This is a genomic window from uncultured Limosilactobacillus sp., from assembly GCF_934202705.1.
GTDB lineage: Bacteria > Bacillota > Bacilli > Lactobacillales > Lactobacillaceae > Limosilactobacillus.
Window position 1 is genome coordinate 115343 of sequence record NZ_CAKPYE010000001.1, and the last position, 57671, is coordinate 173013.

Below are 57671 nucleotides of genomic sequence, written 5' to 3' on the forward strand. Positions count from 1 at the left end.
CGGGAATGAACCGAATTAGGTCAATTTCCCACTCCGCAAAGATTGTCGTTAATCAACGATGAAACGATCATGAACCGATACCTTCGTTACATAACCTATTCAACTGAGATTAAGTATGGATAAACTGGCTGATCACCTTCATACACTTGGACATCCAGCTCATCATCCCACTCTTCAATTGCGCTTTGCAATTGATCAGCTTGTTCTTGGTTACCATCTTCACCATAGTATATGGTAACTACACTACTATCTTCATTAAGCATTTTCTTAACCATTGTTTCAGCTACAATTGGCAAATCATCACCGGTCGTTACAATATCACCATCAACAATGCCGATATAGTCGTCCTTTTTAATGGCAATTCCCTTCACAGTGGTATCACGAACCGCAGTTGTGACAGAGCCGCTCTTAACAGTGTCCAGGGCAGATTCCATCGCATCATGATTCTCATCTAAACTGCTATCCGGGTTGAATTCAAGTAGAGCAGTCATCGCTTGAGGAATCGTTTTAGTATGAACAACTGCTGTGGGGATATCAACAAGGTCTTTAGCTTGGTCTGCAGCCATAAAAATATTACCATTATTTGGTAATACCAAAGCCTGCTTAGCACCACTATCGTTAATTGCATCCGCAATATCTTGAATACTTGGGTTCATCGTTTGCCCACCACTAATAACATGAGTCACGCCTAAACTCTTAAGCAATTCACTAATTCCTTGACCCGCAGCAACAGCAATAACGGCTGTCTCTGGTGCTTCAGTAACCTGTGTATCACTAACTGCCTGTTCCGGTTCCTCAGTTGATGGATCATCTTTATCCATAATTTGTTCTTGTTGCCAACGCATGTTATCAACCTTAACGGTTTGTAAATCACCAAACTGTTGACCCCAACTTAATACTTTCCCCGGATGTTCTGTATGAACATGAACTTTAACAATTTCATCGTCATTAATTACTAATAAACTATCGCCCAGTTTGGCCAAATAGTTGTAGAAAGTATCGTAATCAAATTTTTGAGTAACTTGTTTCCCCCGGCCAATCCGAACCATAATTTGGGTACAGTAGCCGTATTTAATGTCTTCAGGATTCAGCTTTCCTTGAGCACTTTGATGATGTTTAGCATTGATCATTTCATCAATCTGTGCATTATCTGGTTTGGTTTCAACTGTTACCTTACCAGTTAATGCTTCCCAAAACGCATGCAAGACATAGTTTAGACCTTGTCCACCAGAGTCAACAACACCCACTTCTTTTAAGACCGGTAATAGGTCTGGGGTCTTTTGAAGAGCTTTATCAGCGGCTTGACAAATAGTCTCCAAAACGGCAATAACATCGTCCGTCGATTTCACAACATCAATTCCTGCTTGTGCAGATTCACGAACGACCGTTAAAATTGTTCCTTCAGTTGGCTTCATCACAGCCTTATAAGCAGTTTGGGCACCATTAGCATATGCATCGACAAAGTCTTGTGCACGCAATTCTTTCTTGCCCTTGCATCCACCGGCAAAGCCACGAAAAATCTGTGACAGAATGACACCAGAATTCCCTCTGGCGCCCATTAAAAGTCCCTTTGCCAATGAGTTTGCTAAATCACCAACATTCTCGCTTGTATCTTCACGTTCATATTTTGCGCCACTTGCCATTGACATACTCATATTCGTTCCAGTATCCCCATCAGGAACAGGAAACACATTCAAAGAGTTAATAAATTCAGCATTTTGATTCAACTTGGCCGCGGCCGCTTGAACCATCTTACCGAATTCGAGATTTGTAATCTTTGTGATTGCCAAAATATTATTCCTCCGCCTGCAAAAAATTAATTTTCAGAAACACGAACACCTTGAACATTAACGTTCACAGCGTTTGCAGTAATCCCTAACAATGTTTCTAAGTTATATTTCACCTTTTGTTGAACACTCTTGGAGACTTCGGAAATCTTAATCCCATATTCAACAATGATATTCACCTCAACAGCAATGCCATTATCCTGTTGACGAATAACTACACCTTGACTGTAATTATCACGTTGCAAAATTTTATTAAAGCCATCTTTCAATGGGTTGCGGCTAGCCATGCCGACCACACCGTAATTATCAGTTGCTGCACCACCAACTACGGTCGAGATCACATCATTAGAAATATCGATCGTACCCGATTGTGTCTTAATCTTCACTGCCATCCTTATGGCCTCCTTGTCGTGATTATGAATTATCCTGTATATTTTACCACACTTAATCATTGAGACAAATTTAAGCAAACTTGCTTTTTAAATCCAAATAAAAAAGCTGCCAATCGGCAGCCACATTTTATTTAGTTAACACGAGTCACCTTACCCGACTTCAAAGTACGTGCTGAAACGTAAACCTTCTTTGGCTTACCATTAACTAAAATAGTAGCTTTTTGCAAATTAGGCTTCCAGCTGCGACGAGTTGAGTTAAGGGCGTGGGAACGCTTGTTACCAAACTTAGTACTTTTACCAGTAATAAAATCCTTAGCCATGTTGGAACCTCCTCTCCTCATCAGTTTTTTCGTGCACATCACTGTGCTGTAACTCACCTAAATAATTTACCATAGGCAAGCTGACTTTGCAATAGTTTCTTTCAAGCATTTTTACTTGACACTAATCATTACCGTGAATTTGATCATAACTTTGAATGACTGCAACAATTCCTTGTTGGAATGAAAAATGATTGATATGACCTACAAACTCATTACTTGACCAAGCAAACGGAATTTCAGAATTAAAATTTTTTAATGGATATTTTTCATCCGGAAGATTTAAACCACGAACTGGCGTCAAATTTACAAACGCTAAGTATCGCATTCGTGGTTCCTTAATCACCGAATAGGATCCTGGATCATAGAAGCTGACCAAATTTTCACGATCAATAAACCGAATGCGTCTTAAATATTGGCGAAATTCTTTTTGCAACGGCATCAACAAGTTCGCCAATAACTGATCCAATCGTCCACCGGTTCCACCATAAATATTTATTTGCTCAGGATGAAATTCTCGAATGGCCAGGCGAGTGCCATATTGAGTATCAGTAATATCCTTTTCCGCAGGCAATGTCCGCACATCCGAAACCTGTTGCTTTAAGGAATTAAATTCTTGCCGGTTCGTTGAATCAAAATCACCGACGATCACTAGTGGATTAATTCCGTGTTGCAGTAAATATGTTGCACCATAATCAACGCCAATCCAAGGTTCCGACCGATGTTGCAAAACAATCTCTAAGGGAATTTCGGTTGCTGGTCCACCAACCATCAAATTAACAACATTCATGTTTTCACCTACAAAAAAGGTGTCATTACAATGAATGACACCAGTATTTCGTTACTTTGTTGCATTCTTAATTGCATTGATTCGTGCAACTGGATCATCAGCCCCATAAACATATGAACCTGCTACTGCAACCGTAGCACCAGCTTTGTAACAATCCACGACCGTTTGATTATTAACCCCACCATCAATTTCAATATCAAAATTGTAACCATGGTCCTTCTTAAGTTGATTTAGTTCAGCAATCTTATCCACCGTTTCTGGCAAGAATTTTTGACCACCAAAACCAGGATTAACCGTCATCACCAAAACTTGATCTACCATGTGCAAAACTGGCTTAATCATTTCGACAGGCGTCCCTGGATTAATAACCACTTCCGCCTTAACTCCACCATTCTTAATAATTTGTAATGCGCGGTGAATATGTTGGGTTGCTTCCACTTGAACACCAATAATGTCTGCACCCGCATCAATAAATGCTGGGATAATATGTTCAGGATTTTGAACCATCAAATGAACATCTAAAACCATTTTAGTAATTGGACGAATGGCCTTTACAAAACCAGGTCCAAAAGAAATGCTTGGCACGAAACTACCATCCATAATATCGATATGTAAGTATTCAGCGCCACCTTGGTCCACTTTTTCGATATCCTTTTGCAAGTTAACATAGTCAGCACTCAAAATTGATGGTGCAACTTTAATCATAATCTATTACCTCACTTCAGTATTTTGGCTTTTGGTTTTTAATTAGTTCTTGGAATTGAACGTAATTATCATACCTTGACTCTAATATTTTACCATTTTCAACCGCATTTTTCACTGCACACCCTGGCTCTTGAAGATGTAAACATCCCCGAAACTTACATTCTTGTGCTAAACGTTGCATTTCTGGAAATAGTTGTGGCAACTCTTCCTTTGTCATTTGAAAATCTTCATAAGAAGAAAATCCGGGGGTATCGGCAACCAAAGCATCGCCAATTTGCAAAAGCGCTACTTTACGCGTGGTGTGCTTTCCCCGTTTAAGCGCTTTTGAAACTTCACCGGTTGGCAAATCTAGCTTGGGTGACAAGTGGTTCAATAAAGTTGATTTTCCAGCACCGGTTTGCCCCATCATCGTTACCACTTGGTGACTGAGCTGTTGACTGAGTCTTTCCAAATTTGTTTGACAATATGGCTCTTGGTCATAGTAAACGGTATAACCAATTTTTTGATAACCAGTTACAGTTGCGAATAATTTTTGAAAGGTTCCTAAATCTAATAAATCAACTTTTGAAAAATAGATAATTGGCGTGATTGCTTGAGCTTCAAGAGCAATCAGCTGACGGTCAAGTAAATTGCTGGAGAACTGCGGATTAGTTGCAGCAGTAACGACTACAGCTGTATCAACATTTGCCACTAGTGGCCTTACTAATTGATTTTTTCGTGGTTGAATTTCTAGCAAATAGCCATCCGCAAATCTAACATGGTCACCAACGAGCGGTTTAATCCCACGCTTACGAAAATTACCGCGACCACGGGTCCGATAAATCTTGTTGTCAGCAATAATGTCATAAAAACCGCTAAGTGACTGTTGGATAATTCCTTCTTTCAAAAAGTACCTCCGTTAACCCGTAATATTAGTTGCACTCATAATTGTTCTACCATTCCGAATTACTTTATAAGCACCCATTTGGTGGTTCCGTAACGTAAATGGAACATTAATCGTTGTTTCCTGATTAATGGTTATATCTTGATATTCCATTGTTAAATTATGGTAAGCATCGGAAATGTAAACCTGAACCCGGTTTTCTTTCTTTCCCCCATTACCATCAAATGGAATGTTAATCTGAATGTTAGTTGTCTTTAAATTTGCGCCAGTATCAGCTACCTGAACAGCTAGCGTATCATTTTCGGTTAATTTAGAACCAGCCTTTGGCGTTTGCTTAATAACATGATTAACCGCAATCTTGCTAGAATTCTTTTTAGTAACTGTTACTTGCAAATGATGCTTGTTGGCAAAATCTTGCACTTCATTGAGATCCTTATTTTTAAAGTTAGGGATTTTAATTCGATGCGGCCCACGACTCACTGTTAAAGTAATGGCCTTATTATCCGGCTTAACTACTTTGCCGACAGTAACATCTTGCTTCACAATATTTCCTTCATCGACATGGCTGGAATAAACTGCTTTTTTGTTTACAGTGAACCCTTTCGCGCGAAGTTGGGCAGCAGTGTCGTTATAATCATCACCCACAAAATCAGCCATTCGGTAGCTAGCTACGCCATTGCTTAAAATTAAATTGATTGAACGACCAAATCGCACTCGTTCCGGACTATCAATTGCGACAACATGATCCTTATCCACAACCTTACTAGTTGTCCTAGTAATATTGCCTACCCGCAAATGGTGTTTAGCAAGTGTTTTTTCAGCTTGATTTGCTGATAGACCATCCAAATTAGGGACTGTTATTAAACGATTAAAATACCACCCTGCAAATACTAATAGAATAACTGTAATAGCAGCTACACCGAGCCATACCTGTCGCTTAAATGATGACTTGGCCGGATGGCTTGGTTGATTATTACGTACAGTCTGCTCCTTTTTATTGTCACGATTATCAGTACTATCAGTCTGATTTTGAGCTTTCTGAATGGATTTCAAATCCAAAACTTTAGTTTCATCATCACAATGACGATTTTCTTTAAAACATGGTTCATTACTACGACTAGCATCTAGAGAAGTCCGCAAATCAGCTGCCATTTCTTTAGCACTGGAGTAACGTTCTTGAGGATTTTTTGCCGTTGCACGGTACACAACATTTTCCATTGCCTGAGGAATTAATGAATTGTAGTCACGGACTGACGGAATCTGATCTTTAAAGTGCTTTAACGCGATGGAAACGGCATTTTCCCCTTCGAAAGGAACCTGACCAGTCAATAATTCATAGAGAATAATCCCTAATGAATAAATATCTGATCGTTTAGTGGCCACACTTCCCCGTGCTTGTTCAGGGGAAAGATAATGTACCGACCCAACCAGTGTGTTCGTTTGGGTTAGAGAATTATCAAAACTTGCCGTTGCAATGCCAAAATCGGTAATTTTAATATTTTTATTTTGATCAATTAAGATATTTTGTGGTTTCAGATCACGATGGATAATTCCATGTTCATGAGCTGATTCAACAGCTGATAACACTTGTTCCATGATATTGACCACTTGGGGTAGCGGAATCGGGTAATTTTGCGCAATGTATTTTTTAAGATCCATTCCCTCAACGTACTGCATCACCATATACTGCATACCGTTGATTTCACCAACATCATAGACCCCAACAATATTGGGATCATTCAATTGAGTTGCAGCCATCGCTTCACGTTGGAAGCGTTTCTTCGTTTGGGGATCATCACGAAGGTCCAGACGCAGTAATTTAATGGACACTTCCCGATCTAAAACTAAATCATGAGCTAAATATACATTTGCCATTCCGCCCTCACCAAGTGATCGGATAATTTGATACCGATTACCTAGTACATATCCGGGTTTCATATAGCTCCATGCCTCACTTAATTATTTTCGCTAATCAATACAGTAACATTATCTGGGCCACCTGCTTGGTTGGCTAGTGTCACCAAGCGTTGACACTTTTCACCTAATGTCAGCTGGTCAGCACTCAAAACAGTTTTAATCTGTTCGTTACTAACCATCTTAGATAGACCATCCGAACACAGCAAAAATAAGTCGCCAGGATTAACTGGAAAACTATTAACTTCAATTTGTGCATCCTTTGAAATACCGATGGCCCGCGTAATGATGTTGTTTTGCGGTGAAACACGTGCAGCATCTTCAGATAAGTCACCCTTTTTTACTAATTCATTGACTAATGAATGATCGATCGTAATTTGGGTAAGTAAACCATCATGGTAAATATAGCCACGACTATCACCAATATTAGAGACCACTACCTGTTGATCATTAAAAAAGAGCGCAGCAACTAATGTTGTCCCCATCCCATGGTACGAACGATTTTCTTGTGATTTTTTTAAAATTAACGCATTGGCTGCCAACACTTGGTCCTGAAACCATTGCTTGGCTTCTTGGACATTTTGCGGTTGAGCAACCATAAATTGATGGCCCAGCTGATCGATTGCGATCGTCGCAGCAACATCGCCGCTGCGATTACCACCAATCCCATCAGTAACAATGGCAAGTAAGTTTTTACCATTGTGAAAGACCCGCACACGATCTTGATTCTGTGAACGCTGTTTTCCAATGTCAGTTTGATAAGCAGTTTTCATAATCTCAGCAAGTTTCCTTTATTTAATCCGTTGTAAGGTTCCGATAAAGAACCCATCAGAATCATAATCACTCGGTAATATCGTGAGTGTCTTCTGTTGACGGTCATCCTTAATTGCACGTGCCGTTTGCGTTTTTAATAATTGGAAGTTCGCGTGGTGCGATAAAAACGTTTGAATTGTCCGTTCATTTTCTTCCTGAAGAATTGTGCACGTGCTATAAACAATTATACCGCCTTTTTTCACTTTCGGCGCGACCGTATTTAAAATTTCACCCTGAATTTCATGTAAATGTTCACTCGTTGATTGATCTTTGGCGTACCGAATTTCTGGTTTACGACGAATTAAACCAATCCCTGAGCAAGGCGCATCAACTAATACTTTATCAAAAGTTTCATTAGCAAATTGGCGATCAACTTGACGAGCATCCAACTGATGAGCACTGACCCGATCTGCAACTCCTAATCGTTTCATATTGCTTTCAATCAGTCGTACTTTATGCTGATGGATATCCAAAGCGTCGACATGTCCTAGCTGAGAGTTTAAAGCCGCCGCAATCTGACCAGTTTTACCGCCAGGGGCAGCACAAGCATCTAAAACACGTTCGTTTCCAACTAATTGTAAAGCTTCTACCGCAAGCATTGCACTTTCATCTTGCACTGTCACAACGCCATTAGCAAATGACTTACTGGAAAGGATATTTCCAGCATCTACAATTAAGCCATCTTGTGACACTTTGCTAGGGTGAACCTTAATATTTTCTTGATGAAGCTTGTCAATCGCTTCATCAAAGTTGACCAGTGCTGTATTAACGCGGAGACTCACCTTAGATGGCTGGTTAATTACTTGCACTAACGTTTCAACTTTAGCCATTCCGTATTGATCGATCAACGTTTGGACGAGCCATTTGGGCAAACTACCACTAACCGACAGTCGTTCAACTGGATCACTAATCTCCGTTAGCTGTCGAGGTCCTTGTCGAAGAAAAGTGTGAAGTACCCCTGTCACAAACTTGCGGATTCCTGGATTTCCACGCCACTTTGCAATCTTAATTGCTTCATCCGTAATTGCCCATTCAGGAATACGATCCATAAATTGATATTGATATAAGGAAATCATCAATAACGTTTTTACCCAGGGCTGTGGCTCACGTTTGAATAATGGTTTGATCCAGTATTCTAGAGTAATCTTATGTTGTAAAACACCATAGACCAAATTAGTAACGAGGCGCCGATCAACTTCTTTTAGTTGACTCCTCATTAACGTTTCATTTAATTGTAAGTTAGAATAAGACCCCCGTTGAAAGACCTTATCCAAAGTTTCTAAAGCCAAATTACGGGGGCTATTTTTAATCGAATTATTCATTAGTAATTGCTTGTACTCCTGGCTGTAAATCTTGATGTCCATTCAGATAAGCAGTAATATCCATCAAGCCCTTTCCGGCAGGCTTAAGACGGTTAATCTGATAAGTAGTTCCTTCGCCACCAGCAATGACTAAAGAATGTTTAGCAACCCGCACTACTTTGCCTGGTTCAAGAGATGTAGATTCTTGCAATGGCGTGACATCAATAATTTTTGTTCGAACACCGTCAATAATCATATTGCCCAATGGTTGCGGGCGTAAACCGCGAACTAAATCATCAATTCGTTCTGCAGGAAGCGTGTAATCAATCCGCTCCTGTGCTGAAGAAATATTCGGTGAAAAGACTACTTTAGTCTCATCTTGCGGTATCGACTGTGCGGTTCCATTAACCAATTCCGGCAGGGTTTCCATTAACAAGTCACGACCGAGAAGACTTAACTTCTCAAACATTGTTCCAGTATCATCTTGCCTAGTAATGGGAATGGATCGTTGTGCAATAATATTTCCAGCATCCATTTCCTTAACCATGTACATAATTGTCACACCAGTGTTCGGATCACCATTCATTACCGCATACTGAATTGGTGCCCCACCACGATACTTGGGTAACAACGACCCATGGACATTGATTGCAGCAATTTTAGCAGCTGACAACATTTTAGTAGGTAAAAACTGACCATAAGCAGCAGTAATCATTAAATCAGGCTGTAGTGTAATTACACGATCCATCTCCGGACTACCACTTAACTTAGCTGGTTGTAATACTTCAATTTGATTCTTTAATGCTAGTTCTTTTACTGGTGAGGCTGTCATAATGTGTTTTCGCCCCCGCGGCCGATCCGGCTGTGTCAAAACAGCTTGAACGTCATAATTTGAACTTGAAATTAGTGCCTGTAAAATTGGCACAGCAAACTGGGGAGTTCCCATAAAAACTACTGATGTCATATTAATCCCTTCTTTATAAGAAGTACTGCGGGTCTGGATCAATCGCCAGTTCCGCACCACGTTGATATCTATTTTGCGCTTCTTGCATAATTTTTGTTAAAAGCTGATGAAGTTGGGGATCCTGCCGGTATTTAATCACAATCTGGTAATAATAACGTTTTTTTAAACGTGCAATTGCCCGTGGCGTTGGTCCTAAAATCACTGTATCATCAGCGAGCTGATCACCAAGTTCTTGTCTAATATCATACATCATTTTAGCAGCGATTTGTTCATCTTCATGACTGCCCATTAGACGAACTGTATAGTAATAGGGCGGATAGCTTGCTAATTGACGGATTTGCATTTCCGCATTAAAGAACTTTCGATAGTCATGTGACTGCACAAGCCGAATGACATAGTTATCCGGATTAAAGGTTTGAATTAGAACTTCACCGCTCTTTTTAGCACGACCAGCACGACCGCTCACCTGCGACAGTAAATCAAACGTCCGCTCACTGGATCGAAAATCTGGCAAATCCAATCCTGTATCAGCATTTAACACTCCAACAAGTGTAACATTAGGAAAATCCAATCCCTTAGCAATCATTTGCGTTCCTAACAAAACATCGGCATCCCCCCGGCCAAACTGCCGTAACAGCTTTTCATGCATCCCTTTCCGTCTGGTAGTGTCAACATCCATCCGTAAGATTCGGGCGTCTGGCAATAAGGTTTGTAGTTCACGGGTTGCCTTTTCCGTTCCAGTTCCATAGTAACGAATATGGTTACCGTGACACTGCGGACAAATCTGCGGAATCGGCTCTTCATGGCCACAATAATGACAACGCATTGTGTGTGTGTCCAAATGCATTGTTAGCGAAATATCACAATTGGGACATTTTAAAACAAACCCACAGTCACGACACATAATAAATGAAGAAAATCCACGGCGATTGAGCATTAGAATGCTCTGTTCATGCTTCTCCAGACGCTTCTTCAGTGCAACTAATAATTCACTTGAAAAATTCGAATCACCACGTTGCTGAACTTCCGACCGCATATCAATAATTTTAATCGGTGGCAGCGGACGTTGATTGACCCGTTGCGGAAGCTGTAGTAATTGATAATTACCGGATAAGGCCCGTGAAAAGCTTTCCAAACTTGGTGTGGCAGATCCTAGCAATAATGGTGCTTGATGATATTGAGACCGCCATTTAGCAACTTCACGCGCATGATAACGCGGTGCATCATCCTGCTTATAACTGGTCTCATGTTCTTCATCCATGATAATAATGCCAAGATTTTTTAACGGCGCAAATACTGATGAACGGGCACCAACAACAATTTTCGCTTCGCCACGTTCTATTCGTCGCCATTCGTCATACCGTTCACCAGCCGATAATCCCGAATGTAAGACTGCAACTTGCTTGCCAAATCGGGCCCGTACCCGTTCAGTAATCTGTGGCGTCAAAGAAATTTCCGGAACCATTAACAAAGCAGTTTGACCATTACCCAAAGCATGGGCCATTGCTTGTAAATAAACCTCAGTTTTCCCGCTCCCGGTGACTCCCTGCAGTAAAAAGGTTTTTGCCAGTTGGTGATCAATGGCTTGAGTTACTGCATCCAAAGCTTGTTGTTGTTTCTTATTTAACTGCAATGGTTTCTTTGCAGCTTGATCAGTAATATTAGCCCCAAAGGGTTGCCGATAGTTTTCAATTTGTTGAATACTTAGCCATCCCTTATCAGCGGCTTGCTTAAAGTGAGCCGAGGATAATTGAGTCATTTTCTGTGCTTGTTTCATTAGTACCCGTTGCCCTGAAATTGACGATAAGTAATCTAATACTTTACGTTGTGCAGTCGCATTAGCACGAGTTTGCAAACGGATTTTGTGATAACTTTCTTTAGTAAGTAATGGCTGAATTTGTGCAACGGTTTTTATGCGTGCTTGATCCGCTACTTGATACTCAAAGCGAACCTTTCCCGCATGTTTCAATGTCAACAGCCGGCTTACGAGAGCAGCTTGATTTTGAACAGTCGCATAGTCTAATTCCTGTTGCTCACCAAACAAGGCTTGATCTGCTTTTGATAGTGGCCTCATGATTCGGACTACTCGTTTAGATTTGGCCTTCAACATATTCGGCAACATCGTGTAAAGGCATGAAATCCAAAAAGAATATGTTTGATCCGCGAGCCAGCGGCTTAATTGAAGCATTTCAGGATTTACAACTGGTGATAGATCCATCAGGGCAGTGATCTGTTTTAAGGTGCCTTTAAAATCTGATGGTTGATCTAGGCCAATTACAAACCCCTGTACTGACCGCTTTCCTTGACCAAAAGGGACTATTACTCGCATTCCAATCTGAATTTGATTTTCCAATTTAGGCGGAACCTGATAAGTATATGGCCGATTAGTTTGGTATGTCGGCACATCTACAATTACCTGCGCTATTTCAGCCATCTCACTCCTCCTCTGTTAAGACAACATTTCTTTGATTAATTGCATTAATTGCAGACCAATTTGGTTTTTCGATGCCAGTGGCCACACAAGCGGTTCTTGATGTGCTCGCAAAATCGTCACCTGATTATTATCAGCATCAAAACCGGTTCCTTTTTGACTAACATCATTTGCAACTATTATGTCGGCACCTTTAGTGACCAACTTTTTCTGCGCATTAGCCAAAACATCCTTCGTTTCTGCAGCAAATCCAACAACGATTTGATGATTCTTTTGGTGTCCCATCGTTCGTAAAATGTCAATTGCTGGCGTTAACTGGAGCTGAATACCAGTTTGATCATCTTGTTTTTTTATCTTTTGTGAAATCATCTTTGTCGGAGTGAAATCTGCTACCGCTGCCGCCATGATTAAAACGTCACATTGTGGGAAAGCTTTAGAAATAGCTTCGTACATTTCTTGGGTCGTTTGAACTCGCTGAATCGTTAACCGACTTTGTTCCTTAAGAGCGATGCTAGTACGCCCCGCCACTACTGTGACATCGGCACCCATTTTTAAAGCGGCTTGTGCAATGGCCCAACCCATTTTCCCAGAGGACCAATTTCCGATATAACGAACTGGATCAATCGGAGCAACAGTACCACCAAGAGAAATCAATACAGACTTTCCTTGTAAAAGATGGTGATTCGCCATTAAATCATTTATCAATGCAGTTACCGCTGTCGGCTCAGGCATTCGTCCGTCTCCAGAATACCCTTCTGCTAACTGACCTTTAACTGGCTCCATAATAATCCGTCCATCACGACGCAATTGGTCAATATTTCGTTGAGTAGCTAATTGATTCCACATATGCGTATTCATTGCCGGAACTATAACCACTGGTGTAGCTGTCGCCAAGACTGTAGTTGTAACAGCATCATCAGCAATTCCATTAGCAAGTTTCGCAATAACATCGGCACTTGCCGGGACCACTATCGAATAATCTGCCCAGTCTGCTAATTCTATATGAGGAATACTACCGTTAACTGACGGCTGCCATAAATCCGTAAGAACTGGGTAATGGGTCAATGCCGCAAAAGTTGCTGGACCAATTAATTGGGTTGCTGATTTAGTCATGGTCACCCGCACTTGGTGGTGGTCTCTTTGCAACCTTCTAACGACCGTCACCGCCTTAAAAGCAGCGATACTTCCACTAACATGTACCAGAATTTTTGCCATTGTTTTCACCAAATTTCTGAAAAAATAATTAAAGGGTTAGAAAATAACTATAGTTATCTTCCAACCCATCAAAAGGTTCATTAATCTTGTTTATCTTCAGTATGGAATGGATCAATTGTTACCTTACCGGCTTCAATTTCTTCCAATGCCTTACCAACCGACTTGGCCGACCGATAGCGATCCAGTAATAGTGGCTTATCACCTTCCATGTTGACTGGCTTATCACTGTGATCTGCACGCCATTGATCAGCTTCATACTTATCGATTTCATGTGCTCGCTTACTAGCTAACATAATCAGTGAGTATCGTGAATCGACCCGTTTTAATAATTCATCTACTGATGGATATAAAATCATTTTTCTGAATCTCCTAACATTTCAAGATAATCTGGCATTACTCGAGGCACCCGTAACCGTTCAGTCCGAATGATTCCTTTGATCTTTTCCACGGCATTATCAACTTGGTCATTAACAACCGCATAATCATAATTCTGCATCATTTCGATTTCGCCAAATGCCTTATGAATCCGCTTATTAATCACGTCCATGCTATCTGTTCCGCGGTGAATCAAACGATGCTTAAGTTCCATTAAATCAGGTGGTGTTAGGAAGATAAAAACACCATCAGGACGCTTAGAACGTACCTGCATCGCCCCATTAACTTCGATTTCTAGAAAAACATCCTTCCCAGAATCTAATGTATCATCAATATATTTTAATGGTGTTCCATAATAGTTGTCAACATACTTTGCGTATTCCAACATCTGGCCGGTTTGAATGTTATGCTCAAACTCCTCTTTAGAAACGAAAAAGTAGTCAATACCATTTTTCTCTCCTGGACGTGGTTGACGAGTTGTCATTGAAATGGAATATTGAAAATCGTTGCCTGGTTGATTAAACAACGCTTTTCGCACCGTCCCCTTACCAACACCAGATGGACCTGAAAGTACAATCAGCATTCCTCGTTTTGTCATGATTAATTAACCCCTCATAATGAAAATAATTAGTAAATATTATTAAACAAATTCAGCTGTAATTCAACAGTTCGCCAAGATCAAAATAAAAAAATTTGAAATCTACTTGATTTTTTGAACGCCTGTTCGTATAATTGTTTTACAAACAAGCGTTCGGAGATGATTAGATGAACAACCCAAGTCACAGTCTTATTAGTCGGGGGTCTCTTGCCTTCAACAGGTATTTTCATAACTTCTTTAGTAACCCGATGCCCACTAATGGGTCTGACACCGTTAAGCAAGTATTGCCAGTTCAGCCAATAACACAACGAAAACTGTTTACTGACCTCGCCGTTAATGATCATCGATCAATTTTTGTGCAATTTAATCCTTTAACGAGCGAAGGACAAATCACAAACTGTCGAGGAAAATTGTATGCACTCTCAAACAAACGTTTTCTTCTCCGTAGTGTAAATGTTTCTTACATTTTTTCTTTAAGTCAAATTCGTTACATTGCCGGATAATAAAATGGAATTGTTACTAACATTTCTCTCACCGTGTTAGTAGTAATTCCATTTTTCTATTCATGGGCCATTTTTAAAAGTTCACTTGCGTGTTCACGGGTTAGTTTAGTAATCTTTTCCCCAGCTAACATTCTAGATAATTCCGCAACTCGCTCTTGATGATTCAGTTCAGTTACTGTGGTTGTGGTCCGCTTCTCATGAATCTGTTTTTTAATCAAGAACTGGTGCTGGGCCACTGCAGCAACTTGTGGTAAGTGAGTTATACATAATACTTGTGAATGATCAGCAATAACTTTAATCTTATCCGCGATTGCCTGGGCTACTCGCCCACTGACGCCAGTATCTACTTCATCGAAGATAATACTGGTAATATCTGCTTGCTCTGCAAAAATCGTTTTTAATGCAAGCATCACTCGTGATAACTCACCACCAGAAGCGATTTTAGCTAACGGTCCCATTCGCTCACCGGGATTGGTTTGGATGTAAAATTCAGCATTATCAATTCCAGTAGCTGTAAAGGTATGGGCAGGCGTTTTACCAAAGTGAACGGTAAATACCGCTTTCTCCATATACAAAGCACTTAGCTCTTGGTGAACCTTTTTTTCAAGTTTTTTAGCAGCTTTCTTACGTTCCTCGCTTAATTGTTCACCAATGACCGAAAGCTGGTTCACCACCATTGATAATTGATGCTTCATTTCATCATCGGAATCCACGGTCCCTTCCATGTCCGTTAATTCTTGAGTAATTTTGGCATAATAATTCAGGACATCAGTAACCGTATCACCATATTTTCTTTCCAAATCATTAATTAAATCTAAACGCGTATTAATTTCACTAAGTCGTTCCTCATCGAACTCTAAACCATCTAATTCATGGCTAGCTTGGTTTGCAACGTCTTGGAGCGAATAATAAGAGTCTTCCAGTGTTTTACCAATTCCTTCATAATTATCGTCAAATTGTGTAATTTCATTAACCGCATCCATTGCAGTCGCAAGTTGGTCTAATACTGGTGTCGTCTCGCCACCATTTAAAATCGCCACCACCTGCTTTAAAGTATTTTGAATTTGTTGAAAATGATCTAGCCGATCGCGTTCATTAATTAACGAATCCTCTTCGTCAGCCTTCAAGTTAGCAGCTTTAATTTCATTCACTTGATAACGCAACATATCTAACCGCTGTGCCCATTGCTGCTCATTAGCTTGCTTGGTTTCCAATTTTTTCTTTAGGTTTCGATATTGTTGATAAGACTTCTGATACTGAACTAGTAGCTGTTGGACCTTCGCACCAGCAAAATAATCCAACATTGGCAAATGCTGATCTGATTGTAGTAATCGTTGATTATCATTCTGTCCTTGAATATCAACAAGTGGCGCGCCAATTTGTCGTAAAAGAGTGGTGTTAATTAATGTTCCGTTGGCCCGAATTGTATTTCGCCCGTTTCGGCGAATTTCACGTGAGATAATCAGTGTTCGTTCAGCGTGATCGATTCCCAGATGGTCTAAAAGGTCAATATAAGAAGGATCGTTCGGGATTAAAAACTGCCCTTGCACTTCTAACTTATCTGTTCCCTGGCGAATAAGTTCCTGTGATCCTCGTGCTCCAGCTAACAAACCAACCGCATCAATAATAATGGACTTTCCTGCTCCAGTTTCTCCAGTCAAAACGGTCATATTTTGGCCAAAGTCAAGCGTCAGGTGGTCGATAATTGCTAAATTATCAATTGTGATTTCCTGTAACACAGTGGACTCTCCCCTAATTTAGTTTTGTAATAATTTGTTCAAATTTTACAGCGTCTTCTGGAGAATGGCAGACAACTAATACACTTGTATCGTCACCAATTGCTGTAAAAACCTCTGGAAAATTAAGCCGCTTTATCAACACCGCCGCCATTGGTGCATGTCCTGGACGCATTGTTAAAGATAAAAAACGATCGGAGCGTTTCAGCGATTGTAAATCATTCGAAACTGCATCTGCTAGTTGTTGTTCCTTATTATCTTGATGATGCGTTGGCATATGATAACGGTAACCTCCAGCAGAATTTGGCACTTTCACTAATTGCATGTCTTTAATATCACGGGAAATCGTTGCTTGAGTAACTTGAATTCCTGCCGCTACTAGCAAACGAACTAAGTCTTCTTGACGTTCTACATCATTATTTTCAATAATTTCCCGAATTTCGGCTTGACGCTCTGCCTTTTTCATTTAGGATTCCTCCCCCTTAATGATCACTTCAATTCATCATAAGCATTGTCAATAACTTGATTAACGTTGACATTGGATAAAATCGTTCCAGGATGATCAGTCAATTGAAGGTGGACTAGGAATTCGATATTGCCTTGACCACCTTTAATGGGTGAATAATCCAAATTTTTAACGTCAAAGTTGTTTTCAACTGCAAACTGACAAACATTTTTGATAACCTGTTCATGAACCGAACGATCTCGCACAATTCCATGTTTACCAACATGCTCACGTCCTGCCTCAAATTGTGGTTTAATTAGTGCGACCACAGATCCACCCAAGCGTAAAATTTTACTCAGTGGTTCTAAAATCAATTTTAATGAAATAAAAGAAACATCAATTGACGCAAATTCTGGTTGGCCCATTTTAAAATCCGTTAACTTGCTGTAGCGAAAATTTGTTTGTTCCATCACAACTACCCGTGGATCATCGCGTAATTGCCACACCAATTGATTAGTACCAACATCTAACGCATAACTCAATTTTGCACCATTTTGCAACATTACATCCGTAAAGCCACCAGTCGATGAGCCAATATCTAAGACAATCAAATCTTTCACCGAAATATTAAAAACTTGCAAAGCCTTCGCTAGCTTTAACCCGCCACGACTTACATAGGGCATTTTCTTTCCCTTCAGATGTAAAGTAGTCGTAATTGGAATCTTTTGCCCAGGTTTATCTAACCGTTCATTATTTTTACCGAGAATTTCTCCCGCCATGACTGCACGTTTAGCCTGTTCGCGAGAATCAAATAATCCCTGTTTAACTAATAATACATCAACCCGTTCTTTTTTCATTCCATTTCACCTATATTAAAATACGCTAAAAATTCTTCCAAAACTTTAAAATCGCAATGCGTTTGTTGTTCTAGAGAAACTTTTGATTTACGCGTCTGATCCAGTACCAATGATAGTTGACGTTTCGTTTCTTCAAGTCCTAACAAGTTCGGATAAGTATTCTTCTGTTCGACCTGATCTTTATGAACCGCCTTCCCCATTTGACCTTCGCTGCCGATCACATCCATGAGATCATCATAAATTTGAAAAGCTAATCCATAATTTTCACCAAACCGCGCCAATAATGATTTGACTTGTGTTGTTTGTCCGGTAATAATTCCACCGGCTAAAACAGCATATCTCAGCAACGCCCCCGTCTTTTTTCGATGGAGCAATCTTAACTCTGATAAGCCAAGTCGCTGCCCCTCATTATGAATATCCATTGCCTGTCCTGCGACCATTCCCGTTGGTCCCGCTGCTCTGGATAATTCACGAACTAATTCTAGCTGAATCTTATTTGGGAGATGATTATCACTTACCCATTGAAATGCTAACGTCAGTAAACCATCTCCAGCTAACGTTGCCATTCCTGCTCCAAATCGGCGATGGTTTGTTGGTCGTCCCCGACGTAAATCATCATTATCCATTGCTGGTAAATCATCATGAATTAATGAGTAGGTGTGTAAAAGTTCAACCGCACAAGCCGCTCGAAGAACGTCTTGATTAATTGGAACCTTGAATGCATCACAAATTGCTAAAGTCAAAGCCGGGCGCAGACGCTTACCACCAGCCATCAGCGAATACATTGTCGCGGTTGATAGTGTTGGTTCCGCGCATTCCTCAGCCGTATGATCATTTAAGTAGTGATTAATCTGATTTTGATAATTCTGAATCATGACTGCTCCTTGCTTTTTTGGTCAGTAAATTCTGAATGGTATCCTTGATTCTGTATTCCGTTATTACTCAAATCTTCGCCAGCTTTTTCAGCAGGATGGAGGTCACCATCGTTCCCCATTAATTGAGCTAACGTTTCATCGGCCTTGTCTAATTGCGTTTGCAATTTGTTAGCAAGCTTCATTCCATTTTTAAATTGTTTGATAGAATCCTCAAGGGTAAGATCCCCCTTTTGCAACCGATTAACGATCTCTTGTAATTCATCCATTTGTTCTTCAAAGGTCTTTTTGTTCCTAGTTGTTGCCATTTTGCGACACTCCCTTGTTTTTAACTTGTTTAACTTCGGCTTCAACTTCACCGTCAGCTAAATGAATGGTGACAAGATCATTAACCCTAAGCTGATGCGCTTGTTTAATAACGTGATTTTCTTTCATCACATAACTGTATCCCCGTGCCAAAACCTTTTCTGGATTCAAGGCGGTTAGCTGGTTAAATAAATTAGTTAATGCAGAATTTGACTGGTGAAGCTGCCGATTACCAACTGTTTGCAGAATACGTTGCAACCCCATAAGACGTTCACGATCTTGTTTCAAACGATCAACAGGAGAAGAATTATTTAAATGCATTTCTAACAATCGTAATGACTGTTGAATTACTCGTTGTCGTTGATGAACACTCATTAATAACTGTTGTTTTAAATCATCTAACCGTTCCGTCGGCTGATTTAAAATCCGGGATGGTTCTTGAAAAACGTAATTGTTCAGCAAAGTTGTTAATTTATCTTGAAGAAAACCATTGCTGATTTTTAGTGAATGCACTAACTGTTGACGATTTTTTTGAATTGTTAATTTGACGTCTGATAATAGCCATTCTGATGCCCGAACGGCTGCACTAGTTGGCGTCGCTTCACGGTCATCAGCCACTAGGTCCGCAATGGTTGTATCAACTTCGTGGCCCACCGAAGAAATGACCGGAATGGAGCAAGCCGCAATGGCACGTCCTACTTCCTCGGAATTAAAAGCCCATAAGTCGCCTCTTGAACCGCCACCACGAGCCACAATCAGCGTATCATATTTGCCATCTACACTCACTCGTCGAATTTGTTGTGCAATCATCGCTGCTGCCTCGTCACCCTGCACCTTCGTTGGATAAAAAACCAACTGAATTATCGGATTCCGGCGCCGAAAGGTAGTAATAATATCATGCTTAACCGCTGCATCGTTACTTGTCACAATTGCAACTCGGTTAGGAAATGGTCGAATTGCTTTCTTAGGTTGATCAAATAGCCCCTCTTTTTTCAATTTTTCATACATCTGTTGAAAGGCAATTTGAAGTGCGCCAACCCCTTGAACCTCCATCTGGCTTACGTAAAATTGGTAAGAACCACGATTAGGATAAATATCAACGTGTCCATATACAAGGACTTTCATTCCGTTCTCTGGAGTAAATTTAACCTTTCGAAAATCATTGGCGAACATCACTGCACTAATCTTATATTGTTCATGTGCGGGCAATTCTTCATTATCATCTTTCAACGAAAAATATTGATGACGACTACTCGGACGATAATCAGTGAGTTCACCAACTAGCCAGAAATTAGTTTGATAGATGTATGGATCAGCCTGAAACTTTCGTCGAATATACTTGGTTAACTGATTAACAGTAACTGGTTGAATTACATCTTTATTCATTAGCTGCGTTCCATTCTACTAAATCAACTGTTTGTTGCATTAACGTTGCAATTGTCATTGGTCCAACACCACCAGGTACGGGAGTAATTGCACTAGCCACTTGACTAACATCCGCATAATCAACATCTCCAACAAGGCGGCCACTAGCAGTGCGATTAATTCCCACGTCAATTACCACCGCTCCTGATTGAACATCCTTCGCCTTTAAAAATTCAGGCTTGCCAACCGCGACCACAATAATCTGAGCGTGTTTCAGATAATAACTCATGTCTGAACTAGAATGGTGAAGCATTGTAACGGTGGCATCTTGATTAATCATTAATGCCTGGAGGGGTTTGCCAACCAAATTACTCCGTCCGATTATGGTAACTTCAGCTCCTGATAATGAAACCTTCATCTGTTCTAGCATTGTCATAATTCCTCGCGGCGTACATGCCACCGGGTAATTGGATTGATCATTAGCATATAGTTTGCCAACGTTCACAGGGTTAAAACCATCAACATCCTTTTGCGGAGCAATTGCTTCAATCACGTGACTCTGGTTAATTTGCTTTGGTAACGGTAATTGAACTAATATTCCATGAATTGTGGGATCATTATTTAGTTGTTGAATTTCATTCAGAAGAATTTCTTCACTAATATCGTCAGGATACTTTTTTAATACTGACTTAAAACCTAGTTTTTTTGCTTGACGAGACTTGTTTCGCGTATAGATTTCACTGGCTGGATCATTACCGACTAAAATCACTGCCAATCCAGGAATAATTCCATTCTTCCTTAAAGTAGCTGTTCGAGCAGCAGTTTCTTGATTTAAGGTTGCCGCAATTTTTTTACCATCAATTATTTTTACCATTTGGACCCTCTTTTCAAATTGAAAAAAAGAGGTTGGACAATGCCAGCCTCTTTCCTAATTCACTCATGTGTTCAAATCTACCATTAGTCATGTTCTTGCTCATAGTGCCCCAACACACCGTTAATAAACCGCCGTGACTTATTATCACTAAATGACTTGGCTAATTCCAGAGCTTCATTAATCACTATCGGTGCTGGTAATTCTTTTTCATATTGGAGTTCATATAAAGCAATCCGAAGAATTACTAGATTCGTCCGGGCAACCCGATCGATGGTCCAATTATTAGTTAAATATGAACTAATAATTGCATCTAATTCTTCTTGATGATCTTGAACACCTGTTACTAATTGGTCGAGATATTGAGGAGCAGCTTCATTTGGTGTAAGATTTAAAACTTCCGCGTACAGAGTACTCTTATCTGCTAATGGATTATTAATCAAAGCAAAGAGGGTTTGAAACGCGCCAATGCGAATTGTATGTCGACTAAAACTCACTACTCATCACCATCTTTGTCATTATTTTGAGTTCCAAAAATATCATTTGGGTCAATGTCACTCTCTGCCTTTTCTGCATTAATTCCCTGAACATGAACATTCACGGTAGTGACTTTCAAGTTCGTCATGGAAGCAATCCGCTGTTTGACATTTTCCTGAATTTTAGCAGCCACTTGCGGAACAGATACCCCATAGTTAAGATAAACTGCCACATCAATCATTAATGAACTATCATCAGAACGCGTCAGTTTAACACCACGTCGATGATCTGAACGTCCTAAAAGTTCACCAACATTGCTGGCCAACGACCGATACATTTTAGCCACGCCATCCACTTGACTAGCCGCAATACCGGCAATAAATTCTAAAACTCGTGGAGAAATTTGAATTACCCCTAACGTCTGGTCTTCACTGCTTAAAACGATCTTTGATTCTTCAGCCATCCTCAGACCTCCAATTATCTTTCTTCATATAGCTTATCGTAACTATTTTGCACTAAATCAACAGGAATTGCAACAATTCCCATCTTTTTCCAAACGGGAAAGCACTTAATTATTTGCACTCAACCGTAAAATTAATTCCTTACAATTTTCAGCTCGGTTGGTGCATTGGTTAAGACACGAGGTCCAGCATGGGTAATCACAATATCATCCTCAATTCGTACACCACCAAAATGTGGAATATAAATACCAGGTTCGACAGTAATTACTTGATTGGCAACTAATTTTAATTGACGCGTAACAGGACCGTACGTTGCCGGCAATTCATGAACATCCAAACCAATTCCATGTCCCATTCCGTGATTGAATTTATCACCATACCCAGCCTCATTAATAATTGAACGACCATGGTAATCCAATTTATCACCATGTATCCCCGCCATTGCATGATTAATCACCCGTTGACGTGCTTCATTCACGATGTGATATATATCACGGAGTTCAGGATCAATCGAACCTATAGCAAAAGTTCTGGTCATGTCTGCAGTATAGCCATTAACATAATAGCCAAAGTCTAAAATGATAATATCGCCATCCTGGATTTGCCGAGAAGAAACAGTAGCGTGAGGTTTGGCAGAATTGGGACCACTAGCTACAATTGGCGGAAAGGACGCTGCAGTTGCCCCGTGCTCTTTCATCCAAAAATCAAGGCAATTAGCAACATGCTGTTCGGTCATCCCTGGTTTGATCATATCTAGAACATACTGATATCCAACACTCATTAGATCAGCTGAGCGTTGTAATTTATCGATCTCTACTGCATCCTTTACTGAGCGTTGCTCTTCAATTAGATTATTGAATGGAACCAAATCGGCCATCATCGTTTCATCTAGCAAATCATAGACTTGGTAAGAAATAGAAGATTCAAAACCTAAAACCTGTATTTGCATTTTTTGGCATAATTCATTAAGACTGCCATAATAATCCGCTGTGATTAAACCCACAACTTCATTCGAATTATACTCAGCCAGTGCTAATTCATAACGAGCATCAGTAACCATAATTGCCTGATCTTCAGTAATTAATAAAACACCATCGCCTGTTATTAATGAAAAGCCCGTTAAATATTCAATATTTTTACTATCCGTAATTAAGAAGGCGTCTAAATATAATTTAGAAAGTTGGCCTTGTAAATGCTTAATTCTCGTCATTTTTGCTCCCATTAACCCAATTGTTAAAACAAAAAAAGCTTTCGCCTACACGAAAGCTTTTCATCATTAAGCTTCAGCTGGGTAAACTGAAACTTTACGCTTGCTACGACCCATGCGTTCGAATTTAACAACACCATCGATCTTTGCAAATAATGTATCGTCACCACCACGGCCAACGTTTTCACCAGGATTGATGTGAGTACCACGTTGACGGTAAATGATTGAGCCCGCAGTAACTACAGAACCATCCGCAGCCTTGGTACCAAGACGACGACCGGCAGAGTTACGACCGTTGGCAGTAGAACCGCCCCCCTTATGGTGGGAGAAGAATTGAAGATCCATAATCATAATCGTTCACCTCCAGAATGAACTATTTTTCATACATTTTAACTTCAATGTATTGATGATAACGTTCCTGAATATCAAGAATCCCATTCAAGAATGTTTGTAATAAGATTTGCGAATCATGTCTCAAATCTAATTGGGTGGCATTAATGTAACCACCCTCTGTCTCATTCATTTCAACCTGAGGTTTTGTATGAACAACCCGTTCTAAACCATTAATCGTTGAAATGGTGAGTACTGAAACTGCAGCACAAACGATGTCATGACCATAATCACCGGCATCGGCATGTCCAGTTAATTTAAATGAAGCTATTTTGTGATCCGGCGTAACATTAAATTCTGCACGAATCATAATCCCACCTCACTTAGGCGTTAATGGCATTGATCGTAACCTTGGTATATGGTTGACGATGACCCTGCTTAGTGTGGGTATGCTTCTTTGGCTTGTACTTAAAGGTAACAACCTTCTTTTCCTTACCTTGCTTGTCAACAGTACCTTCAACAGATGCCCCATCAACAAATGGAGTACCAATCTTAGTGTCATTACCGCCAACAAACACGACTTTATCAAAGGTAACCTTGTCGCCCGCGTTTACATCCAGCTTTTCAACAAAGATTGATTGACCTTCTTCAACTTTGTATTGCTTTCCACCAGTAACAATAATTGCGTACATCTTGTGCACCTCCTTAAATCTCAGACTCGCCAGTACAAGTAGCTATTGCTTTACACTTGTAACCGTGCGGTTGTAGTTGTTGGTTCACAAATACAACGTTTGTATATTACCAATTATTTAGCAAAACGTCAATAGAAACAGCTTAAATACTTAGACCAGTTTCTAATTTATCATCAAAAAATGATGGAAGAAGGATTCTAGTTTCCTCAAATCGATTGATAATTCGTGAAACGGTTTTAGTCATGTACTTTGCAGTATAAATCAATCCATTATTTAACCATTGTGCAATTAACCCTAACATTGCGGAAGCCGTAAATGCCACCTGAACTTTCATTGGTACATCCATGTCATCAAGATCATCGCCCATTTCTTTTATAAAGGCTTCCATTTCCTTAGTCAATCGGCTATATAATTGACGATAAAAGTTATTATTTTGCGCACGATCTAGTAAAATTATGAAAATATCAGCATTCTTTTCAATATATTCAAAAGCTTTATTTAATGACATCAATCGAATTGTCTTGCCTTTAACTAAGGAATCAGAACTAATCATAACAGAATCAAAGAATTCATTAATTATTTCATCCATTGCCTTTTGAATAAAGTCTTTTTTATCCTTGTAGTGAAGATAAAAAGTTCCCCTTGTAATATGAGCAGTATCAGTAATCTTTTGAACACTAATACTGTCAATTTTTTCATTTTGCATCAGATAAACTAATGCTTTACGTAAATTAGTTCGTGTTTTGATTACCCGAGGGTCTAATTTCTTATCTGCCATAAAAATCAGCCTCCATCTTATGATAATTAAATCGTTAATTATTCCCTTTTACCTGCAGTGTATAAGCTCTGAAATCGTTTGTCAAAGAATACCAAGACATTTTATGGTGGATTCATCTATTTAATGGTTCCAATTTAGCTGTTGATACCTGTATGTTTAATTTAGTTAATGAATTACAAAATTTTCGTCAATCATGTAAATTTTATCACATGAAAATTAAATCTAGCGATTTTGAATTGCTTTTTGGATTATAATGAACCAGCTAAAAAAAAAGAAAGCCCCCCATCCGGACTTCCTATTACGGCTTTCAATGAGAAGAGTGGGAATCGAACCCACAACCTTCGGTTTAGAAGACCGATGCTCTATCCAGTTGAGCTATCCTCCCAAACCTGTAAATAATATAATAATTTTTCGTCAATTTGTCAATTTAAAAAATCTCCTTTGAAGCAGAACAGCTAATTTATTAAGAAATGTTAAAAGAATGTGTTAAATATTACAAAAAGATTGCATTTTGAATGATACTGGTAATAATAGTAGTTAGACAATGTTTTGTGGGGGTGTTTAAATGTTACCATTAATCATCATCGTATTAATTATTTCATTATCAGCAGTTGGGCAGGCCAAGTTTTCTGGTTTTCAACCGGTAAAACACTCCCAAGGGCGTCACGCGGCAAGTGTTGATACCCATAAAGCATAGCCGATCTTTTTCTTTTATCTTATCAACAGGAAAATGGCGTTACTGACTTGAGCAGTAACGCCATTTTTCTACTTGTTCAGATTATCCCTTACTAATCGCTCATGTTCATCCATAATTTCAGACGATCCCAACTTTAAATCTACTAAGCCATATTTTAATAATAAATGCCAAGCATGGCGAAAGTCCTCTTGCCGGTGAGTGTAATAACTAGTTAATAGGAAATACTTAATCGTCAAATATTGTTGATCTTGATCAGCTAGTTTAGTTAATCTTTGACTAGCAAGCAAATTTTTATAACTATCTTTGTTTATCACTACCAAGTGCGTCCATTGCTTCTGAGCACTGAATAATAGAAACCAATGGATTACCGTCACATAGTTCTTCAAAACCAAGCTATGATCTACTACGCCTTGATTAGCTGCTTCTAAGTCATAATCAATTGCTGGATGATAAAGCATCGCTAACGAACGATCACAATGAACTAAGATTTCCTTTAGATGACTCTCCGGTCCTAATAAAAGATCGCGCTGATCAATAACCTGATTATCACAATAAATGGAGTCCTGCAATAGTTGGGTAATATTTAACAACTATTTCGCCCCCTCTTAATCTGCAAAAATAACCGGATCTGAGTGCACTGCCAATGCATCTCGGTTATCAAGGTACCATTCCCGAATCATTTCATAATGCAGCAAAATATCAAATAATGAATATTGTTCCTTCGGATCACCAACGTGGAAATACCATTGTTTACTGTAGTCATCAGGATCATATGATAGTGTTAGCTGAATTTGGCGATCTAGGTTTAACAGTGCTCCGTTATTTTTGGGCATGCTTAGTAGCATAAATTCAGTATCAGTAGTTTTAACAAATAACTTGTCGATCACCGTCAAATCTAACTCCGGAGCTTGAAGCGGGAACACGATCTCGTTTGATGTGTCCAAGATACCAAGGTCAACCGTGAATCCTAATTCATTTTCCAGAATAGCTGAAAGATCAGTTAATGATTTCAGCATTGCCTGAATATCTAAGTCACTATACCGACTAATTTCCCGAATAACAAAGAAGTTAATTAAAGCACGATTACTAAATCGTAAAACCTTGCGTTCGAGATTAAGATAAAACAACGGTTCGTGCTTTTCTTGTTCCGTGAAAAACGCTCCACCATTCTGCGCATCAAGCTCAAAACGAAACTCAACGTTATCAAAATGTGTCGAAGTCATTGACAATTGATGCTTCTGTGCACTTTCAACCACATTTAGTCCAGTAATATTCCCTAGATCAAGCAGACGCCCCACAAACAACAAGTAATAGTCAGCAACTTGATAATGATGAGAAAACTTCACAAATGGTGACGACAAATTAATTTTGGTTAATTTAGTTGTGGCGGTCAATAGATCTTTAGGATTCGTCTTACTACATAATTCATTCAGTAAAGCAACGTATTGTTCGCCAATTCGTAAACCATTCGTGAGCTGATCACTAAGTGCCTGCACTTTTTCCGTTGCTGTTTCAGGGATCTTCTCATTACTCATGATCAGCCACCTGCTTTCCATCAACACGATCTTGACCCGTTAAATGCTTTAAATAATTCGCATACAGATTACGATTAGCTAATTCAAAGTCTTCAAAACTACCAAACTTGTCCACGATACTTTTTTGTTCATAACTCAAAATCGTATTTTCTTTTGAAAGTTCCAGAACTGTTTGATTATTTTGCTTAATATGCGACTGAGCTCCACGAGCTTCTTCTGTTTGATCTTCCAATTCACTAATTCGATCGACGATATCCTGGCGAGCTTCTTTATTTTTGCTTGACTCAAACAGCCCTGAACGTGAATTAGCGTCCTTTAAATCATTTTGTAAGGCCGCCTTTTCTTGCTCGCGTTCTGTGGCAGAATCAATCAATGCTTGCAGATGATCATTTTCCTCTGACAACTTTTTAATCCGTGCACTATTAAACTTTTTTCCTTCTTCACTAAGCTTAAATGACTGTGCCAGTTTATTATATTCATCCTGATTGAATGCAAAACGAATATTCAAAACATCAAGTTCACCAAATTGCCGGCGATCCCACCAATTACCAAAATACATCCGATAATGGCCAGTTTGGTATTCTTCATAATAAAAGAATGGGTAAGCCTTCCCCAGGTAATCAATCAAACTTTTGCTTAAGTAATTACTTAATTGATCAGCCAAATTATCAACAAGGTTCATTACACTAGCATCATTTGCTTGTTGTTCACGATGTTCAATTTCTGCAGCGTAACGTTGATTATCAAGTAACTTATATATTTCTACATCTTGATGATCATTAACTGCAGCCTTTAGCTGAGTTAAGTAATCAATTTTCTGCACAATGGCTTGATTAATCATTCCACCAACATCTTGATTTTCTTTGTCATATTTCTCGTTTGCCATGGATGATATCTCCTTAACTGTTACACACATTGTGTGCAATTATATAGTTTTATTTTACCTATTCTGAATAGTAAATTAAAGTTAATCGCTTGATCTTGTACTATTTCTTAATATTTATCGAAAAATTTGCAATTCTAAATGATCGATCTATAATGAAAATAGTTGGTTATCCTATAAGAGAGGAATCAATCAACTGTTTGGATTTGGAAAGAGGCGAATGTTGATGACTTTAAGTAAACAAGAACGCAAGGAAATGGCTCGTAAAGCTATGGAAAAGCGTGGTTCAAAGAAGCCTGATGGCTCTGGTTTTGCAAAGATCGACGCTGACGCCGCCAAGCTTAGTGATTAATTTAAATATTAAACATTAAACTATTACACGAAAAGGTTTGAATCGTTAATGATTCAAACCTTTTTTTATTCCTGTAACCACTCTATAACTTGACTAGCAATTTCTTCAATTGTTGAACTACCACCCACTAGGTCAAACCAATGAACATTCATTTTATTTCTAAACCAGGTTAACTGTCGTTTGGCATAATGACGTGAATCTAGTTTAATTTTATCAACCGCTTGCTGAAGGCTGACCTCTCCCTCAAAATAAGGAAACAGTTCACGATAACCAATTCCCTTACCAGCTTGATAACCCTGCCCACCAGCTAAATATAACTGATGAGCTTCAGTAACTAATCCCTCATCAATCATCGCATCCACCCGTTCGTTAATACGATGATAGAGCTTTTGACGATTAGTATTCAACCCGATTAAATAAAAATCATTTTTCGCTGGTCGTTGTGGTTGTTTGGAAAACGATTTTCCAGTTTTCTCTACGACTTCAATTGCTCTAATAACCCGTCGTAGATTCCCTACAGGAATATTTTGTGCAGCGGCTGGATCAATTTTCTTCAAATGGTCCCATACATACGAGTCGCCACGCCGCTCTGCAATCTGATGCCATCTAGATCGAATCACTTGAGATTGCTGATCAAAGTGATCTAACCCTAACGCCAAGTTATCAGTGAGGGCCTGAACATAGAAGCCGGTTCCACCTACAACAATTGGTAAATGACCTCGTTCACTAATTTCGTCAATTAGTTGATTTGCTAAATGTTGAAAATCAGCTACAGAAAACCGTTCGTTAATATTTCGGATATCAATTAAATGATGGATCACTCCTGACATCTCAGCAGGCTTTATTTTGGCTGTGCCAATATTCAAGCCACGATAAACCTGCATTGAATCTCCTGAAATAACTTCACCGTGTAATTGCTTAGCTAATTGAATTGATAATGCTGTCTTGCCAACAGCGGTTGGCCCCACAATTCCCACAACTTTAACCATCTCGGCTCTCCTCCCTATAGATGACTGGAAATATCTGAAAAAATCTTGCATAATGGAACCAGTAAGAACGAAAGGAGTTTCCACTATGAAACAATTTACTAAAGGTTTTGCTCTGGGCACCTTGGCAACCCTCGGAGCTGTTGCTACTGGTATTATTACATTTCACAAAACAGTGATCGAGCCAATCGAAGAAACTGAAGAAAAATTTGATAATAACCGGCGAGCAGCTAACCGTAAAGGTCGTTCTGCCCACCAAATGTAATTGTACCAGCGATATAAAAGGGACAGCGTTCAACAATGAGCGTTGTCCCTTTTTTATTAGTCCAAATACTTTGACTTTTTGGTTTTTCCAGACCATTTGGCGTAACCATCTTTCAAGATATAAACTTTCTTAAAGCCACGCTTGCCAAGGTATGCGGCCGCCTGAGTGCTCAAAGTCATTCCTTCATCATACAGGTATACCGGTAAGTCTGGACGTAATTCATCCATTTGCTGACGTAAAAATGTTAACGGCATGGACCGTGCTCCTAAAATATGGCCACGATCAAACTGATTTTTAGGACGCACATCTAAAACCTGAGCCTTATGTAGCCCCTTTTGAAATGCTTCCTCATCTAAAACAGTTGCATAACGATTCCGACGCCACCGCCCATACAGATAACTTCCTAACCATATGATAACAATTGCAATAAAGATAATATCCAAAACTAAAGCACTGGTACTAATTGCTCCAATTACCAATTCTCTTCCCTACTTTCTAAGTATTTAGGCTTATGCCTTTTCAAACTGAGCTGCTAATGATGCTGCACCAATCACGCCGGCATCATTTCCTAATTCAGCTAACTTCAGTTTAGTCGATGTCCGGACAGTTGGAAAGGCAAATTTTTCAAAATTCTTTTGTACTCGGCTTAATAAAAAGTCGCCGGCTGCAGAAACACCACCACCAATTACCAGGTATTCTGGATTGAGTGTATTACTGATATTGGCCGCTGCTAATCCTAAATAATAAGTTACTCGCTCAACAACCCGATTAGCAAGATAATCATGTTCCTTTGCTAAATCAAACACAATCTTAGAAGTAATTTCATCACCATTATCAATCATTGCCTTTAACTTAGAATCACCTTCATATTCTTCGGCGATATCCTGGGCTAAATGCACCACTCCAGTTGCTGAAGCGTATTGTTCTAAACAGCCACGATTTCCACAAGTACACTGATAACCATCTGGTTCAACAATGATGTGGCCAACTTCACCACCGGCACCATTGACACCGTGGATTAATTTCCGGTTAGCAATCAGTCCACCACCAACACCGGTCCCTAAAGTAATAAAAGCAACATCATCACCATCATTACCTGCACCCTTCCAGCGTTCACCAAGGCCAGCACAGTTAGCATCATTATCAAGAGCAAACTTTAGTCCGGTTCCTTCTTCGATTTGGTCCTTAACCGGTTGTAAAGTTTTCCAATTTAAGTTATATGCACCAATGACCGTCCCCTTTTCACGGTTAACGGTTCCTGGTGTCCCCATTCCAATCCCAATAAATTGTTCACGACTCATCTTGTAAAGATCAATATGATGGTTAATTGAATCCACAATATCTGGAACAATATGGGAACCTTCATCTAAAATGTTAGTCCGAATCGACCACTTTTGTTGAATTTCTCCTTTATCAGTTAAAATTGCAAATTTAATGGTAGTGCCTCCGAGGTCAACTCCGATTAACTTTTTGTTCTTTGTTTCCATTCTTGTTCTTCCTTTCCTTTGCCATTTTAAGTTCATACTGGTGTTCACGATTAAGAACCAACTTTGCCTGCAAAAAGATTGCCTTATCAATCACCCTGACTCGATAAAGATTATCAATTTCAAGCGCCATTAGCTCAATATCCCATAATCGCTTTCCAACATAAACGAAAACGTCAAAACGTTTTAGAAGTTGTTGAACATCATACAAAGTTCGCAGGTGTACAATCGGTTTCATTCCTGCTACACCGCCTTCCAAAACATTAAGATAATAAATACAATTAATATAGTGCCACTAAGAAAACGCTTTATCAAGTCTATTTTGCCAATTTTTGTTGAACCTATCATCCCGGCACTCAAGAATCCACCAAATAAACCGCCAAGATGACCTGCAATATCAATTCCTGGCATCATTAAGTCAGCTACTAAATTAAAAACTACTAAAATTAAAAATTGACGAGCTAATTGACGGATCACCAGATTTTCTCGAAAAACAATTCCTAACAAAATAAAAGCACCAAACAAACCAAATAAACCGGTACTAGCACCCGCACTAATTCCTTGAACCGGCTGGAAAAGCATACTCGTTAAATTACCAGCAATAATGCTCATTAAGTAAATTATCAGCATTTTGACATGACCAAAAAGAGTTTCAATATACATTCCTAGAAAGTAGAGGGTAATCATGTTAATCACTAAATGCTGGATACCAATATGAACAAAGCCCGCTGTGATTAGACGCCACCATTGGCCTTGTAAAATCAACGGTGTATATTTAGCACCAGAGTGAATTAAGACAGCCGTATTAGTTGACCCACCCTGTATAACCATCCACAAATAAACAATGACGCAAATCGCAATCATTGACAGCGTCACTGGAATTCGGCGAAATGAATCCTTCATACGATCCTCCTATTGTGCATCGCTGACTAAATTAATAACTTTATCCATTGAAATATCAAACTCATCATCTGACCATTCATCATCAGCTGCCAATTGGGTATTTAGCGCTAGAGAAAATTTTGGCCCTTGGTAATTAGCTAAATAACGATCGTAATAACCGCCACCAAAGCCTAACCGTTTTCCTGCCAAAGTAAAAGCCACTCCGGGTACAATCATCAAGTCAATTTCGTTAGGGTGAACCACTTGACCATTCACCGGTTCTAAAACACCAAAATAGCTTTCATTAAATTCCGTTTCTTCTGTTAGCGTTACAAATTCCATCTGCCGATGCGGGAGTGTTCGAGGAACCACTACCCGTTGTCCTTTATGACGAGCATGAAGAATAATTGGCGCGGTATTGATTTCAAAGGACTGGCTTAATGTAATAGCAATTGTATTCGCCTTAAACCATTCTAGTTGGTCATATAATTTAGCAGTTAGTCGTCCTTCTTCTTCCAGTCGTGTATTAAGATCTAACTGTTGCAATCGCGCAATGTATGCTTGCCGCATTTCCTTTTTGCTATACATAGTAATCCTCCTTAAGTAATTAACGGCCAATATTATACCGATGATTGGCAGCATTGAAAAGGAATGTTAAAAAAACGCCATGGAAAAATTCCATGACGCTTAATCAACAACCTTACTTAGTTTCGCGATGTAAGGTAACTTTACGTTCCCGTGGGCAGTACTTCTTTAATTCAAGCCGATCGGGATTGTTACGACGGTTCTTACTAGTTAAGTAAGTCCGTTCGTGGCATTCAGTGCATTCAAGTGTGATGTTTACACGCATTGTCTTTGCCTCCAAACTTAATTTTATTTTTAACGAGAATACGTTATCTAATACGTAACCCTAACTCGTACAACTATATCATTAATTCATAAGTTTGACCAGGTTTTTGCCAAAGTTTGTTAAGGTTTTTTCCTTGACACTTTATTGGGCCGACTTATCACTTTGAACCGTTTTCCAATATGCTTGAAAAATCTGCTTAGCCATCGTGAGGTTATTTTCACCGCCAGAAGCATTCGCAATGGCAAGCGCCACAACTACTTGTGGCTTATCAGATGGTGCATAACCGGCAAAACTCAGAGTTTCAGTACTCTGTTTCTTATAGAACGTTTCAGCCGTCCCTGTCTTAGCTGAAATTGATGGCTTAACACTACTTAGCGACTTAGCCGTCGTGTAGGAGTTAGTCCCATGAGTAACTAAATACAAGCCTCGCCGTACTAAATCAAAGTATGACTTTGGTGCTGGAATCACCTGTTGAACTTGCGGTTGTGCTGTATAGGTAATATTACCTAATTGCCCATTCGCTTTCGTACCGCGAATCTCCTTCACAATGTAAGGCTTCATCCGGTAACCACCATTGGCAATTGTTGACATGTACTGAGCTAATTGAATGGTTGTGTAACCATCATAGTTTCCATATGATAAGTCAAGAGCAGAACCGATGTTTTTCTTTTTAGATGGTCCTTGATATCCAGAAACTTCTCCCGGAAGGTCAATTCCCGTCTTTTGACCTAGACCGAACATATTGTAATAATACCGCATTTTTTGGAAAATACTTGGCTTAAGCGTTAATTGTGTACCGCTATGGTAATTCATGCCGCCTTCCTTCATTGCAATCTGCATCATATATGAATTGGATGACACTTCAAGTGCTTCCGGAGCCGTTAGCGACATACTAGCTGAACCTGACTTATTAAACCATGAACTCTTAACTGAGGTCCCAGCCACCTTGATTGGCGTATCGGTGAATGTATTGTTTTCTGGCGTAATCACTTTTTCCATTAAACCACCCATAATGGTAGCTGGCTTAACCACTGACCCCATTGTAATCGGATGGTTAATTGCCCCAATTTGATCATCAGTCATCTTACCAGTTGATGGATCACGGTCGATTCCGCCCATTGCATAAATCGCACCAGTGTATGGATTCATAACTACCGCGTAAACACCGGTGGAATTACCACCAGCCGGAAAACTACTCTTCAGAATTTTTTGAACTTCATTTTGAAACTTCGCATTAACTGTTAGAACTAGGTTGTCACCTTTTTTTCCTGGATAGGTAACTTTGGTTTTGGTGACGTTATGTCCACTAGTCGTCACTTGCGTTTGTGATTTTGAACCAGCAAGGGTTGCTTGATACTGCTTTTCGAGGTAGCTTTGACCAACGTTATCATTACGCGAATAGCCTTGTGAAAGCAAGCTATTAACCTCATCACTTGGTAACCCAGTTGTGGAAACTGTCCCGGCAAGGCTCTTAACGTCTTTTCCAGACGGGTAATTTCGTGACCACGCGGTTCCGACCTTCACCCCTGGCATTTCACTCAAATGCTCACTCACCTCGGCTAATTCTTTTGGTGAAACATTTTTGGACTTGATATAAGTAGTGGACAGTGAATACGCCCCACTCATAGTTCCATAAATCATCGCCTTATTTTTCTGCTCTTTTGTCAGTTTGAAATAGTGGGGGTGATTATTTAAATATTCAATTGCATCATCATATTGGTTAGAACTATCGCTACTTTTTGCTAACTTTAAAACTGTCTTCAGATGATGATTATCTGCCAAATAATAATCTTGCTGATTACGCGTCGTTAATCGCTTCGTTGGCACCGATAGATAATTACCAAGCCGATTAGCAATCTTATAAAGATCATCACTGCTAACGTTTTGCCCTTTAGTATATGTAATCGCCTGCGTCGCTTGGTTTCCGACCATCACTTTCCCAGTAGCGTCATAAATCATTCCACGTTGTACATTATTGGTTTGTGTAGTAGTATCCGAGCGCTTAACTTCTGCTTTGTAAGAAGCACCATTTAATACCTGTAAATAAAAAAGACGTACGGCAAGGGCGAGTAATAGCACCCCGACAATCCATAATAAAAAAGTTAGTCGAAATGGAATTGCTGATTGGGCCGTTTTATTTCGTGATCGCGAACGAAATTTAAAAAGTCCTTTAAAGCGATTCAAAAAATTCACTTGACATTCTCCTTAATCATTAGAAAACTCTTAATATTACTTATTTTAAAGGTTATCTCTTGTCATTCAAGTTCATAACCAGAATTATTCTTTATTAAAGCAACGGTGTTAATGATACTCCCTTTTTAAAGAAAAGTGATCACTTTATGAGTGATTTAATTAAATTTAAAACCTTGAGGTTCAGCACTGCTTGAAATTATTGACTGTTATATAATACAAGCTAGTTTATTTGAGGTGATTAACTTGTTTAAAAAACATTGGCGAATTAACTTAACATACCTAACGGCATTCTTCCTGCCAATCATCATTATGGGAAGCTACTTTGCATATCGGCAGATGGCCCCATTTGGCCAAAGTTCCATCTTAACTGTTGATCTTGGTCAGCAATATGTGGACTTTTTTGCTTTTTTCCGCAACATTATTCTTCACCATCCATTCAGCTTATTCTACTCCTTTTCAAAAGGCCTGGGTGGCGAAATGTTTGGTACCAGTGCTTACTACCTCTTTAGCCCACTCAATTTTCTAATACTATTTTTCCCAGGAAAGTGGCTCTCGTCGGGGATTCTATTCTTGGTATTGATTAAATATGGTCTCGCAGGTCTTAGTTTTTGTTGGTTGCTTCAACGTCATCATTTACAGTGTGCACCCAGAAGTTGGGCATTTTCCACTGCTTATGCTCTGATGGGGTGGATGATTGCAAATCAACTAAACATCCTGTGGTTAGATGTACTATTTTTATTGCCACTCGTTATTGATGGACTCCTGCGCCTCATCAACGGGCAAAGTCCCTGGCAATTTGTCTGTTGGTTAACCGTTACGATTATTGATAATTATTACATGGCGTGGATGGTCGCCATCTTCACCCTTTTATTTTTTATTTGGCAAATTACTCGTCAATTCAATAATTGGGCCACTCTCGGTCGAACCATTCTTCGCTTCATTAAGTTCTCCTTAATTAGCGGGTTACTTAGCTGCTTTGTTCTTCTCCCCACAATTTATGCTCTCACCCAAAGCAAAGGAACCTATACAGAGCAAAAAATTAAGTGGACTTTTGAATACCAACCACTTAAAATTCTTGCTAAATTGGTACCTGGTTCCTTTAATTTTAGCCAGATGCCATCTGGTCAACCAAACATTTACGTTGGTATGTTATTAACAATTGGGGCCCTTTTATATTTTATTTATGGTCGTGACCATTGGCCAGCGAAAGTTACGGCATTGGTCATCACAAGTTTCTTAGTACTTTCCTTCTGCTTTCAGCCATTGGATCTGCTATGGCACCTCGGCCAATTTCCAGTTTGGTATCCATCACGATTCTCATTTGTTTTTAGTTTTTGGCTTCTTTACTTGGCAGCAGCGACCTTAAAACCAGACTTAAAAATTCACTGGTTAGTAGCCAGTGGACTTGCACTGCTAGTTATCAGCATTGCGTCCTACTTATGGTTCAACCAGTCTCGCTTTTCATACATTAGTTCAATGCAGATTGCTATCGGTTTGTGCTTTGCACTCATTAGTATCTGCTTACTGATGATTGACCGTCAGCAGTCAGCCCCGATGGTTGACTTGCTATTTATTATGTTAATTCTTATCGATGTGACAACCAATGTTGCCGTGTCGCTGAACCATCTTTCATACGTTTCACAACCAGAATTTGGTAATTACACGGTTGCTATGAATCAATCCATTCAACAGACTAAAACACATGATCATTCATTTTATCGGATTGCTAAAAATTTTATGCGAACCAAGGATGATCCATTTCAAAGTGATTACTATGGCGGAGAACATTTTAGTTCAACTTTAGAGCCGTCAATCGCAACATTTATGGGAGCCATTGGTCAACCAGCTGGTGATGGTTTTATAACTTACTCGAATGGTACCCAAGTTACCGATTCATTATTAGGATTTAAATACCTCCTCGCTGCTCGCAATCATGGTCAGCAAGATGGCCAACAAGTGTTACCAATTACTAGCACCCGGATGGACTGGAACCGTCTAGTTAACCGACATCAAACAACTTTAGTAAACATTAAGCAAAACAAAAATACGTTACCAATTGCGTTTGCAGCTAGCAATCAGGTCCTTAAATTTCATGACGGATCATTAGATCCTTTGAATTACCAATCACAAATTTATCAATTATTAGCGGGTCAAACAGTTTCCAAACAGCTCTTTAACGTTCAAAACTTCGATAATGTGACGTTCCAAAATGTGCAGACTGCCAAACAAATTACTGGTACAACCTTCACCCGTGGCAACGAGCTTCAAAAAGCTAGTGTGACCCTTCACTTCATACCACAAACCAATAGTTCTTATTACCTGACTTTAGGACCAAGTGTAAAAAATGCTGCAACAATTAAACTCAATGGTCGATCATTAGACCAATATCCAACCTACCATAACACAATTGTGATCAATGTTGCTCACCATCAGAAAGGCAAGCCAGTTAGCATTCAATTTATCCTTAAAAAGCAGGCTTTATGGATGCAAAATGTCAGTCTTTACCAATTAAATGACCATTTATTTAAACAATCTTCCAAAATCCTCCAGAGTTCCGGACTCCATGTGACAAGTTCTCGAGCTAATCAAATTAAAGGAACCGTGACCGTCCGGCGCCACCATCAGTTTTTAATGACCACCATTCCTTATGCTAATGGATGGCATATAAAGGTTGATCATCACTCTGTCACTCCACTGAAAGTCATCGGTACCTTTATGGGAATCCCAATAACTAAGGGAACCCATCAGATTACAATGACATACATTCCCCCATTCCTCATTTGCGGCGCAATTATCAGTAGTATCACTTTGCTCATCTGTTGCGGATGGGAATGGTACCGCAGAAAATAGCATCATGTAGTACAAGCGGGTCCTCAAAATCCGGAAAAACCGGATGATGAGGGCCCGCTTAAATTTACACATCTTTTTTGGTTAGCGCTGCGGATAACCAACTAAGCGTAACTCACCATGAAGATACTCGCCAAGATAAATATCATTCAATCCTGGATAACCGGCAGCAGAAATTTTTTGCTGAACCCAGCTTTCATCATGATGGATTAGTTCAAGAATATCGGTATTTAATTGTCCATCACTAATTAACGGGAATTTGACATCATGATCATTATTTTCGATAACTACCAATTGGCCATTTTGCTCTAAAATACCACTTTTAACTTTCGCAACTTCATAAATTCCCTGACTTCGCAAGCGAAACATTAGATCATTCGCACTCATTCCTGAGCGAATACAATTATCAACTAATACCTGACCGTTTTTAATTAATAACTGTGGCTGACCGTCAATTGCAATTCTGACCCACCGATTATGTTCCTTCACATAACGTAGAATTAGCACAATCACTGTCCAAATTAAAAGCACCAAAATAAATTCAATAATACTAATGTCATTATTGTAAATGATTCCACCAATAATTGCCCCAAGAATATAATTTTGAACTTGATCTAACGCTGAGGTAGGGGCAAGATTGCCCTTTCCTAAAAGGTTGATTTGTAAAATTAAGCAAAGCATCCCTAAAGCGAATTTCAAGGTAATTAATAAATATGTATTATCCATTTAAATCCTCCTTAGTGATTTTTAATCATAACCCGGTGATCAATGACATGGGCACGCGTCAAAGTATAATTGTTACCATCTGAACTTAAGTTGACACGGTAGTCATCATCTTTAATTCGAACAATAATCCCGTCCGTTAAAGTCGTTGAATTAACCACGACGTCTTTTGTTTGCACATGATGATCCTTTGCAACCGCCTTCACGAAAGGAATCATTAATGAAGACTGCGATTTTTCTGTGTTGAGTGATTCTAATTTGGTATATTGAAGACCAATAATAATCAACAATATCAATGAGAAAATAATCCCTAAATCTCGATATTTAGTTTCTAAACGGTGACGAACATATTGAACTAGCATTACCAATATCAATCCAGCAAATATAATCATCAGACTATAACTAAAAATGGTGTTTGCCTGCTGGTGGGTTTCTAAATATGTCAAATTATAAAAAGTCATTTTTAATCTGTCCTATACAAAAATAGTGAGCGATAACACTACTGTTACCCTCACTTACACCCTTCAATTATTTAACATCTAAAATTTCAACGTGCATTACACCACTTGGAATTTCAATATCAACTTTTTCGCCAACTTTATGGCCTAACAATCCTTTTGCCATTGGTGACTCATTAGAGATCTTACCAGAGAGTGGGTCAGATTCAGATTCACCAACAATTGTGTAGGTTTCAGGCTCTTCATCTGGCAATTCCTTGAATGTAACACTCCGCCCCATCGAAACTTCGTCAGCTGCAACATCATCATTATCAATGATAACAGCATATTGTAGCATGTTTTCAATCTGACTAATTCGTCCTTCAACAAATGCTTGTTCATCCTTTGCTGATTCATACTCGGAATTTTCAGAAAGGTCACCATAGCTACGCGCAATTTTAATTCGTTTGATAACTTCCGGTCGGCGCTTGAGGCGCAAATCTTCAAGTTCTTTTTCAAGCTTTTCTTTACCTTCCGCAGTCATCGGAAATGTTTTTTCATCCGCCATAAATTTAAGATTCCCCTTTATTTAAAAATACCAATTGCAACATTACCATTTCATCATCATTTTTTCAACTGCTGAGTTTAAATTGATTAAACTTGGTGACCACGTTTAACTAAAACGTCGCGGACTTTGGTCGCCAATAAGTCAATGGCAACCTGATTTTGTCCACCTTCAGGAACAATGATATCAGCATACCGTTTCGTAGGTTCAATAAATTGATGATACATCGGTTTAACCGTTTTTAAGTACTGAGTAATTACCGAATCTAATGAACGTCCGCGTTCTTGCATATCCCGCTTAATCCGTCGAATAATTCGTAAATCACTATCGGTATCGACAAAGACCTTAATGTCCATTAAATTCCGTAACCGTTCATCATCCAAAATTAGAATCCCTTCTAAGATAATGACATCTTGCGGTTCAACATGGATAGTCCTATTGGTCCGGGTATATTGCTCATAATCGTAAACCGGCATTTCAACTGCTTGATTATGGCGCAGTTGGTCTAATTGACGAACTAGTAAATCGGTATCAAAGGCTAATGGATGATCATAGTTAACCGCTTTTCGTTCCGCCATCGTCATATCACTTTGATCATTGTAATAGGTATCTTGAGTAATAATTTGAATTGACTTACCGTGTAACTGATCAAAAATCGCGTGCGCAACGGTGGTCTTACCACTTCCGGAACCACCCGTTACTCCAATGATAATTGGTCTTTTTTCTGTCATCGTTGTTCCTCCATCCCATTAATATTTTTTTGCATGTCGATTTTCTTGTAATTGAGTCGTAATTTCAGGAACCGATTGGGATTTCTTTAATTCAAAAGTGCCCGCTTTAACCCCATTAGTTTTGTGAGTTTGCAAATAATAATAAAAAACGTACTGACTTCGGACTAAATCTTGTTGTTTTAAAATCTTACTTACTTGTTGATCGGTACTATTACGTGGAATTATGATTCGTACTGAACGTTGAGGATCCTTGTCAACAGGCGTCAGTGAATAATTAAAATAACTGTGAATACAAAGACCGATGGCGCAAAAAACGCCGAGAATGACTAATGCAAGATAGTTTTGCTTACGGATTTGCTTGCTAGAAAATTGATGCATTCCACTGGCCCTTCCTTTCACTTTTAACACTAAAAGCAAGAGACTGAAAAGATACTTTTTCAGTCTCTTGCTATTGATAAAGATCAACTAACTAACGAATTTCTGCACCTAATTCTTCAGTCAAATGCTTTTCAATCTTATTAAACGCTTCGTTAACTGTTTCTTCCTTAAGTGTCCCATTATCATCTTGATAAGTCAACGTATAAGCCAGCGACTTCTTACCATTTGGTAAGTGCACACCAGTATAAACATCAAACAGATGAACATGCTTCAAGAAAGCCCCGCCACGTCGATTAATGATTGCTAAAACATCGTCATTTGTAATGTTATCATCTACCAATAATGCAATATCACGGGTGATTTCCGGATATTTACTAATGTGTTGATAGTGTTTGTCCAGAACATCAGCTGCTAAAACATCTTCCAAGTTAATTTCAAAGACGTAGGTCGACGCAATTTTATATTCCTTTGTTACATTCGGGTGAACCTGCCCAATAAATCCAATCACGTGGTCATCCAGTAAAATATTAGCAGTCCGTCCCGGATGCATCTCTGGCCGACTATGATCCGCCACAAAAGTAATTGTGCCCGCTACTGCTAAGTTCTTAAGATATTGTTCAACAATTCCCTTTAGCTGATAGAAATCGACTGGTTGCGCCTTAACGTGCCAACCATCGGCAATCAAGCTACCAGTAACCGCTCCAGCAACGTGTTCTTGTTCCTCTGGTCGTTCACCGCCCTTCGGAATAAAGACCCGGCCTTGTTCATACAATGCGACGTTAGTTACCTTCCGAGCTGCATTGTATGCCAAATCATTAAGCAACCCAGAAATAATATTCATCCGCGTTGCCACGTGATCAGAACTCATTGGATAATCGAGTTTCATTGGATCAGTCTCACTTGGCTCGATTTCAAATTGCTTAGCTTTTTCAACAGTTGTTAACGAATAACTAATGGCTTGATTCAAGCCCATTCCTTCTAAGACGTGTCGACTAGCACGTAACTTTCTCTGCCGTTCAGTCAAGCCACCCAAGTTTCTAGTCATGACTGGTAACGTTGATGGAATATTATCATACCCATATAGACGAGCAATTTCCTCGTAGAGGTCTGCTGGTAAACTGATATCCCACCGCCGGGCTGGCACCGTCACAATGATGGCATCTTCACTCTTTTGAACAGTCTTAAACGCCAACCGCGTAAAAATTGCAGCAACTTCGTCCATATCAATGTTGATACCAAGGACTTGGTTAATCTTGTGTAATGATAGTTCAATCTCTTGAACTGGGTACTCATGCTCATGACCAACAACGATGCCCTGCGTCACTTGACCACTAGCCAACTTTTGTAACCAATATGCCGCTTCATCCAAAGCTTGTTCAACGGTTTCTGGATTAATACCTCGTTCAAACCGCATTGAAGATTCACTATGGAGATCCAAACGACGTGCTTGTTTGCGAACCATTACTGGGTTAAAAATTGCTGATTCTAAAACCACATTTTGGGTCTGAGCATCAACCTTGGTACTCTCACCGCCCATAGTACCGGCCAAAGCAACTGGTTGATCATCAGCTGTCACTACTATATCTTGCGCTTGAAGTACTTGTTCTTCGCCATCTAATGTTGTTATTTTTTCACCATCATGAGCATGACGAACCATAATCTCATGACTCGGTAACTTATCATAATCAAAACTATGTAACGGCTGCCCATACTTTAATAGAATATAATTAGTAACATCAACAACATTATTAATTGGTCGAATTCCAGAATTCCATAAGCGAATTTGAAGCCAGAGCGGACTTTCAGTAACTTTAACGTTCTTAATTACCCGAAGTTTGTAAACTGGTGCCAACTGATCATCAGCCACCTTAGCAGAAACTAGCTCCGCCGTCCGCTCGTTACTGTTTTCGGTGACGGGATGACACTGAAAACCATTTGGCAAATCATAAATGGCCGCTAAATCATTGACATTCCCATAAATACTAAGCATATCGCCACGGTTAGGCGTTACATCGGTATCGACAATTGTATCGTCCATCCCCAAATATGGAAAAACGGAATCACCAACTTTAGCGTCATCCGGTAAGAACCAAATGCCCGCTTCATAGTCTTTTGGCGCAACTTTTTCACTAAAGCCAATTTCTTGCAAAGCGCAAAGCATCCCATCGGATTCTTGGCCACGAATTTTTCCACGTTTAATTTTAACGTTATCAGCAATTCGCGCTCCATGCAGTGCCACAATTACCTTCTTACCTGCTTGAACATTGGGTGCCCCACAAACAATCTGAATTGTCTCATCATCGCTAATCTTAACTTGGCAGACGGACATGTGGTCTGAATCAGGATGAGGAACACATTCTTCAACATAACCAACAATGATTTTCTTTAAACCATCACTTGGAGAACTTACCGAATTAATGTCTACTGAGGTCCGAGCCAGTTTTTCAGCTAATGCTGCCGGCTTAATTTTGTTTTGCTCAAGTGGTAAGTATTTATTTAACCATTGGTATGATACTTTCATAATCCACTATCCTTTCTGATCAAATTGGGTCAAGAATCGCACATCATTTTGGTAGAAATCACGAATGTCTTCTACACCGTACTTCAACATTGCAAACCGATCAGGTCCTAACCCAAAGGCAAAGCCACCGTACTCTTCTGGATCAACTCCGGACATTTTTAAAACATTCGGGTGAACCATTCCGGCTCCTAGTACTTCAATCCAACCCGTATTCTTGCAAATTGCACAACCTTTGCCGAGACAGTTAAAACAAGTGATGTCCGCTTCGACTGACGGTTCGGTAAATGGGAAGTAGCTTGGTCGTAACCGTACTTTCAGTTGATCACCAAAGAGGTGCTGGGCTACGACTTCCAGTGTTCCTTTTAAATCGGCCATTGTTACATGCTTACCAACAACCATGCCTTCAACCTGGTGGAACTGATGACTGTGCGTTGCGTCATCAGTATCTCGCCGGTAAACCTTACCTGGTGAGATCATCTTTAAGGGTCCCTTGCTAAAGTCATGTTTTTCAAGCATCCGTGCTTGCATTGGTGATGTCTGTGTCCGCATCAAAACAGACGGGGTGACATAGAAAGTATCTTGCATATCCCGTGCGGGGTGATCCTTCGGCAAGTTTAATTTTTCAAAGTTATAAACCTCTTGTTCAACCTCATCACCGACAGCAACTTCATACCCCATATCAGTAAACAGGTCTACTAACTGATCAATTACCTGCTGAATGACATGTGGTTGTCCTTGTGCAACCGGAGTTCCTGGTAACGTCACATCTAGACTTTCCTTAGCAAGTCGCGCGTTCATCAATTGCTCTTCTAGTACTGTTCGTCGTTCTTCGAGCAATTTTTGTAAGTCATCACGTACTTGATTAGCATATTTACCAACTTTTGGCCGCTCCTCAGCACTTAAGTCTTTCATGCCCCGCAAAACATTTGTAATCGGGCCTTTCTTTCCTAAAAATTTTACTCGAATTTGATTAATTGCATCTAAATTCGAACTATTTTGAATTGCATCAGCACCTTGCTGACGTAATTCTTCAAGCTTCTCTTTTAATCCCATATGATCCTCCTTAAAAATTAAAAAGCCTCGTCCCAACAAGGGACGAGGCTATCGCGGTACCACCCTAGTTTACGGTTATTGTAACCATACACTTTCGTGATTAGATAACGGCTATCAACCGGATACAAACATACCAGCTCTGGAAGTGAAATTCATCGTAAAACCTAAAAACGACTTCCAGTTTATGAATCGTTTCTCCCTGTTAGATTTACCAGACTACTAGTTTCCATCGTTGCTGTTTCTAAAAGTTGGCTTTATTGTAAACTAATCCCCTCAAGAACGTCAAGAGTTAATCACACCACTTATCACTCCATACATGCACTGCACTCATTACCGGAGCCAGCTCACGTCCTCGCTCCGTTAATGAATATTCAATCCGGCTTTCTCCTGGAAACGTATTTCTTTGAACTATCTCTTCATCTTCAAGTTCTTTGAGACGTTCTACCAGGACGCGATCGCTACATTTGTCAACATGCGCCGCTAAATCTTTAAAGCGCTGTGTATGTTCATTTAATAGCACTTCGATAATCAACCCGTTCCACTTTTTCCCTAAAATTGTAAAGGTATGTTCGAAACGAGGACAAAGACAGAAATCATCCTGTTGACCATTAGAATGCTCCATAATTTGGCCTCCTTTTAATCAGCATTAAATTTATGAGAACTTTTTATATGAACGCTTATGCCAGCGAGCTTCAACTCGCATCCGAAGCGGGCTAAAGAATTCATGTTCAGCTTCGTAATCATCAACTAATGAAACAATTAAACTTTCCATGTATTTAGGCAGTGCCAAAGTAGCCCCAAACATATGTTTCAAAATGATATCCCGTTCTTTGTCATTCAAATTGGTGATTTTTTCCGCATTTCTCAAAGCCACCCGGGGATGAATAAAAGCATGTGACCCCAAGTCAAACTTCGTAGTTCGCCAATCATAGTAGAATAAATCGTGCAGTAACCCAGCACGCGCTGTGCTCCGATAATCAAGATGCATTCGTTTGGCAATCCGATAACTATCGTAAGAAACTGCAATGGAATGACGAAGGCGGTTTGAATGATGGTGTTGAGTATAATTTGCTAACTTCTGAACTGCTGGTTGAGCTAATAAATCTTGAACAATCGCAACATACTGCGCATCATTTTTCCACTCATCAGATGTTCTCATTGAGATCAGTTCTCCTTTATTAATTATTATCCATATTTTACACGATTTTATCGTAAAAAGGAATATTAAACTTACTTTTTATAAGCCTACTTCTCCCGATTTAACTGAAACATAAGAATTCCAGCTGACACCGCGACGTTGAGTGATTCTGCATTGCCACGCATTGGTATATATAAATTGGTAGTCGTTTGAGACAATAACTCCGCCGCCATTCCTTGACCTTCATTGCCCATCACTAAAGCAAAGTCATTACCAGGCTGAACTTCACGAAAATTTTTTGCTTGGGGGTTAAGTTGAGTACCGAAAACCGGATGTTGTGCATCTTTAAAATCATTAATCCACCGTTTTAAATCCGTAACTACCAAGCGAAGATGAAATTGACTCCCTTGCATGGAACGGACAACTTTCGGATTAAAAAAGTCTGCTGTTCGATTGCTGGCAACCACCCCCGCAAATCCGGCAGCATCTGCCGTCCGGACCATTGTTCCAACATTACCAGGATCCTGAACCCGATCCAATAACAGCCATGCCCCCTGCTTTGCATCTGGAACTTCACGAACATTAGGCAATTTTGCCACCGCCACAATTCCTTGGGGGCTACTGGTTTCAGTGATGTGCTTAATGACCTCCGAAGTCACCTCATACACATTTTGAAATCGTGCTACAATATCCTCATGTTGAGTTAATTCATCAGCAGTGCCAATTAAGGCAACTAACTGTTGGTTACTTTGGCTTGCTTCCTGAACCAGATGCCAGCCGTCTAGTAAATATTGGCCAAATTTTTTACGACCTCTGCGAGTTTGCAATTTTCGCCAATCTTTAACATGCTGATTATGAACAGACGTAATTTGTTCTTTCATTTACTTTCACCTCATTTTAGTAACGCAATTATACCATTAATTAAACGGGGGCGTTTCGCATGATTAATTATCATTTAATAGTGAGCGGCCGAGTTCAAGGAGTCGGTTTTCGATGGAGCACATACCAATTAGCTCAAGAATTAGCAGTTTGTGGATATGTGCAAAACCAATTGGATGGCACTGTTTTGATTGTAGTTCAGGGTCCTCATGAGCTAGTTCGTAAATTTGTTCAAGCTGTTCGTGATGGCGTTAATCAATTTGTCCGAGTTGATAACATCCAAATTAAACCGGGTAATTTAATCAAAGACCATCATTTTTCCATTAAGGAATCATGGTAATCAGACTGGAATTAACCACTTTTTTAGGGTAAGATACCCTTTGTATAACTTTAAAATAAAGGATTGAGTTGATTGAAAAAACAAAAACGCTGGTTATTAGCGACTGGATTACTGGGAACTTTAGTAATGCTCTCCGGGTGTGTGCGCACGACCAAGAGTGGCAAACCGTATGGCATGGTTTATGAGTATCTTGCCAAACCAATGCAGCATTTAATGGAGTGGCTTGCTAGTCACCTGGGCGATAATTATGGTTGGGCAATTATCGTTATCGTCATTATCGTTCGACTAATCTTACTTCCAGTAATGATGAGTCAAATGAAGAAATCGACACTCATGCAAGAAAAAATGTCAATGATTCAACCGCAATTGCGAGAAATTCAACGACAGCAAAAGGCAGCTAAAACACCTGAAGAGCAAGCTGCAGCTACTCAAGCAATGATGGCATTATATCGCGATAATAACATTAGTATGACTGGTGGGATTGGTTGTTTGCCATTGCTAATTCAACTACCAGTTTTTGCAGCATTATATGCAGCCATTCGTTATTCTCCAGATCTCTATCATGCTACGTTCATGGGAATCCCACTAGGGAAACCAAGTATTTTATTAGCTATTCTCTCATTTGTTGCCTACCTCTTCCAAGGATGGCTCTCCATGATCGGAATGCCAAAGAACCAACAAGCGCAAATGCGCATGATGATGTTAATGAGTCCAGTAATGATTTTCTTCATTTCAATGACCTCTTCTGCTGGATTAGGTCTTTATTTCTTCATTGGTGGATTGTTTGCAATTCTGCAAACGTGGCTGGTCAATGCTTATCGTCCACGATTAAAGAAACAAATTGCCCAAGAAGTTCAAAATCGTCCTGTTAAAAAACCAACGGTTCAACCGCAATCCGTCATAACAGAAGAAAAATCTTCTCATCAAGACACAATCCAACAATTAAAAAAGAAACCTAGTACACAACCGAAACGACGCAACGCTGGTAAACAACATCGAAAATAACTAACTAAGGGCCTAGAATCGTATTAAACGGTTCTAGACCCTTTTTCAAGGAGGTTTCACTATAATGATTAAGCCAATTATTCATGATCTCAAAATTCTACAAAAGCCTTGCGATCCTGCCAAACCTCAGGATTTACAGATTGCCCACGATTTACTCGATACTTTACAAGCTCATCGGCAAAACTGCGTCGGCCTCGCTGCCAATATGATTGGTATCTCTAAACAAATTATTGCAGTTTCAATTGGCCCTGCTCACATTGCGATGCTTAATCCGAAAATTATCCATCAACATGATCCATATCAAACCAAAGAAGGGTGTCTGAGTTTACCTGGCCAACGATTAACGACACGTTATCAAACGATCACAGTGAAATTTACTGATATTCAAGGACAACCACAACGCTTGACCTTAAGTGACTTTCCTGCCCAAATTGTTCAGCATGAGGTAGATCATTGTAACGGCACTTTAATTTAAAATAAAATTCTTCACGTGGTCCACAAATGGGCTGGAGTGCTCGGCAAAGCCGAACTCTCCAGCCCATTTGTTGTACTCCCATACAGACTTTTGTACATCAACAGGGTCCAAAATCGAATTCGTAATCAGTTCTTGTCCCGCTCACAATTCATAGACTACACTAATCTTTGTTGTCATGAACATGCTTAACAATTGGTAACGTAATGCGAAAAATCGATCCAGCACCGACTTGACTTTCTAAGGTGATGGTCCCTCGATATCCTTTGACAAGTCGCTCAGCAATTGAAAGGCCCAAACCATTGCCACCTTTCTTGCGACTACGTGCTTTATCAACCCGATAAAAACGGTCAAAAACTCGCTCAACATCTTCAGGGGCAATTCCTTCGCCAAAGTCCTGGACCGCAATTTCAACAGAATTATAATTTCGTGATAACGACAAATGAATTTCCTTACGATCAGTAGAATATTTCACCGCATTATCACATAAAATAATTAAAATTTGCTCTAAATGATCTCGATAAATGCTTACTTCCACATCCTGACGAAGATCATCGTCTAAAGTAAATTGAAAATCAGGATGAATCATCTGAAAATTGTTATAAACTTGTTCAACAACTTCCTCAACTTTTGTCGTTGCATCCCGAAATTTGATTTCCACCTGTTCAGCTCTAGACAGATCTAACATTTCCTGAACTAAATTATTCATGCGACTAGTCTCCGCCAAAGCTGCTCGAATTGAGTCTTCAAGAACCTTAGGATCATCTTTTCCCCACCGTTCAAGCATTTCCATATGTCCTTGAATAATTGCGACAGGTGTCCGCAATTCATGGGAAACATCGCCAACAAATTGCGACTGCTGATCAATATACCGTTGTGTACGATCCAACATTTCATTTAATAAACGACTTAATTCGCCTAATTCATCATTTCGGTTAGTTTCGGGAGCTCGAACATCCTTAGTTGGATCTTTAGTGACCACTGCTAAAGTCTTTCCAATATCATTCAGTGGTCTTAATAAAATATATGACAGCCCATATCCTAACAAACCGCTAAAAATAACGACTAAACACAGTGCTAATCCAACAATTAACAGCAAATGATGATAGTGATGATAATAATTGATCAGGGGGTTTTCAATTTGAACGTAACCAATTGTCCGTTGATTCTTAGAATCGCGAACCGGTGTCCAACCAACTATCATTTTATGGTTGTGCCAATTTTGTAGAACTACCCGTTCAGATGAAGACTTCTGAAATTTTTGGACAACTTTACCAGTTTGAAATAATAATTTACCTTGGGCGTTGAAAACTGCCACATTTTGATCGGCATCACTAAGTCCTTGCAATACTGGTCGATGATAAATTTGATCAGTGTAAGATTTTTGTTGCTCATCTAAAATCTTTTTTTGCAAGGTTGCACTGACCGTCGCACGCGTCAAATCGTGCTGATTAGGGTTACGCTTAAGTTGACGACTAATCGTTACCAAGCTTTGTTTTAACGAGGCTCGTTCCTGGTTTAGTAGATCATTGGTAAAAGAGCTAAAGATCGTTACCACAACTATTAGGCTAATGATTAGCGAGCCAATGGCCGTGCCAAACGCCCATTTCAACTTAAGAGAAAAAAACCTCTGTGGTTTTCGTTCTTGATCATCCATAAGCTACCTCCCGTCCTACGAACGGATTACATAGCCAGTCCCTCGAACAGTTTGAATATAACTCTTTTCTCCTGGGCGATCGATCTTATTCCGTAAATAACGAATGTAAACATCAACTACATTGGTTTCAACCTTCGCATCATATCCCCAAACTTTACTTAAAAGTTCTTGTCGCGACATCACCACGTTGATGTTTTCCATTAAAATTAACAGTAACTCATATTCGCGTTTAGTTAAGTTAATAACCTCATCGCCACGTCGGACAACTCGATTTTCTTTTTCAATTGTTAAGTCTTGGTACTGAACTGTCGTTTGATGGCTACTATTATTACCATCTTCAATACTAATTCGCCGAAGTAGCGCACGTACACGAGCTAATAATTCTTCAATCGCAAACGGCTTAACAATGTAATCATCAGCTCCATGATCAAGTCCAGAAACTCGATCAATAACAGAATCCCGCGCCGTCATGATGATAATTGGTGTATCTTTTTCTTCACGCACCCGTCGTGCCACTTCAATACCATTTAATTCTGGTAACATTAAATCTAATAAAATCACATCAAAATCTTCACTAAGGGCAGCCTCTAACCCAGCTCGACCATCAAGCTCAACGTCTGTTTCATAGCCTTCGTGTTTTAATTCTAAATTTACAAAGTTGGCAAGGTTTTCCTCATCTTCTATGATTAAAATCCGACTCATTTTTTCACCTTCATAATTCTTTAAATCACTATTAAGTTTATCATAATTTTCTCATTAAAGGTTCTAAATTATAAAATAAAAAAAGGCCTTCCCAGGTCCGGCGCCTAGAGAAAAGCCTTTATTAAAAATTGTAAGCCTAGTTGTTCTTAGCAACAACTTCCTTACCATTGTAGAAACCACAGTTTGGACAAACCATGTGTGACTTGCGAAGTTCACCGCAGTTTGGACAAGGTGCTAAACCAGGAACAGTCAACTTAATGTGTCCCCGACGGTTACGCTTACGAGTCTTTGATGTCTTTCGTGCTGGTACAGCCATGTTTGACACCTCCTTATATAATAAATTTTATCCACTTGGTTTTTAACCGTCCGCTAATCATCTGTGTCCTGATCAGGAAATAAATTTTTTAACTTAGCGAAACGTGGATCAACATGGTTAGTTTCCTGACGACCATCGTCAACTTCTTCCGTTAACGACCATCCTTGCCCAAAGGGTAACTGCTCATTTGATGCCTCGTCAGGAGTTAAAACCCGTGTTGGAATTTGTTCATAGATGTTTTCTATTAATGACTCATCAAAATCAATTAGCTGATGATCATATGACAACAAGAAAACAACCTCTTGATCATCATACCGCTTTAAATGGCTCTTTTCTACCGTATAAATTTCAGAATAGCTAAAATCGAGCGGTAATTGCACGGGTTCTAATGAACGCGATGACGGAACTGTAATTTGTCCCTTAACATGTGCTGTGACGGTCGCATCGCCACCATCATAAGTCACATACCCATCTACATCCATTGGCTGCGCATCCAAAATCTCATTTGGAAAGCGTTTAGTTAATGATGCTTTCAGATCAAAAGTACTACTAAAATGAAGTGGTTCTTCTGAATAACGATGCAATTCATTTAATGACCATTTCATAGTACTTACCTCCTAATGCAACGAGCCCAATTATACGCTGACCAACTATGAATGTCAACGACTTTTACTTGACACTTCTAAACGAAGGGGGGCTCGTTTTAAATCCTGCTCTACCGGCGTAAAGTTTTGGTACAGCTTTCCTGCACGATAATCGAGATTGAGCAAACCTTCATGACGGGTCTGATCAACCTTAACAATGAGTGGATACCGTAATTGCTTCTTAATTTCGTGTAAATATTGTTGACCACGACGGGTAAATCCTAAAACGTGGTGGTATGGATGCAAATTAACATTTGCCACTTCCTTAGCAGAAGCTTGAAGCACAACATACAAAAAGAGCCGCGTTAAATGAGCATAAGTATATCGCTTTGTTTTCGCATCTTTCATAAATTCATTAAAGGTTAAGTTTTGACCAGCCATTCGCTTAAGACGATATTCTAGTCCTTCTGACATTTGATAAATCCCAGCTAATTGGCTGATTGGTGCCTGAACTAGTTGATTTCGCAATAAAGGGTAAATTCGGTTCCAAGATGGTACCACCTTCAAACGATGTAATTGAGTTAAACCATTGGACGGTAATACTTGTTTTAAAGACTGCCAATTATGGTCTTGAACCGCCTGACGAATCGCACTGGCACTAGCAATTTCTCCTGATATTTCATGGTCATGATATTGACTACCCTTGCGTTGAATTGGGATCAGGTTAAGTTTAAAGCCATTTTTAACTTTAGCCTTTGTATAACTAAATGCCAAAATGTCATTAGGATCAACTAGCGAAACGCCAAATTGTTCACGCAACTGAGTATTAAATTGGGTGGCGTAAGTTTGATTAAATTGTTTAAATTGGGCAGTAGAAAAATGATCTTCAAAATGAACCATTCGTTCAAAATTCCAATCAGGATGCTCAGCACCAAACACTACGCTGTCCACCTGGAGATCAGCCAACAGCTTTAATGCCCCTTCTGCAAACCGGTCAGCGGGTTCGACTGCACTTGCTAATGGTAATTCGACTACGAGGTCAACCCCATTTTCTAAAGCTAAACTGGCCCGTTGCCACTTGTCTAAAATGGTGGGTTCTCCCCGTTGGGTAAAATTGCCACTCATCACTGCAATCACGACATCTGCATTAGTTAACTTACGTGCTTGCTGTAGATGGTATTGATGGCCGTTATGAAATGGATTATATTCAACAATTAGACCGACGGCTTTCATCTCATTCACTCTTTCGACACTTGAAAAACCAACGCGTTGTTTGTTTATCTGGAACCTGCTCACCATAATTGCTGGTAACATCAATGTCTTGAAAGCCACTTTCATGCAGGGCTTTAATAATCTGCTTAATCCGATATGATCGCTCAAAGTGTGTCTCAGTTAAACGATGATAGTCACCATTTACCTGACGATCAAAAAATGAAAGTTCGTGGATCACGCCATGCGGAACATCATCATTTTGGTAACTTGACCACATAAAAAAACGTTGATCATCATCAGACTGATAATTAAACATATAGCCGGGATAAATAACATCAGTTTGATATGGTGTGATGAGATCAAATAAAAACTGTCCACCAGCGACTAAATGCTGTTCTACTTGCGTAAACACTTGTTGAACTTCAGTTAAATTTTGTAAATAACATAATGAGTCCGCAAAACAAGTAATGATATCAAACATTCCCAGTTCCTGTAATTCCAACATATTCGCCTGCACCAGCTGAAGTTCAACATTTGCTTCAATCGCATGTTGTGAAGCCAGTGCTAACATTTCTTCAGATAAATCAGCATCTGTCACTTCGTACCCAGCTTGTGCTAACAACACACCGAGTCGCCCTGCACCACCTGCTAAATCGAGCACTCGCTCTCTACCATTAGTACTTGCACGAACGTACTGAAACCACTTCTGATAGAGCTCTTCATCAAAAAGCTCATCATAATATTGGGCAAAAGATCCATAAATCATCTAATCGTTAACCCATTTATCAATGTTAACCAATGGTGCATCCGACCATAATTTCTCCAAGTTGTAAAAATGGCGCGTCTCATCACGAAAAACATGCACAACAACATCGCCAAGGTCCACCAAAACCCATTGGGCAGCGTTTTTGCCTTCAACACTGCCAATCGTTAAATGTTCGTTATGTGCCATCTCAACAATTGCGTTGACAATCGCTTGAACTTGACGATCTGACCCTCCGGTCATAAGCACAAAATAATCCGCCATTGGACTAATCTGATCGACCTTTAATGCAACAATATCTTCCGCACGTCGACCATCAGCTGCTTTAATCACTTTTTCCAATAATTTTGTACTGTCCATTAATTAATTTCCTTTCTATACTTTGGTACCCAGGCGTTATATGTATCAATTGTCTTCGGATAGACCGGCTTACCCTTTTCAACTAAGTATTCAAGAGTGTGTTTCGTTTGATAGGCCACCCCGGCTGCCAAATTAGTTTTAGTAATTTGGCGTGCTTCTTGAACACCCGGAAAATCACGCCCGGGTTCAATATAGTCTGCCATATAGATAATTTGTGCTAGCTTAGTCATATATCGAGCACCAGTAGTGTGTTGGCGAATCGCATTCAGAATGTCTTCATCATGCACTCCTAACTCACCTTTTACCATTTCAGCACCCACTACGCCGTGCCAAATTGCGTTTCCATACTGAAGCAATTCTGGTGCCATTTGATGTTCATGAATAATTTGAATGAAATCTTTATCTGGTCGTTGCTTCGCATAGTCATGACATAAACCGGCAACACTAGCTTTTTCAACATCAACATTATTTAATTGAGCTAACTGAATTGCCATTTGTTCGACTCGACAAACATGTTCAAATCGTGATGGAGATAGTGCTGATTTCAAACGACTAATTAATTCGACCCGCGTTAGCGGTAGAAGGTGCTCATGATAGATTGTTTGTTGCTTAGTCAATGTATAACTGATGCTCCTTAATATATTGTTCAACTTTTTCTGGAACCATGTATTTAATTGATCGACCATCGTGAATCCGTTGACGAATATCGCTGGATGAAAAATCTACTTCTGGCACATCCACCCAAATAACCGGAAATTCACTATGGTTGCGTGCCCCAGGTCGGTGGACACCCACAAAATTCACTATTTTGAGCAAATCTTGAATTCGATACCACTTCGGTAGGTAGTCAACCATATCACCGCCAATAATAAAATAGTAGTCCACATCGGGATGGTGTTGCTTTAGTTCACGAATTGTATCAAAAGTATAACTCACACCACCGCGTTCAATTTCGGTCAACTCCAGTCCCAAAAATGGATTCCCGTGAATCGCCAACTGCAGCATTTCAACGCGTAGTTTAGCAGCAATCGCACTTTTTTTATCAACGTGCGGTGGGATCATATCAGGCATCAATAAGACTTTATCTAATCCTAAAGTCCTGCCAACCTGATCCGCAACCAGGAGGTGAGCATTGTGAACCGGATTGAATGTGCCACCATAAAGTCCGATTCGCTTCCGTCGCTTCACGTTAACTCGCTGATACTCCACTTTCGGTACTGTTTGAACAGTCGCTCGCAAAACTACCGCTCCTTAAATCTTTTTTACTCTTAATGAAACATTTCTGCACTCAGGTTGATCAGATTCTTTAAACAAGACTAGCACGCGACCAATAATTTGAACAACATCAATCCTACTATGTGCTTCAATATAATTACGCACATCATCAGTCGTTACATCAGCATTTTGCAGAATATTTACTTTAATCAGTTCACGGCGATTAAGTGCACCATCTAATTGTGCAAGCCATTCCGGTGTCAAGCCATTTTTACCAACACTAAAAATTGCTTGAAAATGATTAGCCTGTGCTCGTAGGTAACGTTTTTGTTTTCCCCGTAATTTCAATTCCATTCTCCTTACTAATTAAATCATTGCTCGACGTGTCAGAACTCGTACGCCCTTGGGTGCCCAGCCAGTAATTGAAACTCCAGCTGGAACTGTAATCCATCCTAAACCTTCATAGACAAGATCAGTTTTTTCATTAGTTGAAAATTCAAAACGTTCCAATGGTGGAATTTGATTACGGCTTTCTTTACTTGGTGGGGTTAGTAAATTACCCAGATGCTTAGAATAAAACGAATCCGCATTCTGCAACTTTGTCCGATGTAGCTTAAGATTATTATCAAAATATGCAACTACACCATTTTTAGATCCCTGTAAAAAATCAAAACGACCAATCCCACCAATAAAAATGGTTTGCCCAGCAGATAATTGATATGTCCGCGGTTTAATTTCCTTTTGCGGTGCCACAAGTTTCAAGTCTTGCGCCGGCAATACATGTGCCATTTGATGCTGATGAATGATTCCAGGAGTATCAATTAGCTCCTGACCATCATCAAGTGGAATTTCAATTTTATCAAGAGTCGTCCCTGGAAAGCGGGAAGTCGTAATTAAGTCTTGAACACCTGTCCGTTGTTTAATGATTTGATTAATCAACGTTGATTTTCCAACATTTGTGACCCCCACTACATAGACATCGCGATGATTACGATATTTTTCAATCGTCGTTAATAGCTCTTCAATTTGGTGGTTTTTCTTTGCCGAGACTAACAATGTATCGATTGGACGAATACCTGCTAGATTAGCCTGTTGGCGAATCCAATCACGCAATTTTGAACGGCGTAAAGAACGTGGCAATAAATCTTCTTTATTACCAACTAATAAAACCGGGTTATCACCAACAAACCGGTGAAGTCCAGGGATCAAACTGCCGTTAAAATCAAAAATATCAACCACATAAACAATTAACGCCCGGGCATCTCGAATGTGATTCAACAATTGTAAAAAATCATCATCAGTTAAGGAAACCGGTGCAATTTCATTATAGTGACGTAACCGAAAACACCGTTGACAATATAATTCATTAGTTTCCAATCCTTTTTTTACCGCTGCTGTCGGCGTATAGCCCAGTTTATGAGGATCAGTCGATTGAATTACTGCTCCACAGCCAATGCAGCGTAATTCTTCACTCAATTTAATTTGTTCAGTCATTCAAATCCTCCTGCCAAGTTAGTTCTGGATATTGATTAAGCAAGTCTTTCATCACAAACTTTTCAAAAAAGCGATTGATCCGCGTATCCCACTTGTCCGTGTTAATTAATGGTTGAACCAAAATTGACCGTACCCCTGCCACGTTCGCAGCCAGCATATCCGTCATTAATTGATCGCCAACCATCACAACTTCACTTTTTGATAGTCCTAATCGCTGACGCGCAGTACTGATGCCAAAACTAAGTGGTTTTAATGAACGCGACACAAATGGCAACTGAAGGTGTTGAACTGCCTTAGCAACCCGCTGCGCACTGTTGTTTGAAACAACAATTAAAGGAATGCCTGCCCGACGCAAATCAGTCATCCATTGCCTTAATTCGGGAGTTCCATCCGGATTGTTCCAAGCAATCAAAGTATTATCCAGGTCGGATAATACTGCCTTAATCCCCTGCCGTTTTAATTGATCAGGTGAAATATTATAAACTGTTTTGACCATCCAGGTTGGTTTAAATTTTGCTATCAATGTCTTACCTCATCTTTTGTTAATCAATCTAATTATAACGATTGACTAAGAGTGGTTCAATTAATAAAAAAAGATTAGGGTCACTGCTCTGGGTTCCCCTAATCTAACTAAAATTAATGGATTAGTTTAAAGCCTTCTTAGCTTCATCAACAACCGCTTTAAATCCTTCTGGGTCGTTAACTGCTAAGTCTGCTAACATCTTCCGGTTAATGTCAATGTTGGCAAGCTTTAAGCCATGCATTAA

At 39.6% G+C, this 57671-nt stretch carries 70 protein-coding genes, 1 tRNA gene and 1 other annotated feature (1 of these 72 cut by a window edge); of the genes, 8 read left to right on the plus strand and 63 right to left on the minus strand.

Annotated elements, in window-relative coordinates; translation table 11 throughout:
• Positions 1-95 precede the first annotated feature (95 nt).
• From Q0C76_RS00480 to gmk, 14 genes are all read right to left on the minus strand, one after another.
• Positions 96-1790, minus strand: a complete 1695-nt coding sequence (locus Q0C76_RS00480; protein ID WP_295728230.1) for a DAK2 domain-containing protein — start codon at positions 1788-1790, stop codon at positions 96-98.
• Positions 1791-1816: 26 nt separating this feature from the next.
• Positions 1817-2179, minus strand: coding sequence for an Asp23/Gls24 family envelope stress response protein (locus Q0C76_RS00485; RefSeq protein ID WP_295728233.1), 363 nt, complete (start codon positions 2177-2179; stop codon positions 1817-1819).
• 131 nt (positions 2180-2310) lie between these two features.
• Positions 2311-2499 carry a 50S ribosomal protein L28 gene (gene rpmB, locus Q0C76_RS00490; RefSeq protein ID WP_295728236.1) on the minus strand — a complete coding sequence of 63 codons (189 nt, stop codon included), beginning with the start codon at positions 2497-2499 and terminating at the stop codon, positions 2311-2313.
• 121 nt (positions 2500-2620) lie between these two features.
• Positions 2621-3286, minus strand: a complete 666-nt coding sequence (locus Q0C76_RS00495) for a thiamine diphosphokinase (RefSeq protein WP_295728238.1) — start codon at positions 3284-3286, stop codon at positions 2621-2623.
• A 51-nt stretch (positions 3287-3337) separates the two neighbouring features.
• Entirely contained in the window at positions 3338-3991 is a 654-nt protein-coding gene (gene rpe / locus Q0C76_RS00500) for a ribulose-phosphate 3-epimerase (RefSeq protein WP_295728239.1), read from the minus strand.
• A gap of 16 nt (positions 3992-4007) precedes the next feature.
• Entirely contained in the window at positions 4008-4877 is an 870-nt protein-coding gene (rsgA, locus tag Q0C76_RS00505) for a ribosome small subunit-dependent GTPase A (protein ID WP_295728241.1), read from the minus strand.
• Between the two features lie 12 nt (positions 4878-4889).
• Positions 4890-6812, minus strand: a complete 1923-nt coding sequence (gene pknB / locus Q0C76_RS00510) for a Stk1 family PASTA domain-containing Ser/Thr kinase (RefSeq protein WP_295728244.1) — start codon at positions 6810-6812, stop codon at positions 4890-4892.
• A 17-nt stretch (positions 6813-6829) separates the two neighbouring features.
• Positions 6830-7561, minus strand: coding sequence for a Stp1/IreP family PP2C-type Ser/Thr phosphatase (locus tag Q0C76_RS00515; RefSeq protein WP_295728246.1), 732 nt, complete (start codon positions 7559-7561; stop codon positions 6830-6832).
• An 18-nt stretch (positions 7562-7579) separates the two neighbouring features.
• Positions 7580-8923: a 16S rRNA (cytosine(967)-C(5))-methyltransferase RsmB gene (gene rsmB / locus Q0C76_RS00520; RefSeq protein WP_295728250.1), complete on the minus strand. Its 1344-nt coding sequence runs from the start codon at positions 8921-8923 to the stop codon at positions 7580-7582.
• On the minus strand, positions 8916-9866 hold the full coding sequence (gene fmt / locus Q0C76_RS00525) for a methionyl-tRNA formyltransferase (protein WP_295728253.1): 951 nt from the start codon (positions 9864-9866) through the stop codon (positions 8916-8918). Before fmt ends, rsmB begins: the two co-directional genes overlap by 8 nt.
• Before the next feature lie 13 nt (positions 9867-9879).
• The gene (priA, locus tag Q0C76_RS00530) at positions 9880-12300 is read right to left on the minus strand and encodes a primosomal protein N' (protein WP_295728255.1); all 2421 of its coding nucleotides are present in this window, start codon (positions 12298-12300) and stop codon (positions 9880-9882) included.
• 15 nt (positions 12301-12315) lie between these two features.
• Positions 12316-13512 (minus strand): bifunctional phosphopantothenoylcysteine decarboxylase/phosphopantothenate--cysteine ligase CoaBC, encoded by a 1197-nt coding sequence (coaBC, locus tag Q0C76_RS00535; RefSeq protein ID WP_295728257.1) that lies wholly within the window; start codon positions 13510-13512, stop codon positions 12316-12318.
• Positions 13513-13592: 80 nt separating this feature from the next.
• On the minus strand, positions 13593-13868 hold the full coding sequence (rpoZ, locus tag Q0C76_RS00540; RefSeq protein WP_295728260.1) for a DNA-directed RNA polymerase subunit omega: 276 nt from the start codon (positions 13866-13868) through the stop codon (positions 13593-13595).
• The gene (gene gmk / locus Q0C76_RS00545; RefSeq protein WP_295728264.1) at positions 13865-14485 is read right to left on the minus strand and encodes a guanylate kinase; all 621 of its coding nucleotides are present in this window, start codon (positions 14483-14485) and stop codon (positions 13865-13867) included. The genes rpoZ and gmk overlap by 4 nt, the downstream gene beginning before the upstream one ends.
• 167 nt (positions 14486-14652) lie before the next feature.
• On the opposite strand from gmk, the gene Q0C76_RS00550 reads away from it, so the two are divergent.
• Positions 14653-14988 carry a hypothetical protein gene (locus tag Q0C76_RS00550; protein ID WP_295728266.1) on the plus strand — a complete coding sequence of 112 codons (336 nt, stop codon included), beginning with the start codon at positions 14653-14655 and terminating at the stop codon, positions 14986-14988.
• 56 nt (positions 14989-15044) lie between these two features.
• Here Q0C76_RS00550 and recN read toward each other — a convergent pair whose 3' ends face one another.
• The 15 genes from recN to Q0C76_RS00625 form a co-directional block, all read right to left on the minus strand.
• Complete coding sequence (gene recN / locus Q0C76_RS00555; protein ID WP_295728268.1) at positions 15045-16727, minus strand: DNA repair protein RecN; 1683 nt, start codon at positions 16725-16727, stop codon at positions 15045-15047.
• Positions 16728-16740: 13 nt separating this feature from the next.
• Positions 16741-17190: an arginine repressor gene (locus tag Q0C76_RS00560; protein ID WP_295728273.1), complete on the minus strand. Its 450-nt coding sequence runs from the start codon at positions 17188-17190 to the stop codon at positions 16741-16743.
• Positions 17191-17213: 23 nt separating this feature from the next.
• Complete coding sequence (locus Q0C76_RS00565; RefSeq protein WP_295728276.1) at positions 17214-18026, minus strand: TlyA family RNA methyltransferase; 813 nt, start codon at positions 18024-18026, stop codon at positions 17214-17216.
• Entirely contained in the window at positions 18023-18901 is an 879-nt protein-coding gene (locus Q0C76_RS00570; RefSeq protein WP_295728278.1) for a polyprenyl synthetase family protein, read from the minus strand. Before Q0C76_RS00570 ends, Q0C76_RS00565 begins: the two co-directional genes overlap by 4 nt.
• A complete protein-coding gene (locus tag Q0C76_RS00575) occupies positions 18898-19206 on the minus strand; it encodes an exodeoxyribonuclease VII small subunit (protein ID WP_295728280.1) in 309 nt (102 codons plus the stop codon). The genes Q0C76_RS00570 and Q0C76_RS00575 overlap by 4 nt, the downstream gene beginning before the upstream one ends.
• Positions 19193-20590, minus strand: a complete 1398-nt coding sequence (gene xseA, locus Q0C76_RS00580) for an exodeoxyribonuclease VII large subunit (protein WP_295728283.1) — start codon at positions 20588-20590, stop codon at positions 19193-19195. Before xseA ends, Q0C76_RS00575 begins: the two co-directional genes overlap by 14 nt.
• Positions 20583-21443 (minus strand): bifunctional 5,10-methylenetetrahydrofolate dehydrogenase/5,10-methenyltetrahydrofolate cyclohydrolase, encoded by an 861-nt coding sequence (locus Q0C76_RS00585; protein WP_295728286.1) that lies wholly within the window; start codon positions 21441-21443, stop codon positions 20583-20585. The genes xseA and Q0C76_RS00585 overlap by 8 nt, the downstream gene beginning before the upstream one ends.
• A gap of 83 nt (positions 21444-21526) precedes the next feature.
• Complete coding sequence (nusB, locus tag Q0C76_RS00590) at positions 21527-21937, minus strand: transcription antitermination factor NusB (protein WP_295728289.1); 411 nt, start codon at positions 21935-21937, stop codon at positions 21527-21529.
• Entirely contained in the window at positions 21937-22380 is a 444-nt protein-coding gene (locus tag Q0C76_RS00595) for an Asp23/Gls24 family envelope stress response protein (RefSeq protein ID WP_295728292.1), read from the minus strand. Before Q0C76_RS00595 ends, nusB begins: the two co-directional genes overlap by 1 nt.
• 131 nt (positions 22381-22511) lie before the next feature.
• Positions 22512-23588 carry a Xaa-Pro peptidase family protein gene (locus Q0C76_RS00600; protein WP_295728295.1) on the minus strand — a complete coding sequence of 359 codons (1077 nt, stop codon included), beginning with the start codon at positions 23586-23588 and terminating at the stop codon, positions 22512-22514.
• A gap of 66 nt (positions 23589-23654) precedes the next feature.
• Positions 23655-23936, minus strand: coding sequence for a 50S ribosomal protein L27 (gene rpmA, locus Q0C76_RS00605; RefSeq protein WP_006916294.1), 282 nt, complete (start codon positions 23934-23936; stop codon positions 23655-23657).
• Between the two features lie 22 nt (positions 23937-23958).
• The gene (locus tag Q0C76_RS00610; RefSeq protein ID WP_295728298.1) at positions 23959-24285 is read right to left on the minus strand and encodes a ribosomal-processing cysteine protease Prp; all 327 of its coding nucleotides are present in this window, start codon (positions 24283-24285) and stop codon (positions 23959-23961) included.
• A 13-nt stretch (positions 24286-24298) separates the two neighbouring features.
• Positions 24299-24607, minus strand: coding sequence for a 50S ribosomal protein L21 (rplU, locus tag Q0C76_RS00615; protein WP_295728300.1), 309 nt, complete (start codon positions 24605-24607; stop codon positions 24299-24301).
• Positions 24608-24619: 12 nt separating this feature from the next.
• Positions 24620-24689 (minus strand) — a sequence feature (ribosomal protein L21 leader region).
• A 60-nt stretch (positions 24690-24749) separates the two neighbouring features.
• Positions 24750-25385 carry a TetR/AcrR family transcriptional regulator gene (locus Q0C76_RS00620; protein ID WP_295728303.1) on the minus strand — a complete coding sequence of 212 codons (636 nt, stop codon included), beginning with the start codon at positions 25383-25385 and terminating at the stop codon, positions 24750-24752.
• A gap of 311 nt (positions 25386-25696) precedes the next feature.
• Positions 25697-25770, minus strand: a tRNA-Arg gene (locus tag Q0C76_RS00625).
• Positions 25771-25950: 180 nt separating this feature from the next.
• On the opposite strand from Q0C76_RS00625, the gene Q0C76_RS00630 reads away from it, so the two are divergent.
• Entirely contained in the window at positions 25951-26082 is a 132-nt protein-coding gene (locus tag Q0C76_RS00630; protein ID WP_295728305.1) for a hypothetical protein, read from the plus strand.
• A 68-nt stretch (positions 26083-26150) separates the two neighbouring features.
• Here the strand turns inward: Q0C76_RS00630 and Q0C76_RS00635 are convergent, their stop codons facing one another.
• The 3 genes from Q0C76_RS00635 to Q0C76_RS00645 are packed head-to-tail and all read right to left on the minus strand — an operon-like array spanning position 26151 to position 28503.
• Positions 26151-26672, minus strand: coding sequence for a dUTPase (locus Q0C76_RS00635; protein WP_295728307.1), 522 nt, complete (start codon positions 26670-26672; stop codon positions 26151-26153).
• 15 nt (positions 26673-26687) lie between these two features.
• Positions 26688-27617 (minus strand): hypothetical protein, encoded by a 930-nt coding sequence (locus Q0C76_RS00640; RefSeq protein ID WP_295728310.1) that lies wholly within the window; start codon positions 27615-27617, stop codon positions 26688-26690.
• Positions 27610-28503 carry an exonuclease SbcC gene (locus tag Q0C76_RS00645; protein ID WP_295728312.1) on the minus strand — a complete coding sequence of 298 codons (894 nt, stop codon included), beginning with the start codon at positions 28501-28503 and terminating at the stop codon, positions 27610-27612. Before Q0C76_RS00645 ends, Q0C76_RS00640 begins: the two co-directional genes overlap by 8 nt.
• A gap of 223 nt (positions 28504-28726) precedes the next feature.
• Between Q0C76_RS00645 and Q0C76_RS00650 the strand changes: the two genes are divergently transcribed.
• Positions 28727-28852, plus strand: a complete 126-nt coding sequence (locus tag Q0C76_RS00650) for a hypothetical protein (RefSeq protein ID WP_295728315.1) — start codon at positions 28727-28729, stop codon at positions 28850-28852.
• A 65-nt stretch (positions 28853-28917) separates the two neighbouring features.
• Here the strand turns inward: Q0C76_RS00650 and miaA are convergent, their stop codons facing one another.
• Positions 28918-29841: a tRNA (adenosine(37)-N6)-dimethylallyltransferase MiaA gene (gene miaA, locus Q0C76_RS00655; protein WP_295728318.1), complete on the minus strand. Its 924-nt coding sequence runs from the start codon at positions 29839-29841 to the stop codon at positions 28918-28920.
• Positions 29842-29926: 85 nt separating this feature from the next.
• On the opposite strand from miaA, the gene Q0C76_RS00660 reads away from it, so the two are divergent.
• Positions 29927-30103: a DUF3042 family protein gene (locus tag Q0C76_RS00660; protein WP_295728320.1), complete on the plus strand. Its 177-nt coding sequence runs from the start codon at positions 29927-29929 to the stop codon at positions 30101-30103.
• 56 nt (positions 30104-30159) lie between these two features.
• On the opposite strand, the gene Q0C76_RS00665 is transcribed toward Q0C76_RS00660, so the two are convergent.
• The 7 genes from Q0C76_RS00665 to Q0C76_RS00695 form a co-directional block, all read right to left on the minus strand.
• A complete protein-coding gene (locus Q0C76_RS00665) occupies positions 30160-30582 on the minus strand; it encodes a rhodanese-like domain-containing protein (RefSeq protein WP_295728322.1) in 423 nt (140 codons plus the stop codon).
• A gap of 30 nt (positions 30583-30612) precedes the next feature.
• On the minus strand, positions 30613-31590 hold the full coding sequence (locus Q0C76_RS00670; protein WP_295728362.1) for an ROK family glucokinase: 978 nt from the start codon (positions 31588-31590) through the stop codon (positions 30613-30615).
• Positions 31556-31807 (minus strand): YqgQ family protein, encoded by a 252-nt coding sequence (locus tag Q0C76_RS00675; protein WP_295728675.1) that lies wholly within the window; start codon positions 31805-31807, stop codon positions 31556-31558. The genes Q0C76_RS00670 and Q0C76_RS00675 overlap by 35 nt, the downstream gene beginning before the upstream one ends.
• 23 nt (positions 31808-31830) lie before the next feature.
• On the minus strand, positions 31831-32490 hold the full coding sequence (locus Q0C76_RS00680) for a rhomboid family intramembrane serine protease (protein ID WP_295728365.1): 660 nt from the start codon (positions 32488-32490) through the stop codon (positions 31831-31833).
• A gap of 9 nt (positions 32491-32499) precedes the next feature.
• Positions 32500-33057, minus strand: a complete 558-nt coding sequence (locus Q0C76_RS00685; protein ID WP_295728367.1) for a 5-formyltetrahydrofolate cyclo-ligase — start codon at positions 33055-33057, stop codon at positions 32500-32502.
• A 112-nt stretch (positions 33058-33169) separates the two neighbouring features.
• Positions 33170-33319, minus strand: a complete 150-nt coding sequence (rpmG, locus tag Q0C76_RS00690; protein WP_006916314.1) for a 50S ribosomal protein L33 — start codon at positions 33317-33319, stop codon at positions 33170-33172.
• A 141-nt stretch (positions 33320-33460) separates the two neighbouring features.
• Entirely contained in the window at positions 33461-35512 is a 2052-nt protein-coding gene (locus tag Q0C76_RS00695) for a penicillin-binding protein 2 (protein ID WP_295728372.1), read from the minus strand.
• A 237-nt stretch (positions 35513-35749) separates the two neighbouring features.
• On the opposite strand from Q0C76_RS00695, the gene Q0C76_RS00700 reads away from it, so the two are divergent.
• Entirely contained in the window at positions 35750-38362 is a 2613-nt protein-coding gene (locus tag Q0C76_RS00700; protein ID WP_295728677.1) for a YfhO family protein, read from the plus strand.
• 81 nt (positions 38363-38443) lie between these two features.
• Here the strand turns inward: Q0C76_RS00700 and Q0C76_RS00705 are convergent, their stop codons facing one another.
• The 10 genes from Q0C76_RS00705 to Q0C76_RS00750 all read right to left on the minus strand — a co-directional run bounded on the left by Q0C76_RS00705 (position 38444) and on the right by Q0C76_RS00750 (position 46786).
• Positions 38444-39085 carry a DUF421 domain-containing protein gene (locus tag Q0C76_RS00705; protein WP_295728374.1) on the minus strand — a complete coding sequence of 214 codons (642 nt, stop codon included), beginning with the start codon at positions 39083-39085 and terminating at the stop codon, positions 38444-38446.
• Between the two features lie 11 nt (positions 39086-39096).
• Entirely contained in the window at positions 39097-39543 is a 447-nt protein-coding gene (locus tag Q0C76_RS00710) for a DUF3290 domain-containing protein (RefSeq protein ID WP_295728376.1), read from the minus strand.
• A 67-nt stretch (positions 39544-39610) separates the two neighbouring features.
• Positions 39611-40087 (minus strand): transcription elongation factor GreA, encoded by a 477-nt coding sequence (gene greA, locus Q0C76_RS00715; protein WP_295728378.1) that lies wholly within the window; start codon positions 40085-40087, stop codon positions 39611-39613.
• An 86-nt stretch (positions 40088-40173) separates the two neighbouring features.
• The gene (udk, locus tag Q0C76_RS00720) at positions 40174-40815 is read right to left on the minus strand and encodes a uridine kinase (protein ID WP_295728380.1); all 642 of its coding nucleotides are present in this window, start codon (positions 40813-40815) and stop codon (positions 40174-40176) included.
• 18 nt (positions 40816-40833) lie between these two features.
• The gene (locus tag Q0C76_RS00725) at positions 40834-41193 is read right to left on the minus strand and encodes an endolytic transglycosylase MltG (protein WP_295728383.1); all 360 of its coding nucleotides are present in this window, start codon (positions 41191-41193) and stop codon (positions 40834-40836) included.
• Positions 41194-41284: 91 nt separating this feature from the next.
• On the minus strand, positions 41285-43714 hold the full coding sequence (pheT, locus tag Q0C76_RS00730; protein ID WP_295728385.1) for a phenylalanine--tRNA ligase subunit beta: 2430 nt from the start codon (positions 43712-43714) through the stop codon (positions 41285-41287).
• Positions 43715-43720: 6 nt separating this feature from the next.
• Complete coding sequence (gene pheS / locus Q0C76_RS00735) at positions 43721-44767, minus strand: phenylalanine--tRNA ligase subunit alpha (protein ID WP_295728387.1); 1047 nt, start codon at positions 44765-44767, stop codon at positions 43721-43723.
• Between the two features lie 289 nt (positions 44768-45056).
• Positions 45057-45389 (minus strand): helix-turn-helix domain-containing protein, encoded by a 333-nt coding sequence (locus tag Q0C76_RS00740; RefSeq protein ID WP_295728389.1) that lies wholly within the window; start codon positions 45387-45389, stop codon positions 45057-45059.
• Between the two features lie 30 nt (positions 45390-45419).
• Positions 45420-45926 (minus strand): HD domain-containing protein, encoded by a 507-nt coding sequence (locus Q0C76_RS00745; protein WP_295728392.1) that lies wholly within the window; start codon positions 45924-45926, stop codon positions 45420-45422.
• A gap of 86 nt (positions 45927-46012) precedes the next feature.
• Positions 46013-46786, minus strand: a complete 774-nt coding sequence (locus tag Q0C76_RS00750) for an RNA methyltransferase (protein WP_295728395.1) — start codon at positions 46784-46786, stop codon at positions 46013-46015.
• Positions 46787-46845: 59 nt separating this feature from the next.
• Here Q0C76_RS00750 and Q0C76_RS00755 point away from each other — a divergent pair, with 59 nt between their 5' ends.
• The 3 genes from Q0C76_RS00755 (at position 46846) to Q0C76_RS00765 (ending at position 48604) form a co-directional block, all read left to right on the plus strand.
• Complete coding sequence (locus Q0C76_RS00755; RefSeq protein WP_295728398.1) at positions 46846-47124, plus strand: acylphosphatase; 279 nt, start codon at positions 46846-46848, stop codon at positions 47122-47124.
• 126 nt (positions 47125-47250) lie between these two features.
• On the plus strand, positions 47251-48129 hold the full coding sequence (yidC, locus tag Q0C76_RS00760; RefSeq protein WP_295728679.1) for a membrane protein insertase YidC: 879 nt from the start codon (positions 47251-47253) through the stop codon (positions 48127-48129).
• 64 nt (positions 48130-48193) lie between these two features.
• On the plus strand, positions 48194-48604 hold the full coding sequence (locus Q0C76_RS00765) for a peptide deformylase (protein WP_295728401.1): 411 nt from the start codon (positions 48194-48196) through the stop codon (positions 48602-48604).
• A gap of 160 nt (positions 48605-48764) precedes the next feature.
• Here the strand turns inward: Q0C76_RS00765 and Q0C76_RS00770 are convergent, their stop codons facing one another.
• The 13 genes from Q0C76_RS00770 to rplT form a co-directional block, all read right to left on the minus strand.
• Positions 48765-50258: a HAMP domain-containing histidine kinase gene (locus tag Q0C76_RS00770; RefSeq protein WP_295728404.1), complete on the minus strand. Its 1494-nt coding sequence runs from the start codon at positions 50256-50258 to the stop codon at positions 48765-48767.
• A 15-nt stretch (positions 50259-50273) separates the two neighbouring features.
• Complete coding sequence (locus Q0C76_RS00775; RefSeq protein ID WP_295728407.1) at positions 50274-50960, minus strand: response regulator transcription factor; 687 nt, start codon at positions 50958-50960, stop codon at positions 50274-50276.
• A 136-nt stretch (positions 50961-51096) separates the two neighbouring features.
• Positions 51097-51276, minus strand: a complete 180-nt coding sequence (gene rpmF / locus Q0C76_RS00780; RefSeq protein WP_295728410.1) for a 50S ribosomal protein L32 — start codon at positions 51274-51276, stop codon at positions 51097-51099.
• Between the two features lie 53 nt (positions 51277-51329).
• Positions 51330-51881 (minus strand): DUF177 domain-containing protein, encoded by a 552-nt coding sequence (locus tag Q0C76_RS00785; RefSeq protein WP_295728413.1) that lies wholly within the window; start codon positions 51879-51881, stop codon positions 51330-51332.
• Positions 51882-51935: 54 nt separating this feature from the next.
• The gene (locus Q0C76_RS00790) at positions 51936-53093 is read right to left on the minus strand and encodes a nucleotidyltransferase (protein ID WP_295728416.1); all 1158 of its coding nucleotides are present in this window, start codon (positions 53091-53093) and stop codon (positions 51936-51938) included.
• A gap of 1 nt (position 53094) precedes the next feature.
• Positions 53095-53838: a class I SAM-dependent methyltransferase gene (locus tag Q0C76_RS00795; RefSeq protein WP_295728419.1), complete on the minus strand. Its 744-nt coding sequence runs from the start codon at positions 53836-53838 to the stop codon at positions 53095-53097.
• Positions 53839-54195, minus strand: a complete 357-nt coding sequence (gene rsfS, locus Q0C76_RS00800) for a ribosome silencing factor (RefSeq protein WP_295728421.1) — start codon at positions 54193-54195, stop codon at positions 53839-53841. It abuts the gene before it with no gap.
• The gene (gene yqeK, locus Q0C76_RS00805; RefSeq protein WP_295728424.1) at positions 54195-54812 is read right to left on the minus strand and encodes a bis(5'-nucleosyl)-tetraphosphatase (symmetrical) YqeK; all 618 of its coding nucleotides are present in this window, start codon (positions 54810-54812) and stop codon (positions 54195-54197) included. Before yqeK ends, rsfS begins: the two co-directional genes overlap by 1 nt.
• Entirely contained in the window at positions 54805-55434 is a 630-nt protein-coding gene (locus Q0C76_RS00810; RefSeq protein ID WP_295728427.1) for a nicotinate-nucleotide adenylyltransferase, read from the minus strand. Before Q0C76_RS00810 ends, yqeK begins: the two co-directional genes overlap by 8 nt.
• A gap of 12 nt (positions 55435-55446) precedes the next feature.
• Complete coding sequence (gene yhbY / locus Q0C76_RS00815; RefSeq protein WP_295728430.1) at positions 55447-55758, minus strand: ribosome assembly RNA-binding protein YhbY; 312 nt, start codon at positions 55756-55758, stop codon at positions 55447-55449.
• A gap of 18 nt (positions 55759-55776) precedes the next feature.
• Entirely contained in the window at positions 55777-56904 is a 1128-nt protein-coding gene (yqeH, locus tag Q0C76_RS00820) for a ribosome biogenesis GTPase YqeH (protein ID WP_295728433.1), read from the minus strand.
• Positions 56897-57427, minus strand: coding sequence for a YqeG family HAD IIIA-type phosphatase (locus tag Q0C76_RS00825; RefSeq protein WP_295728436.1), 531 nt, complete (start codon positions 57425-57427; stop codon positions 56897-56899). Before Q0C76_RS00825 ends, yqeH begins: the two co-directional genes overlap by 8 nt.
• Positions 57428-57548: 121 nt before the next feature.
• Positions 57549-57671: the 3' end of a 50S ribosomal protein L20 gene (gene rplT, locus Q0C76_RS00830; protein WP_295728439.1), read on the minus strand. 231 nt of this gene lie beyond the right edge of the window; only the last 123 of its 354 coding nucleotides appear in the window; its start codon lies off the right edge, out of view; the stop codon is at positions 57549-57551.

Coding starts and splice junctions, on each gene's coding strand:
- Q0C76_RS00485 (WP_295728233.1), bottom strand. CDS start 2,179: ATGGCAGTGAAGATTAAGACACAATCGGGTACGATCGATATTTCTAAT.
- rpmB (WP_295728236.1), bottom strand. CDS start 2,499: ATGGCTAAGGATTTTATTACTGGTAAAAGTACTAAGTTTGGTAACAAG.
- Q0C76_RS00495 (WP_295728238.1), bottom strand. CDS start 3,286: ATGAATGTTGTTAATTTGATGGTTGGTGGACCAGCAACCGAAATTCCC.
- rpe (WP_295728239.1), bottom strand. CDS start 3,991: ATGATTAAAGTTGCACCATCAATTTTGAGTGCTGACTATGTTAACTTG.
- pknB (WP_295728244.1), bottom strand. CDS start 6,812: ATGAAACCCGGATATGTACTAGGTAATCGGTATCAAATTATCCGATCA.
- Q0C76_RS00515 (WP_295728246.1), bottom strand. CDS start 7,561: ATGAAAACTGCTTATCAAACTGACATTGGAAAACAGCGTTCACAGAAT.
- rsmB (WP_295728250.1), bottom strand. CDS start 8,923: ATGAATAATTCGATTAAAAATAGCCCCCGTAATTTGGCTTTAGAAACT.
- fmt (WP_295728253.1), bottom strand. CDS start 9,866: ATGACATCAGTAGTTTTTATGGGAACTCCCCAGTTTGCTGTGCCAATT.
- priA (WP_295728255.1), bottom strand. CDS start 12,300: ATGGCTGAAATAGCGCAGGTAATTGTAGATGTGCCGACATACCAAACT.
- coaBC (WP_295728257.1), bottom strand. CDS start 13,512: ATGGCAAAAATTCTGGTACATGTTAGTGGAAGTATCGCTGCTTTTAAG.
- rpoZ (WP_295728260.1), bottom strand. CDS start 13,868: ATGATTTTATATCCATCAGTAGATGAATTATTAAAACGGGTCGATTCA.
- gmk (WP_295728264.1), bottom strand. CDS start 14,485: ATGACAAAACGAGGAATGCTGATTGTACTTTCAGGTCCATCTGGTGTT.
- Q0C76_RS00550 (WP_295728266.1), top strand. CDS start 14,653: ATGAACAACCCAAGTCACAGTCTTATTAGTCGGGGGTCTCTTGCCTTC.
- Q0C76_RS00560 (WP_295728273.1), bottom strand. CDS start 17,190: ATGAAAAAGGCAGAGCGTCAAGCCGAAATTCGGGAAATTATTGAAAAT.
- Q0C76_RS00565 (WP_295728276.1), bottom strand. CDS start 18,026: ATGAAAAAAGAACGGGTTGATGTATTATTAGTTAAACAGGGATTATTT.
- Q0C76_RS00570 (WP_295728278.1), bottom strand. CDS start 18,901: ATGATTCAGAATTATCAAAATCAGATTAATCACTACTTAAATGATCAT.
- Q0C76_RS00575 (WP_295728280.1), bottom strand. CDS start 19,206: ATGGCAACAACTAGGAACAAAAAGACCTTTGAAGAACAAATGGATGAA.
- xseA (WP_295728283.1), bottom strand. CDS start 20,590: ATGAATAAAGATGTAATTCAACCAGTTACTGTTAATCAGTTAACCAAG.
- Q0C76_RS00585 (WP_295728286.1), bottom strand. CDS start 21,443: ATGGTAAAAATAATTGATGGTAAAAAAATTGCGGCAACCTTAAATCAA.
- Q0C76_RS00595 (WP_295728292.1), bottom strand. CDS start 22,380: ATGGCTGAAGAATCAAAGATCGTTTTAAGCAGTGAAGACCAGACGTTA.
- Q0C76_RS00600 (WP_295728295.1), bottom strand. CDS start 23,588: ATGACGAGAATTAAGCATTTACAAGGCCAACTTTCTAAATTATATTTA.
- rpmA (WP_006916294.1), bottom strand. CDS start 23,936: ATGATTATGGATCTTCAATTCTTCTCCCACCATAAGGGGGGCGGTTCT.
- Q0C76_RS00610 (WP_295728298.1), bottom strand. CDS start 24,285: ATGATTCGTGCAGAATTTAATGTTACGCCGGATCACAAAATAGCTTCA.
- rplU (WP_295728300.1), bottom strand. CDS start 24,607: ATGTACGCAATTATTGTTACTGGTGGAAAGCAATACAAAGTTGAAGAA.
- Q0C76_RS00620 (WP_295728303.1), bottom strand. CDS start 25,385: ATGGCAGATAAGAAATTAGACCCTCGGGTAATCAAAACACGAACTAAT.
- Q0C76_RS00630 (WP_295728305.1), top strand. CDS start 25,951: ATGTTACCATTAATCATCATCGTATTAATTATTTCATTATCAGCAGTT.
- Q0C76_RS00640 (WP_295728310.1), bottom strand. CDS start 27,617: ATGAGTAATGAGAAGATCCCTGAAACAGCAACGGAAAAAGTGCAGGCA.
- Q0C76_RS00645 (WP_295728312.1), bottom strand. CDS start 28,503: ATGGCAAACGAGAAATATGACAAAGAAAATCAAGATGTTGGTGGAATG.
- Q0C76_RS00650 (WP_295728315.1), top strand. CDS start 28,727: ATGACTTTAAGTAAACAAGAACGCAAGGAAATGGCTCGTAAAGCTATG.
- miaA (WP_295728318.1), bottom strand. CDS start 29,841: ATGGTTAAAGTTGTGGGAATTGTGGGGCCAACCGCTGTTGGCAAGACA.
- Q0C76_RS00660 (WP_295728320.1), top strand. CDS start 29,927: ATGAAACAATTTACTAAAGGTTTTGCTCTGGGCACCTTGGCAACCCTC.
- Q0C76_RS00670 (WP_295728362.1), bottom strand. CDS start 31,590: ATGGAAACAAAGAACAAAAAGTTAATCGGAGTTGACCTCGGAGGCACT.
- Q0C76_RS00680 (WP_295728365.1), bottom strand. CDS start 32,490: ATGAAGGATTCATTTCGCCGAATTCCAGTGACGCTGTCAATGATTGCG.
- Q0C76_RS00685 (WP_295728367.1), bottom strand. CDS start 33,057: ATGTATAGCAAAAAGGAAATGCGGCAAGCATACATTGCGCGATTGCAA.
- rpmG (WP_006916314.1), bottom strand. CDS start 33,319: ATGCGTGTAAACATCACACTTGAATGCACTGAATGCCACGAACGGACT.
- Q0C76_RS00705 (WP_295728374.1), bottom strand. CDS start 39,085: ATGGATAATACATATTTATTAATTACCTTGAAATTCGCTTTAGGGATG.
- Q0C76_RS00710 (WP_295728376.1), bottom strand. CDS start 39,543: ATGACTTTTTATAATTTGACATATTTAGAAACCCACCAGCAGGCAAAC.
- greA (WP_295728378.1), bottom strand. CDS start 40,087: ATGGCGGATGAAAAAACATTTCCGATGACTGCGGAAGGTAAAGAAAAG.
- udk (WP_295728380.1), bottom strand. CDS start 40,815: ATGACAGAAAAAAGACCAATTATCATTGGAGTAACGGGTGGTTCCGGA.
- Q0C76_RS00725 (WP_295728383.1), bottom strand. CDS start 41,193: ATGCATCAATTTTCTAGCAAGCAAATCCGTAAGCAAAACTATCTTGCA.
- pheT (WP_295728385.1), bottom strand. CDS start 43,714: ATGAAAGTATCATACCAATGGTTAAATAAATACTTACCACTTGAGCAA.
- pheS (WP_295728387.1), bottom strand. CDS start 44,767: ATGGGATTAAAAGAGAAGCTTGAAGAATTACGTCAGCAAGGTGCTGAT.
- Q0C76_RS00740 (WP_295728389.1), bottom strand. CDS start 45,389: ATGGAGCATTCTAATGGTCAACAGGATGATTTCTGTCTTTGTCCTCGT.
- Q0C76_RS00745 (WP_295728392.1), bottom strand. CDS start 45,926: ATGAGAACATCTGATGAGTGGAAAAATGATGCGCAGTATGTTGCGATT.
- Q0C76_RS00750 (WP_295728395.1), bottom strand. CDS start 46,786: ATGAAAGAACAAATTACGTCTGTTCATAATCAGCATGTTAAAGATTGG.
- Q0C76_RS00755 (WP_295728398.1), top strand. CDS start 46,846: ATGATTAATTATCATTTAATAGTGAGCGGCCGAGTTCAAGGAGTCGGT.
- yidC (WP_295728679.1), top strand. CDS start 47,251: ATGCTCTCCGGGTGTGTGCGCACGACCAAGAGTGGCAAACCGTATGGC.
- Q0C76_RS00765 (WP_295728401.1), top strand. CDS start 48,194: ATGATTAAGCCAATTATTCATGATCTCAAAATTCTACAAAAGCCTTGC.
- Q0C76_RS00770 (WP_295728404.1), bottom strand. CDS start 50,258: ATGGATGATCAAGAACGAAAACCACAGAGGTTTTTTTCTCTTAAGTTG.
- Q0C76_RS00775 (WP_295728407.1), bottom strand. CDS start 50,960: ATGAGTCGGATTTTAATCATAGAAGATGAGGAAAACCTTGCCAACTTT.
- rpmF (WP_295728410.1), bottom strand. CDS start 51,276: ATGGCTGTACCAGCACGAAAGACATCAAAGACTCGTAAGCGTAACCGT.
- Q0C76_RS00785 (WP_295728413.1), bottom strand. CDS start 51,881: ATGAAATGGTCATTAAATGAATTGCATCGTTATTCAGAAGAACCACTT.
- Q0C76_RS00790 (WP_295728416.1), bottom strand. CDS start 53,093: ATGAAAGCCGTCGGTCTAATTGTTGAATATAATCCATTTCATAACGGC.
- Q0C76_RS00795 (WP_295728419.1), bottom strand. CDS start 53,838: ATGATTTATGGATCTTTTGCCCAATATTATGATGAGCTTTTTGATGAA.
- rsfS (WP_295728421.1), bottom strand. CDS start 54,195: ATGGACAGTACAAAATTATTGGAAAAAGTGATTAAAGCAGCTGATGGT.
- yqeH (WP_295728433.1), bottom strand. CDS start 56,904: ATGACTGAACAAATTAAATTGAGTGAAGAATTACGCTGCATTGGCTGT.